47 protein-coding genes (2 of these 47 cut by a window edge) are annotated in these 57,671 nt (G+C 43.3%); 23 read left to right on the top strand and 24 right to left on the bottom strand.

The window, feature by feature from the left end:
• A protein-coding gene (gene uvrA / locus VLA57_RS08440) for an excinuclease ABC subunit UvrA (RefSeq protein WP_133105367.1) crosses the window boundary here: on the top strand, window positions 1-516 show its 3' end. The gene continues 2,046 nt to the left of window position 1, outside the view; 516 of the gene's 2,562 nt are visible here — the last part of the coding sequence; the start codon falls outside the window, past its left edge; the stop codon is at window positions 514-516.
• A 31-nt stretch (window positions 517-547) separates the two neighbouring features.
• Here the strand turns inward: uvrA and VLA57_RS08435 are convergent, their stop codons facing one another.
• From VLA57_RS08435 to VLA57_RS08415, 5 genes are all read right to left on the bottom strand, one after another.
• On the bottom strand, window positions 548-1,381 hold the full coding sequence (locus VLA57_RS08435) for an HpcH/HpaI aldolase/citrate lyase family protein (protein WP_133105366.1): 834 nt from the start codon (window positions 1,379-1,381) through the stop codon (window positions 548-550).
• Between the two features lie 143 nt (window positions 1,382-1,524).
• Entirely contained in the window at window positions 1,525-2,286 is a 762-nt protein-coding gene (locus VLA57_RS08430) for an SDR family oxidoreductase (RefSeq protein ID WP_133105365.1), read from the bottom strand.
• Between the two features lie 165 nt (window positions 2,287-2,451).
• Window positions 2,452-3,246, bottom strand: coding sequence for an SDR family NAD(P)-dependent oxidoreductase (locus tag VLA57_RS08425; RefSeq protein ID WP_133105364.1), 795 nt, complete (start codon window positions 3,244-3,246; stop codon window positions 2,452-2,454).
• Window positions 3,247-3,249: 3 nt separating this feature from the next.
• A complete protein-coding gene (locus VLA57_RS08420) occupies window positions 3,250-4,257 on the bottom strand; it encodes an NADP-dependent oxidoreductase (protein ID WP_133105363.1) in 1,008 nt (335 codons plus the stop codon).
• 221 nt (window positions 4,258-4,478) lie between these two features.
• A complete protein-coding gene (locus tag VLA57_RS08415; protein ID WP_133105362.1) occupies window positions 4,479-6,284 on the bottom strand; it encodes an acyl-CoA dehydrogenase in 1,806 nt (601 codons plus the stop codon).
• 181 nt (window positions 6,285-6,465) lie between these two features.
• On the opposite strand from VLA57_RS08415, the gene VLA57_RS08410 reads away from it, so the two are divergent.
• Entirely contained in the window at window positions 6,466-7,524 is a 1,059-nt protein-coding gene (locus VLA57_RS08410) for a GlxA family transcriptional regulator (RefSeq protein WP_133105361.1), read from the top strand.
• A 221-nt stretch (window positions 7,525-7,745) separates the two neighbouring features.
• On the opposite strand, the gene VLA57_RS08405 is transcribed toward VLA57_RS08410, so the two are convergent.
• Complete coding sequence (locus tag VLA57_RS08405) at window positions 7,746-8,963, bottom strand: LD-carboxypeptidase (RefSeq protein WP_133105360.1); 1,218 nt, start codon at window positions 8,961-8,963, stop codon at window positions 7,746-7,748.
• Window positions 8,964-9,278: 315 nt separating this feature from the next.
• On the opposite strand from VLA57_RS08405, the gene VLA57_RS08400 reads away from it, so the two are divergent.
• The gene (locus VLA57_RS08400) at window positions 9,279-9,764 is read left to right on the top strand and encodes a YkvA family protein (protein ID WP_133105359.1); all 486 of its coding nucleotides are present in this window, start codon (window positions 9,279-9,281) and stop codon (window positions 9,762-9,764) included.
• A 146-nt stretch (window positions 9,765-9,910) separates the two neighbouring features.
• Here the strand turns inward: VLA57_RS08400 and VLA57_RS08395 are convergent, their stop codons facing one another.
• Window positions 9,911-10,216 (bottom strand): hypothetical protein, encoded by a 306-nt coding sequence (locus VLA57_RS08395; RefSeq protein WP_133105358.1) that lies wholly within the window; start codon window positions 10,214-10,216, stop codon window positions 9,911-9,913.
• Between the two features lie 105 nt (window positions 10,217-10,321).
• A complete protein-coding gene (locus VLA57_RS08390; protein ID WP_133105357.1) occupies window positions 10,322-10,879 on the bottom strand; it encodes a hypothetical protein in 558 nt (185 codons plus the stop codon).
• Window positions 10,880-11,157: 278 nt separating this feature from the next.
• On the opposite strand from VLA57_RS08390, the gene dnaQ reads away from it, so the two are divergent.
• The 8 genes from dnaQ (at window position 11,158) to VLA57_RS08350 (ending at window position 20,289) form a co-directional block, all read left to right on the top strand.
• Window positions 11,158-12,756, top strand: coding sequence for a DNA polymerase III subunit epsilon (dnaQ, locus tag VLA57_RS08385; RefSeq protein ID WP_133105356.1), 1,599 nt, complete (start codon window positions 11,158-11,160; stop codon window positions 12,754-12,756).
• A 150-nt stretch (window positions 12,757-12,906) separates the two neighbouring features.
• On the top strand, window positions 12,907-14,589 hold the full coding sequence (locus VLA57_RS08380) for a hypothetical protein (RefSeq protein ID WP_333954805.1): 1,683 nt from the start codon (window positions 12,907-12,909) through the stop codon (window positions 14,587-14,589).
• Between the two features lie 68 nt (window positions 14,590-14,657).
• Window positions 14,658-15,653 (top strand): NAD(+) diphosphatase, encoded by a 996-nt coding sequence (gene nudC / locus VLA57_RS08375; RefSeq protein WP_133105354.1) that lies wholly within the window; start codon window positions 14,658-14,660, stop codon window positions 15,651-15,653.
• 99 nt (window positions 15,654-15,752) lie between these two features.
• Window positions 15,753-16,595 (top strand): RnfABCDGE type electron transport complex subunit B, encoded by an 843-nt coding sequence (locus tag VLA57_RS08370; RefSeq protein ID WP_133105353.1) that lies wholly within the window; start codon window positions 15,753-15,755, stop codon window positions 16,593-16,595.
• 52 nt (window positions 16,596-16,647) lie between these two features.
• Window positions 16,648-17,343 (top strand): endonuclease III, encoded by a 696-nt coding sequence (nth, locus tag VLA57_RS08365; protein WP_133105352.1) that lies wholly within the window; start codon window positions 16,648-16,650, stop codon window positions 17,341-17,343.
• Between the two features lie 464 nt (window positions 17,344-17,807).
• A complete protein-coding gene (gene metK / locus VLA57_RS08360) occupies window positions 17,808-18,974 on the top strand; it encodes a methionine adenosyltransferase (protein WP_133105351.1) in 1,167 nt (388 codons plus the stop codon).
• A 96-nt stretch (window positions 18,975-19,070) separates the two neighbouring features.
• Window positions 19,071-19,427 (top strand): DUF3144 domain-containing protein, encoded by a 357-nt coding sequence (locus tag VLA57_RS08355; RefSeq protein ID WP_011513191.1) that lies wholly within the window; start codon window positions 19,071-19,073, stop codon window positions 19,425-19,427.
• A gap of 517 nt (window positions 19,428-19,944) precedes the next feature.
• Window positions 19,945-20,289, top strand: a complete 345-nt coding sequence (locus VLA57_RS08350) for a hypothetical protein (protein WP_020443128.1) — start codon at window positions 19,945-19,947, stop codon at window positions 20,287-20,289.
• 293 nt (window positions 20,290-20,582) lie between these two features.
• On the opposite strand, the gene VLA57_RS08345 is transcribed toward VLA57_RS08350, so the two are convergent.
• The 8 genes from VLA57_RS08345 to VLA57_RS08310 all read right to left on the bottom strand — a co-directional run bounded on the left by VLA57_RS08345 (window position 20,583) and on the right by VLA57_RS08310 (window position 33,331).
• Complete coding sequence (locus VLA57_RS08345; RefSeq protein WP_133105350.1) at window positions 20,583-22,238, bottom strand: BCCT family transporter; 1,656 nt, start codon at window positions 22,236-22,238, stop codon at window positions 20,583-20,585.
• Between the two features lie 299 nt (window positions 22,239-22,537).
• A complete protein-coding gene (locus VLA57_RS08340; RefSeq protein ID WP_133105349.1) occupies window positions 22,538-24,187 on the bottom strand; it encodes a BCCT family transporter in 1,650 nt (549 codons plus the stop codon).
• A gap of 241 nt (window positions 24,188-24,428) precedes the next feature.
• Window positions 24,429-25,652: a PQQ-dependent sugar dehydrogenase gene (locus tag VLA57_RS08335; protein ID WP_333954804.1), complete on the bottom strand. Its 1,224-nt coding sequence runs from the start codon at window positions 25,650-25,652 to the stop codon at window positions 24,429-24,431.
• A gap of 202 nt (window positions 25,653-25,854) precedes the next feature.
• A complete protein-coding gene (gene clpB / locus VLA57_RS08330; RefSeq protein WP_020443124.1) occupies window positions 25,855-28,452 on the bottom strand; it encodes an ATP-dependent chaperone ClpB in 2,598 nt (865 codons plus the stop codon).
• 242 nt (window positions 28,453-28,694) lie between these two features.
• On the bottom strand, window positions 28,695-29,264 hold the full coding sequence (locus VLA57_RS08325) for a L,D-transpeptidase family protein (RefSeq protein WP_133105346.1): 570 nt from the start codon (window positions 29,262-29,264) through the stop codon (window positions 28,695-28,697).
• A gap of 124 nt (window positions 29,265-29,388) precedes the next feature.
• A complete protein-coding gene (locus tag VLA57_RS08320) occupies window positions 29,389-30,180 on the bottom strand; it encodes an SDR family NAD(P)-dependent oxidoreductase (RefSeq protein ID WP_133105345.1) in 792 nt (263 codons plus the stop codon).
• Window positions 30,181-30,267: 87 nt separating this feature from the next.
• The gene (locus tag VLA57_RS08315; protein WP_133105344.1) at window positions 30,268-32,001 is read right to left on the bottom strand and encodes an AMP-binding protein; all 1,734 of its coding nucleotides are present in this window, start codon (window positions 31,999-32,001) and stop codon (window positions 30,268-30,270) included.
• 202 nt (window positions 32,002-32,203) lie between these two features.
• Window positions 32,204-33,331 (bottom strand): DNA topoisomerase IB, encoded by a 1,128-nt coding sequence (locus VLA57_RS08310; RefSeq protein WP_133105343.1) that lies wholly within the window; start codon window positions 33,329-33,331, stop codon window positions 32,204-32,206.
• Between the two features lie 174 nt (window positions 33,332-33,505).
• Here VLA57_RS08310 and VLA57_RS08305 point away from each other — a divergent pair, with 174 nt between their 5' ends.
• Window positions 33,506-33,982 (top strand): GNAT family N-acetyltransferase, encoded by a 477-nt coding sequence (locus VLA57_RS08305; protein ID WP_133105342.1) that lies wholly within the window; start codon window positions 33,506-33,508, stop codon window positions 33,980-33,982.
• A 113-nt stretch (window positions 33,983-34,095) separates the two neighbouring features.
• Here VLA57_RS08305 and ppnP read toward each other — a convergent pair whose 3' ends face one another.
• The 4 genes from ppnP to VLA57_RS08285 form a co-directional block, all read right to left on the bottom strand.
• The gene (ppnP, locus tag VLA57_RS08300; RefSeq protein ID WP_020443118.1) at window positions 34,096-34,380 is read right to left on the bottom strand and encodes a pyrimidine/purine nucleoside phosphorylase; all 285 of its coding nucleotides are present in this window, start codon (window positions 34,378-34,380) and stop codon (window positions 34,096-34,098) included.
• 69 nt (window positions 34,381-34,449) lie between these two features.
• A protein-coding gene (gene prfB, locus VLA57_RS08295; protein ID WP_133105341.1) for a peptide chain release factor 2 occupies window positions 34,450-35,545 on the bottom strand; the annotation gives its coding sequence in 2 pieces (ribosomal slippage) (window positions 34,450-35,472 and window positions 35,474-35,545; 1,095 coding nt in all).
• Between the two features lie 94 nt (window positions 35,546-35,639).
• Window positions 35,640-36,347 carry an HAD family hydrolase gene (locus tag VLA57_RS08290; RefSeq protein ID WP_133105340.1) on the bottom strand — a complete coding sequence of 236 codons (708 nt, stop codon included), beginning with the start codon at window positions 36,345-36,347 and terminating at the stop codon, window positions 35,640-35,642.
• Window positions 36,348-36,433: 86 nt separating this feature from the next.
• Window positions 36,434-36,970, bottom strand: coding sequence for a gamma carbonic anhydrase family protein (locus tag VLA57_RS08285; RefSeq protein ID WP_133105339.1), 537 nt, complete (start codon window positions 36,968-36,970; stop codon window positions 36,434-36,436).
• A gap of 174 nt (window positions 36,971-37,144) precedes the next feature.
• Here VLA57_RS08285 and VLA57_RS08280 point away from each other — a divergent pair, with 174 nt between their 5' ends.
• The 8 genes from VLA57_RS08280 (at window position 37,145) to VLA57_RS08245 (ending at window position 48,983) form a co-directional block, all read left to right on the top strand.
• On the top strand, window positions 37,145-37,714 hold the full coding sequence (locus tag VLA57_RS08280; protein ID WP_133105338.1) for a phosphatase PAP2 family protein: 570 nt from the start codon (window positions 37,145-37,147) through the stop codon (window positions 37,712-37,714).
• Window positions 37,715-38,114: 400 nt separating this feature from the next.
• The gene (gene carA / locus VLA57_RS08275; RefSeq protein ID WP_133105337.1) at window positions 38,115-39,347 is read left to right on the top strand and encodes a glutamine-hydrolyzing carbamoyl-phosphate synthase small subunit; all 1,233 of its coding nucleotides are present in this window, start codon (window positions 38,115-38,117) and stop codon (window positions 39,345-39,347) included.
• 144 nt (window positions 39,348-39,491) lie between these two features.
• Complete coding sequence (gene carB, locus VLA57_RS08270) at window positions 39,492-42,746, top strand: carbamoyl-phosphate synthase large subunit (protein ID WP_133105410.1); 3,255 nt, start codon at window positions 39,492-39,494, stop codon at window positions 42,744-42,746.
• Between the two features lie 352 nt (window positions 42,747-43,098).
• Entirely contained in the window at window positions 43,099-43,575 is a 477-nt protein-coding gene (greA, locus tag VLA57_RS08265) for a transcription elongation factor GreA (protein WP_011513174.1), read from the top strand.
• A 387-nt stretch (window positions 43,576-43,962) separates the two neighbouring features.
• Window positions 43,963-44,907 (top strand): hypothetical protein, encoded by a 945-nt coding sequence (locus tag VLA57_RS08260; RefSeq protein WP_133105336.1) that lies wholly within the window; start codon window positions 43,963-43,965, stop codon window positions 44,905-44,907.
• 416 nt (window positions 44,908-45,323) lie between these two features.
• Window positions 45,324-46,592 (top strand): putative DNA modification/repair radical SAM protein, encoded by a 1,269-nt coding sequence (locus tag VLA57_RS08255; protein ID WP_133105335.1) that lies wholly within the window; start codon window positions 45,324-45,326, stop codon window positions 46,590-46,592.
• A 55-nt stretch (window positions 46,593-46,647) separates the two neighbouring features.
• On the top strand, window positions 46,648-47,532 hold the full coding sequence (locus VLA57_RS08250) for a TIGR03915 family putative DNA repair protein (protein WP_133105334.1): 885 nt from the start codon (window positions 46,648-46,650) through the stop codon (window positions 47,530-47,532).
• A gap of 152 nt (window positions 47,533-47,684) precedes the next feature.
• Window positions 47,685-48,983, top strand: a complete 1,299-nt coding sequence (locus VLA57_RS08245) for a glycosyltransferase (protein WP_133105333.1) — start codon at window positions 47,685-47,687, stop codon at window positions 48,981-48,983.
• 208 nt (window positions 48,984-49,191) lie between these two features.
• Here the strand turns inward: VLA57_RS08245 and VLA57_RS08240 are convergent, their stop codons facing one another.
• The gene (locus tag VLA57_RS08240; protein ID WP_227673000.1) at window positions 49,192-49,569 is read right to left on the bottom strand and encodes a cupin domain-containing protein; all 378 of its coding nucleotides are present in this window, start codon (window positions 49,567-49,569) and stop codon (window positions 49,192-49,194) included.
• A 14-nt stretch (window positions 49,570-49,583) separates the two neighbouring features.
• Between VLA57_RS08240 and aguA the strand changes: the two genes are divergently transcribed.
• Window positions 49,584-50,711, top strand: a complete 1,128-nt coding sequence (gene aguA, locus VLA57_RS08235) for an agmatine deiminase (RefSeq protein ID WP_133105332.1) — start codon at window positions 49,584-49,586, stop codon at window positions 50,709-50,711.
• 83 nt (window positions 50,712-50,794) lie between these two features.
• Window positions 50,795-52,168, top strand: a complete 1,374-nt coding sequence (locus VLA57_RS08230) for an NAD-dependent succinate-semialdehyde dehydrogenase (RefSeq protein WP_133105331.1) — start codon at window positions 50,795-50,797, stop codon at window positions 52,166-52,168.
• Between the two features lie 96 nt (window positions 52,169-52,264).
• Here the strand turns inward: VLA57_RS08230 and VLA57_RS08225 are convergent, their stop codons facing one another.
• The 3 genes from VLA57_RS08225 to VLA57_RS08215 all read right to left on the bottom strand — a co-directional run bounded on the left by VLA57_RS08225 (window position 52,265) and on the right by VLA57_RS08215 (window position 56,858).
• On the bottom strand, window positions 52,265-53,707 hold the full coding sequence (locus VLA57_RS08225; protein ID WP_133105330.1) for an APC family permease: 1,443 nt from the start codon (window positions 53,705-53,707) through the stop codon (window positions 52,265-52,267).
• A gap of 269 nt (window positions 53,708-53,976) precedes the next feature.
• Entirely contained in the window at window positions 53,977-55,236 is a 1,260-nt protein-coding gene (gene gabT, locus VLA57_RS08220; RefSeq protein WP_133105329.1) for a 4-aminobutyrate--2-oxoglutarate transaminase, read from the bottom strand.
• A gap of 155 nt (window positions 55,237-55,391) precedes the next feature.
• On the bottom strand, window positions 55,392-56,858 hold the full coding sequence (locus VLA57_RS08215; RefSeq protein WP_133105328.1) for an NAD-dependent succinate-semialdehyde dehydrogenase: 1,467 nt from the start codon (window positions 56,856-56,858) through the stop codon (window positions 55,392-55,394).
• Window positions 56,859-57,143: 285 nt separating this feature from the next.
• Between VLA57_RS08215 and VLA57_RS08210 the strand changes: the two genes are divergently transcribed.
• Window positions 57,144-57,671: the 5' portion of an IclR family transcriptional regulator gene (locus tag VLA57_RS08210; protein ID WP_011513163.1), read on the top strand. Its footprint extends 231 nt past the window's final position; 528 of the gene's 759 nt are visible here — the first part of the coding sequence; it begins with the start codon at window positions 57,144-57,146; its stop codon lies beyond the right edge, outside the window.

Genomic DNA, 57,671 nt, shown 5'->3' with positions numbered 1-57,671 from the left:
GGGCAACGCTACAATGATGAAACCCTTGAGATCACTTATCGAGACAAAAACATCGCTGAAATCCTCGATCTCACCGTCGAATCTGCTTATGAATTCTTTGTAGAAGAAGCACCTATCCTACGAGCATTAGACGCGTTGCTAAAAGTCGGGCTTGGCTATCTCAGGCTTGGTCAACCCGCGACCGAGCTTTCGGGCGGCGAAGCACAGCGCATTAAGCTTGCCACCGAACTGCAACGAACACAACGAGGAGACACGCTTTATATCCTTGATGAACCAACAACTGGCCTGCATCCTTCGGATGTGTCGCTATTGATGGCACAATTGAACGGACTCGTTGACGCTGGTAACACTGTGATTATGGTCGAACACGACATGCAAGTCGCTAGTAACAGTGATTGGATTATCGATATTGGGCCGGGCGCTGGTGATGAGGGCGGTCTTATTGTGGCAGAAGGCACACCAGCAGAAGTCGCAAAATCAAAAGCCAGTCGTACCGCGCCTTTTTTGCTGTTTTAGTCTGTTAGAGCGCATTCTATTAAAAAACATCTTATGAACTCAGCAACTGACGGCAGCGCTCAATTACGGGCGCGTCGACCATTTGACCTGCTATTTTAAATACCGCTTGCCCGCTCCGCTCGTATTCTTCTATCACACGTCTTGCAAACTCAATATCGGCGTCAGTCGGTTGCAGAGATTGCTTAACAGTTGCTACTTGCTTTGGATGGATACAAAGCATTCCGGATATGCCCATTTGTGACCATAATTGCACTCGCTGCCCAAGCCCCTTACCATCGTTAAAATCAGTATAAACTGTATCAATAGGCGCTAATAATTGATGTACTTTTGATGTGAGTAAAAGCTGATAACGAATTTGATTGGCAATAACATCTGCTGCCGCTGTACCTACGTGCACCTGTAAATCATTGCATAAATCTAAAAACCCATAGCTAAATGCAAGCAGTCCAGCAGATTTTGCCATACTATCGATTTGATATAAACCAAGCGCTGTCTCTATTAATGCAATGACGGGCAAATCCGTAAGTTGATGCACACTTTCAATATCTGATGCTTGCTCAGCTTTGGCTAGTAACACGCCAGCGAGATTGGGCATTTTCTGACATAACACCACGTCTTTGAAAAACTCCTCGCTACCTGCTTTATTGATGCGTACCCAAATCGGCTGATAAGCCTGACTATTATAATAAACTTGTAAATCTTTGCGAGCTTGCACTTTGTCCGTTGTAGCAACCGCATCTTCTAAATCCACAATCACTGCATCTGTCCCACTGGCAAAGGCTTTTTCCACTCTATCTATGCGAGTGGCTGGAACGAATAACCATGTTTTGATATTGGAAAATTTTTTAACAATAGATGCTTGCATGCTTTATTCCTTCCTTAAATACTATTATTTCAAACAATGTTACTTAAAATATTAGTACTTACTATAACCAAATAAAAAACCGTATGCCATTTATCAGCATACGGTTTTAGAAATGGCTCTACTTTTAGAGGGCGAACGGCTAACTAAGCCAACATCCCGCCATCAACGACTATCGTTGCGCCCGTGGTATAACTTGAGGCGTCAGACACTAGGTACAATACCGTGCCAGCCATCTCGTCAGGATTAGCCACGCGTCCTAATGGAATCGCATGGAGCGCCATTTTTAAGACTTTATCATTGGTAGTCAATGCTGAGGCAAACTTAGTATCGGTCAGACCAGGCAGCAGCGCATTAACACGAATGTTTAATGGGCCACATTCTTTGGCAAAAGATTTGGTCATGCTAATGACAGCAGCTTTAGTGATTGAATAAATGCCTTGCTTGTCACCCGCGACTAAGCCATTGACCGAAGCCGTATTTAAAATTACTCCGCCGCCCTGCTCGCGCATCATCTTGCCTGCTGCCGTCGACATAAAGAAATAACCACGAATATTGACTTCGACAGTTTTATCAAAAGCCGCTAAGTCCGTATCTAAGATATGCCCGTAGTAAGGGTTGGCAGCGGCATTATTGACCAAGATATCGATTTGACCGAACTCACTTTTGATGTGCTCAAAAATCGCATCAATCTGATCCATATTTCCGACATGGCACGCAAAGGCACTGGCTTTGTGACCATCAGCGACAATGCTATCGGCGACCGCTTGGCAAGCATCAATCTTGCGACTAGAGACAATGACGTGCGCGCCTCTAGAAGCTAGTAAGCGTGCAATAGATTCGCCAATACCGCGACTAGCACCTGTGACCAAAGCAATCTTACCCGTTAAATCAAATAAATCTTTCATTATTATTCCTTATGTTTTGAATTAGCTATTCAGTCTTTTATCGTAGATACTTAATAAATTATAGTCAAAAAACTGCAAATCCATTACAAGGCAGCCGAGCGTAGATAGTACGCATAGTACATCGAGCGAGGCTAACACCGTAATGATTTAGCAGTTATTTGACTATTAAGCCAACATGCCACCATCAAGGGTAAACGCATGACCATTCATAAAGCTACTTTCATCGCTCGCCAGCCATGCAATCGCACCGGATACTTCATCAACTGTCCCTAAACGGCGTAGCGGGCTGGCATTAATTGTTGCTTTTTGCGCGCGCTCGCCCATCTTCGCCATGGTATTTTGTACCATTGGCGTATCAATAAAGCTTGGACAAACGGCGTTAAAACGAATATTGACGCGCGCATATTCATGAGCAGCAGACTTCGTCAGTCCCATCACGCCATGCTTCGCGGCGCTATACGCTGACAGTAATGGTGCAGAACGCAGCCCTGCGATAGAGGCGACATTAATCACATGACCGCCGCCATTGGCTGCCATACAAGTAACAGCCGCACGCATGCAATGCCAGACGCCTTTTAGATTAACGGCAATATTACGGTCAAAATCATCATCACTTAGCTCATGCATCGGTGCAGGCTGATGGTCGATGCCCGCATTATTTACCACGACATCAAGACCACCCAGCGTTTCCATGGCAAAGGCAAACAATGCACGTACTTCATCACCGCTAGTGACATCGACCTTTTTAAAGACGATACTATTGCCAGCATCTTGACCTTGCTTGGCAACGGCTGCGCCCATCTCTTCGGCCATATCACCGATAACGACTTTTGCGCCGCGACTGGCTAACAATAATGCACTTGCCGCACCGATGCCAGACGCACCGCCCGTGATTAAAATACGTTTACCAGAAACGTTACTGGCTACGTCTGATGCAATTCCATTTGTATTCAGTGTCATGATTTATCCCTCTACCTTAAGTACCAGTTTGCCGAAATTTTCACCTTTAAAGAGCATCATCAAAGTATCAGGGAACGTCTCGATACCTTCAACGATATGGTCTTTTACTTTCATATCACCTGACTGAATCCAGCCAGCAATCTCTTTCATCGCGATTGGATACTCTTTGATATTATCAAAGACAACGATGCCTTCCATACGGGCACGATTGACCAATAATGACAGATAGTTTGACGGCCCTTTTACCGCTGTGGTGTTGTTATATTGGCTAATCGCACCGCAAATCACGATACGCGCGCGCAGATTAATTTGCGTGAGGACGTCATTTAAGATATCGCCGCCTACGTTGTCAAAGAAGACATCGACGCCGTTTGGACAGGCTTGCTTTAAGCCTTTTTTGACATCCTCATTTTTATAATCTACCGCAGCATCAAAACCTAGCTCATCGACTAAGAATTTACATTTCTCAGCACCGCCTGCGATACCAACGACTCTGCAGCCTTTTAGTTTGGCAATTTGTCCAACTAAGCCACCAACCGCACCCGCAGCACCAGAAACAACGACTGTCTCGCCAGCTTTTGGTTGACCAGTTTTTAATAAGCCAAAGTAACCGGTCATACCCGGCATACCGAGCACGCCTAAGTAATAAGATAAGGGTGCAAGGTTTGGATCGACTTTGTATAACCCAGTACCGTCACTGACCGCATACGACTGCACGCCATTATGACCACAGACATAATCGCCGACGGCAAACTTCTCATGCTTACTTTTAATCACTTCGCCCACGGTACCCGCACGCATCACCTCACCAATCTGTACCGGTTCGATATAAGATTTGGCATCGTTTAACCAGCCACGCATCGCTGGATCCATCGAGATATATTCAATTTTTATCAGTAACTGACCGTCTGTGATGGTCGGTAGTTCTGACTCAGTATAATCCCAAGTCTCCGCACTCGGTGCGCCAACAGGTCGTTCTTTTAAGCGCCACTGCTTATTCATTGTTGTCATTATTTATTCCTTTAAATTTTTATAAAAAGCCATTGGTATCGTTTACTTAAAAAGAGTTTATTCAAAATAAGACAAATATATTAAAAAGCGTTCTTCTGGGATAAATTTTTCTCGCTTGCTGTGCGCTTTGCACTCCAGAGGTTTCGAAAAATTCATTCCAGCATCACATTGGTCGTATTATTCAGGCATGTTCTTATGTTGAAAACATTCCAAACAGTCACTTAAAACCATTCTGCTTGCATATTGGTACATACCGCATTGTCATTATTTAACAGTTCGATATCGCGATTGATTAACGGCAATTCCCAATCGATAAAGTATTTTGCTGCTTGTAGTTTGCCATGATAGAAGTTTTGTTTCTCAACGTCGGTTGTATCACTTAACAACTGTTCCGCTTTGCTAGCTTGGCGAATCCAAATCCAGCTGACCACGATAGAGGCAAAAATATTCATTAGTGCTTGTGCGTTGCCAGTCAGCGTTAGTGCTTTTTCCGTTTGCAGGATTTTGCTTAAATGCACCAACACTTCATGCAAATGACCCATATAAGGCATCAATTTACCGGCAAGTTTGGCGGTTTCTGGTGTGCTGATACTTTCTAAGTCTTGAGTGATTTCACGTTTGAGAATTTGAATACCAAGACCCTTGTTTTGCCATAACTTACGGAATGACAAATCTAACGCTTGCACACCATTTGTGCCTTCATGAATGGGATTAAGACGATTGTCACGCCAAAATTGCTCGGCTTGATACTCGCGCGTATAGCCTGCACCGCCCAATACTTGAATGCCTAAATCATTGGCTTTTGGACCATATTCAGAGGGCCATGCTTTTAATACTGGGGTTAATAAATCTAGCAGTTCTGATAGCTCAGCTTTTAGTGTTGCATCTTCACAGGTATTGATACGGTCAATCAGATTTGAGCCATATAGACAGAGTGATATGCCGCCCTCGCTGTAGGCTTTTTGCGCAAGCAACATACGTTTGACATCACCATGATTAATAATCGCCGTTGCCGCGTCTTCAGGTTTGTTATTCGGTGCAATTCTGCCCTGCGTTCTGTCTTTGGCATAATCAAGCGAGTATTGATAACCACGATAGCCAATCATCGCAGCACCAAAGCCCACCGCGATGCGCGCTTCATTCATCATCTTAAACATGTAGCGCAAGCCGAAATGCTCTTCGCCGATAAGATAGCCATAGCACTCGCCTGCATCACCAAAGCTTAATGCGGTAGAAGTCGCGCCTCTATAACCCAGCTTATGAATGAGACCCGTTAAATGCACGTCATTGCGCTCGCCAACCGATGCATCATTATTTAGACGATACTTAGGTACGGCAAATAAAGAAATGCCTTTGACGCCACCAGGACCGCCCGGCACTTTGGCTAGTACCAAATGCACGATATTGTCAGACAATTCGTGATCACCCGCTGAGATATAAATTTTGCTGCCTTTTACGCGGTAAGAACCGTCGTCTTGTTTGACGGCAGTGGTTTTGATATCGGCAAGCGATGAGCCAGCATGTGGCTCAGTTAACGCCATGGTGCCGGTAAATTCACCCGTCAACATGCGCGGCATAAAGGCATTTTTAATCTCATCACTGGCGAAATGTGAGATAACATTAATCGCTGCAGTGGTCAAAAACGGATAAGCCGTCGTTGATGGGTTGGCCGCCATAAAATAGCCTGCCACTGCGGTCATAACCGTTTCGGGTAATTGCATGCCACCATCGCCAAAGCTATAACGACCAGCGATGAAGCCCGACTCACGAAACGCATCAAAGGCAACTTTTACGTCACTTATCATGCTGACTTTTTTGCCATCGAACTGTGGCTCGTTTTTATCTGCTACGTGGTTGTGCGGTAAAAATAGCTGAGTCGCGATTTTATTGGCGGTGTCGAGTACCGCATCAAAAGTTTCGCGGCTATGTTCTGCAAATTTTGGATGCTCGGTTAAATGTTCAGTGCCCAATACATCATATAATTGAAACGGTAACTCAAAGTCATTGATAAGCGTATCTGCTGCCATAGTATTCTCGTTAACTCATTAAATTTGGTGATGCATCGATATTAATCTAATTTTTCGCCTTGCCGTATTGTCATTTATGACATAATTATGGTCAAATAAGACATAAATAACACTTATTCTTAGAAAAATTAGATGGAAAACGTTATTTTCAATAAGCGTTTCTAAAGGAAATTACACAATCATGCCCTACTTCAAACCGTTTAAAGTCATCATTGTTGGTTTCGATGGCGTGCTTGGCAGCGTACTAGCTGGGGCGCTGGATTTATTTTCATTTACTGGGGTCAGCTGGCAACGCTTTTTGGATGAGGAAGTAGAACCCAGATTTAATGTGCAGATTGCTAGTCTGGGCGGTGTAGATATCAGATGTAGTAATCGCTTAATTATGCAAGCGCATTGCGATATTCAGGAAGTCACAGAGTGCGACTTACTATTGATTCCAACCATTGGCGATTCAATCGATAAAGTACTGAGTCAAAATAGCGATTTAATTCCACACATAAAGCGACTGGCAAATACCAAAGCGGATATCGCTAGTAATTGTAGCGGGGCTTTCTTTTTAGCAAAAACAGGCTTGCTCGATGGCAAAGTAGCGACTACTCATTGGGGCTATGCCAGTAAGTTTAAGGCAGATTTTCCACTGGTTGATTTGCAAGAGAATCAATTTGTCACTCAATCAAAGAATCCATCAAAGAACCAATCAAAAAGCCAGCCAAAAAGTGATTCAGCACACCAATCAGGCAATATATTTTGTGCGGCAGGTGGTAGCGCCTTTTATGACTTGGGATTGCTATTGATAGAGCGTTATTGTGGGCGTGAGATTTCTACCCAAGTGGCAAAAACCCAGATTATTGATAGTAAAAGAGGCAATCAAAACAGCTATACCAATGTGACGTTGCATAAACCACATTCAGATCAACTGGTTAAACAAGTACAAGAGTTTATCGAGGAAAACTTCAAGCAATCTATTCAAGTTAGCGGCTTGGCAGCCATGGTAAATATCACCCCACGCACGTTAAATAGACGCTTTCAATCCTGCGTTGCGATGCGCCCGATTGAGTATATTCAAGCAGTCAGAATTGAGCAGGCAAAGCGCTTACTGGAATTGGGCGATGTGACGATAAAATCGTTAGCGGAGCAAGTTGGTTACGATGATATTTCCTCATTCACTAGGCTTTTTAAACGCGCTACTGAACTGACCCCGAAAGAATATCAGGATAAATTTTCACGCTTGGCGATTTAACTTTATAGTAGATTTTTTAGAAGTAATACGTTGCTGCAACAAATGTATCACAGCAACAATTTTATATAATTAATTCGATATAAAAACGATACAGCGAGACGAAAAGTTGTTTTTCGCAGCATCTGTCGGCGTAGGCACAGCACGCAAGAAAAACAACTTTTCATTGAGCGATTTGATAGTTACGTATCTGATTTATTTAGATTCGACTATAGACCTAAATTTTATTGCCATAAGCCTTCGACATGAATGGCATCGGCTTTAATCGTTAGATAATCACTAAATACTAACTGATAGCCATCGACTGTATTTGGACTAATCTGACACATCGCGCCAAGTGGAAAGCTGTGCTTTTGTCCAATATGACCAAAGCGCATGCCGCTATAAATCGGCAATCCTGTCAGCTTATGCAATTGACGAATTACGGTGGCGACATCATAACGCTTGTCATAGCTATCCTCACCGCTACCCGATAGCGCGCCAAACACGATGGCTTGCTGATCTTTAAATACGCCTGCTAAATACAAATCATACAGCATGCGCTCAATACGATAGGCTTGCTCACCGACATCTTCTAAAAATACGATACCGCCAGCAATTCGTGGCAAATACTCACTGCCTGCCAGCGCTGACACCACGCTCAGATTGCCACCCCACATAGTGCCCGTTATCGTTTTTGGCTCAGAGGTCGCCAAGATACTCAGTAAATTCGGACTGGTTAAAGAGGCGTCTGGTATGTTGATAGCCAGATTTGGATTGGTTAATGCTTCCACAAATTGTCGACAGCTGACTTGGTCGGGTTTGGTTTTGCCAAACTCACTATAAAGCATCGGCGCGGCAAGCGAGCTCATGCCTCCTTTTGCCAGTAGCGCACACTGAATAGCGGTCACATCACTAAAGCCCGCCAGTATCGTGCCACGCTCCTTCATAATGCGTCCCAGCGTTGACCAATCAACCATTGGCAATAGACGCACAGCACCATAGCCACCGCGTACACCAAGTAGCAGCTTTGGCGCTTTGATCGCACCCGTGGCGATATTTTGCAGATCACTTGCTCTTTGCGAATCCGTACCTGCAAAGCGCAAATACTGCCGAGTGGTAATCGTAGGATTATCGACTTTAAAACCTGCACAAGCCATGCGATCTAACGCCAATTCATTACGCTCGTCACTACCACCGACATTAGAGCTGGCAAAAAGCCGAGTCTCAATATTCGGCGTGATACAACTCGTTTGCGCCTGCAATGTTTCGGCCGCTGCTTGTTGTGATGCCTGTCCTGATGGCAAATCATCTTTGGTCAGTTGCGTGCTGTTATCTTGCTCAGTCGTATTAGCAGCCAGTGCTTGAGTGATGCTTTGGGTCGCTAACAGCCCTGCCCCTGCGCTGATTCCGACTTGACGTAAAAACTGACGACGATTAAGTCCAGAAGATATCTTGGTCATTATTTTACCTTTTGTACTATTCAGTTAATGCTTGTTTAACAAGGATACTTCTTTAGCATTGATGGTTTAAATGCACGCGATTTCATTTAACATGCGCTAAGCCTTTATCTTTGAAACATTGCATTATAACGGAAGTTGAGACGGCAATTTGGTTTAAGATTGTCTAGGGCAGCTCAACCCATTGTTAGGCTAGTCAACAAAACAATACAGAATCACCCATCGTCTTATTTGGATGAAGTCGCTACTCTTGTTATAGTAAAGAACGATTAATCGCAATAAACCATAAATACATACTGATACAAAAGGATCATAAGCATGGCTGACGAAGAGAAAGACAATAAAAGCCTAATGGATAGTATTAGACTCATCTTGGGTAAAGAAGACAAAATAAAAGACCAACTTGAAAACGGTCGTGGTCTTGAGCGTTATACCAAGGATTTACTATTGCTCATGAGCTTGGTAAAAGACTACTACCAAGGTAACTATCGTAATATCCCTTATAAAACTATTTCAGCGGCAGTGGTTGGTCTGCTCTATGTTATAAACCCTATTGATCTTATTCCAGACTTTATCCCCTTTATCGGTCAAATCGATGATGCCTTGGTACTAAAATTCTGTCTTAAGCTCATGGAAAAGGATTTATTGAAATACAAAACTTGGAAGGATAAACAAAGCGCATCTAAAGATAAAGACTCAAAGCCTACTAATAAAAAGCTCAAAGATAAAAGTACGGAAAAAGCAGATAAAGACGAAGAGTCTAAAGCGGAAGACGATAAGGTAGATACTAAAAAGTCGTCATAGCTATTTAGTCATCTATATTAAGTGATATACCTAGCATAACTTAATATAGCATTTGTTATAAAGACACGGTCAATGAGGTACACATTGACCGTGTCTTTATATGAGAGCAACCATATCTTTATGGAGTTTACCTATCTAATAAACCATTAATCCGGCACATCATAACGGGCTTTTTCTGGATTGAGACCGAACGAATAGACAAAGGTCGCAACGAGGCTGTTTATAACGATGAACGGCAAATCAATAGTGGTATGTCCAAGCACGTAGCGACCGATGAGCCATGAGACAATCAGCATAACAATAAAGAACCCGCCCAAATATGCCAAGATAACTGGATGCTTAAGATTGTAAGGCTGCTCAGGTTCAGGTTTTTTGTTTAATACATAGGTTCTTATCGCCCAACCAGCCGCATAAGAAAATCCACCCAACACCACATAACTAAAAAAATTCATATTACCTGACTCTAATGATACGACGGTTTATAACAAAATTGTATTGATAAAAAAGCACTTTTTATCATAAATAACAGATATGTAGTATTGACTGATAATACCTAACTAAATAGTCTCTTTAACATTATCAATGACAATATTGGCATGAGGATTGGACAAAATATCAGTATTAACGTCATCACATTCGACTCTATAAATAGTGTTTGCCCCTTTATAGATATAAGACAAGTACTCACTATCAAGTAGCGGGTCGATATTGGCATAAACAGGCTTAACATGAGCTAATACCAACACTCTATCCGGACGACCAATCACCGCATCGACATTATCAGGGTCTATAGAGAAAAACTGTGGTATGTCGCTATTTTCAATCACCTCTAACGGCTCAGCATCATCCCAAACACGTTTGGCACTTGCAGGCTCTTTCATCTGCATGACCCATGCGCCGCCCTGTTGGCTGACTTTTATTTGCGCCGGCTCATCATGACTGACGGTGTAACAGCCCTCAAAGATAGATAAATCTGCTACCTTCTCAACCTTTTTGGTATCCGCTTGAGTATTACTATCATTACAAGCGCTCAAAAGCAGCATACTGCTCGCAGCCATCGCAATCATCAAATGGCTAAGATTTTTAGAAGAAGATTTTGAGGCTAATGACATCATAGGGTAATCCTGAATTCGAGCATTGAAAGCTTTAGTTAAGCAAATTATAGTTAATGTCTGGCTAGACATATCCTTACAACCGCTCTATTTTAACAGAAAACGATAAGCTTACTATTAGGATATCTGTTTTTGGTTTTTTGTGCATGGCAATTGCCCCTATTAACGCTGGATTTGTTATACTCAATTCCAACATAGGTAGCTAGAATTAACCTCCAATATATCAGTGAAATCGCTTCGCTATATCCTGTATTTATTCTCTATTAGGTCAGTAAATTTTTATGTCAGAAAATCGCAGCGCAGCGCAGCCATTTAACACCAGTAATGCCATAAACCCATTGGCTGCCAAAGCAGACACTACGGTTGCTTACACAGATGGCGCGTGTAAAGGCAATCCTGGTGCTGGTGGCTGGGGCGCTCATCTGATATTTAGTGATGGACGGACGCAGGATTTTTATGGCGGCGATAAAGAAACAACCAATAATCGTATGGAATTGATGGGTGCGATACAAGCGCTTACTCATAGCTCACATGAGCAGAAACTCGAGATTTGGACAGATTCAAGTTATGTCAAAAAAGGCATCACTGAGTGGATTGAAGGTTGGAAAAAAAGAGGCTGGAAAACGGCCAGTAAAAAACCCGTCGCCAATCAAGACCTATGGCAGCGACTCGATGAGCTCTGTCAGCGACGCGATGTTGATTGGCATTGGGTCAAAGGTCATGCTGGACATGCTGGTAATGAAAAAGCGGATGAGCTTGCGAACCTAGGTGTGACCTCACGTAGTGAAGATTTGATAACAGACGTTCAAGATAGTACTAAAAAAAAAGAGCCAATAATGGCTGATAAAAAGCCATCAAGCAGCGATGATTGGCTAAATTTTGATCCATTAGGTTTTGATATGATGGATGATGAGCTTGATGCCGAACTACTAGAGAATCAAAGTTATAATGACAGTGTAATAAATACTCATGCTTTCGCTGAAGAAAATATTAGTCCGTACAATGCCACCAATTCAATGAGTGCTATAGAAATGCCAGACGCCAAGACGCCCTTGATTGACACAAGCATCAATAACCATGCGTCCAACATGGTTACTAATGTTGAAGCAGATACGCCAAAATTCGATGGTGATACCAGCCGTGCCAATCCGTATTTTATACCGCTGCTACCCAAGCCAATCCATCGTCATGAATCAGATCGTCAGCTCATTATGGATACTGAGACCACCGGTCTTGATCCGCTAAAAGGCGATCGCATTATCGAAGTCGGTATTGTAGAGATGATCGGACGTAAGTTCACCGGCGAAAAGCTCCACGTCTATATCAACCCACAGCGCGGTATGGATGAAGAAGTTATTCGAATTCACGGTATTTCTGAAGCGTTTTTAACGGACAAACCAACCTTTGACCAAGTCGCGCAGTCGCTCTATGATTTTATGGACGGTGCAGAAGTCATCGCTCATAATGCTTCATTTGATATGAACTTCTTAAATATGGAGTTTGCCAAAGTTGGTATGCATGACTTTGCCGAGCGCGTAAAAGTAACCGACTCGCTGGTCATGGCAAAGCAGCAATATCCTGGACAAAAGAATACCTTGGATGCGCTCGTGCGTCGTTTAGATGTGGGCAAGCAAGACCGTACTTTTCACGGGGCATTACTAGATTCAGAGATTTTAGCTGAAGTCTATCTGGCGATGACTGGCGGACAGGTAACGCTAGGCATTGAGGATGACGCGCAAGCGGATGGCGGACACACAGCCCATGCTAGCTTTGCCAATTTAGCGGCTTTATTGCTTGAGTCACCTACTGATGAGAGCGCCAATCAAAGCTGGTATACATCGCTTGCAGAAGAATATCCTGATCTAAAAGCCAAAATGTAACCGTCTTTAAAATCGCTTCTTATATTGGCGATTAGAGAATATAGTCTTGATTATTATAACGATAAAAAGTAAAACCTTATCTAGCGCTATTTTTTAATTTACTCTCTAACTATTTGCTATTTTCGTCAGTATCTTATGGAAAAAATAATTATGAACCACTCTACGCAAATAAAATTGACCGCGCCAACGCTTAGCGTTACTGACTTTAATTTGCCATCGCTGCACTTATTGCACGATGAGGTCAAGGTCATACTCAAAGATACTGAGATTCATTTAGGCGAATTTAATGACGACAATAGCCAAGCGCCCTTATTATTAGACTCTATTATTGTATTAAAACAGCTTTCTTGTATTTTTGAGCTGATATCTTTGGTGGGTGCAGAGGCACTCAATAATGCGATTGTACACGGTTTACAGGAGCTTTATGACAGTGGCGACAATAGTGATATTGACTTAATCATGGATCTGTCCGAAGCGATCATGACGCTTGATCGTTATATTGAATTTGTGCTACTGACTGAGTCGGTAGAGCCTGCTTTATTACTACCTATTATTAATAAGCTGAATACTCATAGCCAAATAGCGCCTATTGCTGCTGATTATTTTTCTGCTTTTGGTAATAGTAGCGTCATTATCGCCAATCCTGAAAAGAATTTTCAGCCGCTAAATGAGCTCAACCTTGATCAAGAGCTACTGACCTATGCTTATCGTAGTGGGCTTGGCGTTACTTTGGTCAATCAGGATGGCAACATCAATCAAGATGATCAGCAAAAATTGGATGCTATGTCAGCTGCCTGTGCTTTGATAGCGAAAAATACCAGCAGTCTATTTTGGCAAGCAGCGTCCGCTGCGGTCACTGATATCGCAGCCATCCTGCCGCTTAATGTCACTCAAAAGCACACGCTTATTTATGTTGAGCAGCAATTCCAAAACTATCTGCCTGTCATGGATACGCGTTTTGCTGATTTGGTCAGTTTTGCCGGACAACGTGATACTGACGCGGCAAAAATGCTGCGCGATCAATACGCCGCCAACCGTTTAGAAGATCCACAGCGCCAGCAGATGGAGCGCTTCTTGTTTGGTCCAAACCGTGAGCTGACGGATACTTTGAATATCATTATCCAGACTCAAATCAATACGATTAAAGAAAATGTCGACAGCTATGCCCGTGGCGACTCAATCAATCCAGTCGATATGCAGACCTCGCAAATTATTGAAGAAATCACTACTTTAAGCTCTGCGTTGCATCTTCTTGGTCTATCTAATGCCGCCAATAGCCTGATTAAAGCGTCAGAAGCCGTCAGCACATGGCGCTCGCCTACTCCAGAAGATTTTGATCATTTATTATTGGCACTCATGCATGCAGAAAACGCGACCATCGCCATGGCTGAGATGCATACTCCAGGTGCAATTTATCTGCCGTTGAACAATCCTCATATCTCACTACATCAGCTGAATACCGCTTATGATACCTTGATAGAAGAGAGTCGTACGGCAATTGCCAGTGCTGAACAAGCAATCAATGACTACCTTGCGGAGCCTGAGCGCGATATTCTTAATATTCAAAATACCCCTGAAATGCTGCGTCAAGTAAGCGGTGCGGTGCGCTTCTTGCAATTGCCAACGCCTGCCAGTATGCTCAGTCAATTGGCAAATTATTTACAGCAACGTATCAATAGTGGTAATCGTATCGATGATGGCACCTTATCTTATATTGCTGATGTTATCATGGCAGTTGACCATCATCTAGACGGTTTCGAGAACAATCGCCCTGTCAGCAAACAAGCATTGGATGTTGGTCAGCATAGCTTAAGCCAATTGCTTGCCGCTTAATCGTTTATGTAAATTTTTATACAAAGACAAGCTGATATGAGCTTGTCTTTGACCGTTTGGAAACCTATATGATGATCTGCGCCTTTGTCCTATCTGATGAAACGATCTTATGTCGTCAAACGCCTAATGGCTGGTGGCCTTTACAGGTTGAGCTAGCACACTCTGATGTCAGTAGTGAGCAAGCTTATCAATTAGGACAGGTTACATTGTTTGATAGCGTAGCGCCCAATAGCTGGCTGCCGAGTGATGTAGATGATACTGATAACGCTAATGCTGTCACTGTACAAGCAAGCCGCGCTATCACTTATGATTATGCAATAGCACATAATATCGCCTTGCCCAGTATTTTAGACAGTGATGAATTAACAAGTAGTGACTTGGATAGTAGCGTTATTAGCAATGTAGAGAACAGTATTAACACTTTTATACCTTATCGACAGCTTATCACGCATCTGCCCATAGCATTAGCTGCTCAGCTTAGCCAAGCCATACAACTACTTCGTTGGCAAGCAGATACACGGTTTTGTAGTCGCTGCGCGGCACGCACTGTAGCTGCCAAATGCGGCGAGCGTGCCATGGTTTGTGACGTTTGTCGATTGCGTCAGTATCCGCGTGTACAGCCCTGCGTCATTACCGCCATTACTCGACCCAACCCGAAAACGGGTGAAATGCAAATTTTATTGGCTAATCATCATCGTTACGGTCAGCAAGAAACAGCCTCTCATTTATTACAGTCGCCCCAACCGTTACTATACGGTTTGATTGCAGGCTTTGTAGAAGTAGGTGAAAGTCTAGAGCATGCTGTGGTACGCGAAGTGGCAGAAGAAGTGGGTCTTAGCTTGTCCGATATTCGCTATGTGAACAGTCAACCATGGCCGTTTCCGTCTAATTTGATGTTGGGCTTTCGAGCATCTTATGCAGATGGCGATATCGTTATACAAGAAGATGAGCTATCACATGCAGATTTTTTTGATCTATCAAAGCTGCCAAAAATACCCTTTAAAGGTAGCATTGCTTATGAGCTGATTGCGCAAATTGCCAATGAGCAAGGTATTTTGCTTTAATCTATCATATCAACGCCTCATTCAGCATTTATCCTTACCACTATTATCCTATTTATTTTAATATCAGCATCTAGCACTGATATAAAGGTTTTACATTAAATGCAAAGCACCATGAATAAAAACAGCAATCATATCCGTTTAACCAATCTGCCAATCTTGTTCGATTCGCTGAAGATAGAAACATTGCCTGCTGATGTTCAGGAAAAAATTGCGCGCATTGATGGCAGCCTACCGCAAACACAGTGTGGTCTATGCGACCATGCTGATGGTTGCTTACCTTATGCAGTTGCTATCGTGATGGATGGTGAGCCACATAATAAGTGTGTACCGGGTGGTCAGCCAGTGACGGATACTATCGCGCAGATTATCGATGCTGATATGCCAACACTAAGCGCTGAACCTTCAAAATGGCCACTAGATGGTACTTCTCAGCGGCCTGTTGAAGTACGTGCCGTTATTCGTGAAGATGATTGCATTGGCTGTACCAAATGTATTCCCGCCTGCCCTGTTGATGCCATCGTTGGTACTGGCAAGCATATGCATACTATTTTTACAGATTTATGCACGGGCTGTGAATTATGTATAGCGCCCTGCCCTGTTGACTGCATCGATTTGGTCACGGTTGAGCGTACGCTTTCGACACCTGAGCGTACCCTTGAGCAAGAGGATTTGAGACAGCGTTATCATACCCATTTAAATCGTGTCAGCAAGCAACTTGCGGATAGCAGCAATAGTAGACCCGTGGTCAGCATGGTGGAGGCAAAACTGAATAATGCCGCCAGTCAGTCGTTAAATATCAGTGAAGCTCAAGCAAAAAACACTATTGCAGCGGCAAAGCTGCGCAGTAAAATTAAAAAGTTAGAAAAGCAGCTTAGCGTACGTCCCAATGAAAACAAACAAGCAGAGTTGAATGAATTAAAAGCTGAGCTTGCACAACTTTAATAGCCAATATCTACTTTGAATAACCAACGAACAAAATAATGGTAAAAATACCATGAGTAAAACCGTCAAACATAAAACTGCTGATACTCCGCCATCGAGGCACATGCCCAACCGTGATGTGCGTCCATTTTTTGAGAAGTTGGCGGCGACGATTGATGAGCCAGTGACTGAGCTCAATTATAGCAGTAACTTTGAGCTGCTTATCGCAGTCATATTATCAGCACAAGCGACTGATGTCAGCGTCAATATTGCCACCAATCAGCTCTATCCGGTGGCGAATACGCCTGAGGCGATACTCGCTTTAGGTGAAGAAGGTTTGAAATCCTACATTAAGAATATCGGCTTGTTTAATGCCAAAGCCAAAAACGTCATCAAAACTTGCCGTGACTTGATTGAGAAATTTAATAGCACCGTCCCTGATAACCGAAAAGACTTAGAGTCTCTAGCGGGTGTCGGGCGGAAGACGGCGAATGTAGTTCTAAATACAGCCTTTGGACAGCCGACGATGGCGGTCGATACCCATATCTTTCGAGTGGGTAATCGTACGGGACTTGCCACTGGCAAAAACGTCTTAATCGTTGAGAAGAAACTGGTCGAACGTATCCCCGATGACTTTATCGTTGATGCTCATCATTATCTTATTTTGCACGGGCGCTATACTTGTCAGGCTCGTACCCCAAAATGCGGCGCTTGTCCTGTTTATGACGAATGTATGTTTAAAGATAAAGCAGTATTTTTAGAGTTGTAATGTGAGCAGATGATAATGATCGCAAAGCATATCGACCAATATACTTATGCTAAATTATAATAATGTCATGATTGAGCATTACTTATAATAGAACGAGTGCAGCTCACTAGAGTTTTATTGCGTTTCGAGTTAGAATAAGCGTATTTTTAGGCAAGTACGTCATATTTTTGATCCTGCTGATAATCAGGTGATAGACGTATGATTGGCGACAGCTTCAAGCACGTTGTCAGTTAATAATTTGATATATTACAACGTAAAGCTATCGCTCTCTTAGCCTGACCCCATATGATTTATAGAAGTCTGTGCCTTATGTAAATTTATATAACACATGCATTTATGAATAAGTGAATTAAGTAGTACCAATTAAACACCAAGCTATACATTGTTTGGCCAATACCAATTAAAGCAGCGCCCAGACGTTATGCTTTTTCCTATCTTTATTGATTCAATTAAGCGATCCTATTATGCGCGAATACAACTTATTTACCTCAGAATCTGTGAGCGAAGGTCATCCTGACAAAATGGCTGATCAAATCTCAGACGCTATCCTTGATGCCATCTTACGGCAAGATTTACATGCACGCGTGGCATGTGAGACCCTAGTCAAAACTGGCGCTGTCGTATTGGCAGGTGAAATAACCACCACGGCAAATATCGACGTTGAGCGCATCGTGCGTGATACGGTTAATGGCATTGGTTATCATCATTCAGACTTGGGTTTTGATGGCGAGACATGTGCGGTTATTAATATGCTTGGTAAACAATCGCCTGAGATTGCCCAAGGTGTTGACCGCGCTGACCCTGAAGAACAAGGCGCTGGTGACCAAGGTTTGATGTTTGGTTATGCTAGTAATGAGACTGAAGTATTGATGCCTGCCCCTATCGAGTATGCTCATCGCTTGATGGAGCGTCAGTCGGAGTTGCGCCGCGCAGGTGAACTACCTTGGTTACGTCCGGATGCCAAAGCACAAGTCACGCTTAAATATGATGGCAATAAACCTGTTGCTATTGACGCGGTCGTCTTATCTACGCAGCATGATCCAAGTATCTCGCAAGCCGATTTACAAGAAGCGATCATGGAGTCAATTATCAAACAAGTACTCCCAGCAGAGCTACTACATGCTGGTACACGTTATCATATCAACCCCACTGGCAAATTCGTCATCGGTGGTCCTGTTGGTGATGCAGGACTGACCGGTCGTAAGATTATTGTTGATACTTATGGCGGTATGGCGCGTCACGGTGGCGGCGCATTTAGTGGTAAAGATCCCTCAAAAGTCGATCGCAGTGCGGCCTATGCGGTGCGTTATGTGGCTAAAAACATCGTCGCTGCTGGTATTGCCGATCGCTGTGAAGTACAAGTAAGCTATGCCATTGGCGTTGCTGAACCGACTTCTATTTCGATTAATACTTTTGGTACTAACAAAATCAGCAACGATGAAATCATTAGCTTGATTCGTACGCATTTTGACTTACGTCCGTATGGTATCACCCGTATGCTGAATTTATTGCAGCCGATGTATCAGCAAACCGCCAGTTTTGGACATTTTGGTCGCCAAGGTTCTGAAACCGCCTTTACGTGGGAAAAAACTGACAAAGCTGAGATTTTAAAAGCGGATGCTGGCTTATAAAATTTTTGCTAAAACCCTTTTTGTACCTATTATCTTATCCAGTTATTAGACTGCTGTGATACATTTAAATTTACCTACCATTATTAGGAGTCGTTTATGTCTCAAGAGAATGCTCAAAACAATGAGATTGATGCAAGTCTTGAAATCACCCCTGAAATGCAGTCGTTTTATCAACGTGCTGATGCCATTATTGGTGTAGCAAACAGTCAATTAGGTCCTGATGCGCACTCAGGTCAAGTAGGTGCGTCATTACTTTATGCCGCAGCACGTTATAGCGCATCGGTCGCCTCAATCGGCTTTGTAAAGGGTGATGATTTTGCCAAAGAAAAGGATGATATTGTCGAATTTTATACCAAACAATATCGCCAAATGCTGAGCGACAACTTAACTGATTATGCTCAGAACTTTGATAAATATATTCAGCTTAATCAAGATGATAAGCCTGCTAAATAAAACAGTTATGCTTGGTTAAAGATATTTATCTGAGCATCTTTAGTGGCAGAAATTATCTTTGAGCAAATAAAAAACCCCAAGCTTAATAGTAAGCTTGGGGTTTTTATTTGCTTGTAAATGATAGAAAGCCATTAAAGCCAACAATGCTATTGCTATGAAGTTTTTGCAGCTTTTCTCACGCATTGAGCAAAATTCATAGCAGTAGTATAGCTATAGTTAAAATATCTCAAAAACGCTACAGTGCTGCTGGTATAAATTTTTTGCAGCCTCTGTCTGCGTAGGCACAGCAAGCAAGAAAAATTAATATCAGCAGTACTTGATGTATCGATATTACTTTTCCCTGACTATATATACATGTATAATTTTCTCGATTTTATTTTGTACTTATCATATGATGTGGTGGATGACTTCCCCTAAATAAGTTACTATCCATTTGTATCATTCTATTTCTGATATGGTTGTCGTTGACTGTTGATAACAGGAAGTTATCGAGCGCTATTTATAAGGAAACATCACTATGAATCATTTATCTAAACCGTGGCTGTCAATACTAGGGCTCTCAGTAGCCATCACATTATCTGGTTGTAATAATCTTCCAATCAGCACCCATTCTGAGCCGCCTATTCATAGCACTGAAAACAACAAAGACCACAGTGCTAGCAGTAATCAAGGCTCAATTAACAATCCTTTCAATAAATGCCCACCCTTTAATCCTGAGCAAACCATGTGTACCGCACAGTATGATCCTGTCTGTGTCACTGTAAAAAACCAATCAGGTGTCAGTTATCGTACTGCGGGCAACGCCTGTTCAGCATGTGGTACTACCTCTGCAGTCGGTTATGTAAAAGGACAATGTGTGTAGTTTACATCCTACCTCTGGTAACTCTAATCAAATACTTTTCATCATAATATAGCCAGTCCTAAATAAAATAAGTACAAGTATTATAACGCGCTACTGGTATAATTTTTTTTGCTTGCTGTGACTGCGCAGACAGAGGCGGCGCAAAACTTATCCTAGTAGCGTTGTGTTTGATTTATAGTGGATTGACTATAGATAGATCAGTAGAAATGAAAAAGCCCCAACTTGTGATAAAGCTGGGGCTTTTTGAATTATTTTTTAGCTTAAGTACTATTTAAGCATTGTCTAAAAAACTCTTAACCTTCAGGCTTTTCAATATCAGGTGGACCTGTGAGCAAGTCTTCATCACGAAATTCATTGGCTGAATTGTGCTCAGCAGATTCCTCGGTGACAAACCATTGCTGATTGCGATACAGTATCAAACGGTCACGACTTAAGCCACGTAGTAGCGAATACATCATTACGACTATCACTATCGCAAAAGGAAAGCCTGATACAATGGAAGCCGCTTGTAGCGCACTCAAGCCACCTGCTGCCAATAGTACCGCTGCAATAACACCTTCGGTACCTGCCCAAAATAAGCGCTGAATTTTCGGTGGATTGGCATCGCCCCCTGAGGTCAACATATCAATGACGAAACTGGCTGAATCCGATGACGTGACAAACCAAAGAACAATCATCACCACGATGAGCAAGTTCACAGCCGATGTTAGCGGATAAGACTCCATCAACTTAAAGATGGCACTGCCAGTATCTGCTTGGACGGCCTCGATCAAGCCAGGACTGATAATATTGGGGTCCGCCGCCGACATTAGCTCCATATTAACGGCTGAACCACCAAAAGCGGTAAACCATAAGAACAATATGGTAATAGGAATCAACAACACTCCCAATATGAATTCACGAATCGTACGACCACGAGAGATACGAGCCACGAACACCCCAACGAAAGGCGACCAACTTATCCACCATGCCCAATAGAAAATCGTCCATGATGCTTGCCAGTTTTCTTCACCGTTATAAGACTCTGTCCAAAGACCTAGTGGCACAATCTGATGTAAATAGTTGCCGATGTTCTCTACAAAGCTATTTATAATAAACTGAGTCGGTCCTAAAATAATCACAAAGCTTAGCAATATCACAGTAAATAATATATTGGTATCACTTAAGCGCTTAATCCCTTTATCTAACCCCATAAACAGAGATAGACCAGCCAGCATAGTGATTAAGGCAATCAATATAATTTGCACTGTAATATTATTGGGAATACCAAATAACGTCTCAAGACCTGAGTTAATCTGCAATACCCCAAGACCTAACGTGGTCACTACCCCAAACATCGTCCCAAATACCGCCAGCGTATCGACCGTATGACCCCAACCACCATAGATTTTTTTACCCAATATAGGATAAAGTGTCGAGCGGATGGCCAGTGGTAAACCCACTCGGTAGTGAAAATAAGCCAATGACAAAGCAACCATGCCGTAGAGCGCCCACACATGTAAGCCATAATGCAGGAACGAGATATTCATCGCTTGCTTGGCGGCGGCGATCGTTTCGGGCTCTCCCAATGGCGGCGCCATAAAATGGTACAAGGGTTCAGCGGTGCCCCAATAGAGCAGTCCAATACCGATGCCAGCTGAAAACAGCATGCCAATCCAAGAGACTATATTATACTCGGGCTTCTCGTTCTGATGACCAAGCCTGATATCGCCATAGCGACTGAATATCATATAAATACTCATCACTAGCGTTAAGTTAACCACCACAATAAAGAACCAGCCAAAGCGCAAAGACACGAATGCTTTTGCGTGACCAAATACCAGTTCTGCTTGCTCATTAAAAAAAGCACCAAAGATGATAAACACCAGAATTAATAGTGCTGAAGTTAAGAACACAGGTTTACTCACCCGTGGAAAAGGGCCCAAGCGGCCAACTTTTACATGATCCATTTAGTCGTCTCAGTTTTTGAAGGGGCTCACCTTAACAAGATATTACACAACTATCAAATCGAATTAGACACTTTATAACCTTGCTATTGGTCAACAAATAAAAAAATCCTAAGATAACCATGCATCTTAGGATTTGATATTACAAGTATTTTATCGTCTTTTAATAAATAATAAACAGATATAGTGAGCTGCCAATCATTGAATGAAACGACTGTCAGCACACTCTTGATCTTTCTTCGCTTAATCACAGCTTGCTTATCTAAGCCCTAATTCATGACTATTAATCAGCATCGCGTTGATTAATCACCCTTTACAATTTTAGGTGGGCCTTTCAACAAATGCTCATCTGTAAACTCATTGGCTGAATTATGATCTGCAGATTCTTCAGTAATAAAGTGCTGTTGAGCTCGATACAGTATCAATCGATCTCGACTTAAGCCACGAAGTAACGCATACATCATGACAAATATCACCAAAGCAAATGGCAGTCCAGCCACAATAGCAGCGGCTTGCAATGCGCCTAGTCCGCCTGCCGCTAACAATATAGCGGCAATCAAACCTTCCATCAACGCCCAGAATAAACGTTGGATCTTGGGTGGGTTGGTATCGCCACCAGCCGTCAACATGTCGATCACGAAACTTGCTGAATCCGATGAGGTCACGAACCATAAAACAATCATAATCACGATAAGAAAAGTAATTGGTTTTGCAAATGGATAGTACTCAATCAATTTAAAAATAGCGCTACCCGAATCTGCTTGCACCGCTTCTACCAATCCTGGACTGGCCATAGCTGGATCAAGCGTCGCTAAAAGCTCCATATGGATAGCGACACCACCAAAAGTGGTGAACCAGAAGAACAAAATTACCATCGGAATCAACAGCACACCCAATACAAACTCACGGATAGTACGACCACGACTGATACGAGCAATAAATACGCCTACAAATGGTGCCCAACTTACCCACCATGCCCAGTAGAAGATCGTCCAACCACTCTGCCAATCGGTATTACTATAAGCTTCGCCCCATGTTGATAACGGCACCATAGCAACAATGTAATTACCGATGTTTTCTATAAAACTATCAAAAATAAATAAGGTTGGCCCTAAAATGACCATAAAGGCTAAGAGCACACCTGTAAAACCCATATTGATATCACTTAAGCGCTTGATACCTTTATCAAGACCGAGCATCAATGAGCCACATGCCAATGCAGTCACAAAAGCAATAATAATAAACTGTACGGTTAAAGAATTTGGTATACCAAATAAATTTTCAAGACCTGAATTGATCTGCATAACCCCTAGACCTAAGGAAGTTACCACACCAAACATCGTCCCGAATACGGCTAGGATATCAACTGTATGACCCCAGCGACCATATATCTTCTCGCCTATTAGCGGGTATAACGTCGAACGGATAGATAGCGGCAGTCCACGGCGAAAGTGAAAATAAGCCAGTGCTAATGCCACTATGGTATAAATCGCCCAAGCATGTAACCCCCAATGCAGAAATGAGATGCTCATAGCTTGCTTGGCAGCTTCTACCGTTTCAGCTTCACCTAATGGCGGTGCCATAAAGTGGTATAGGGGCTCAGCTGTTCCCCAATAGACCAGTCCAATACCAATACCAGCAGAGAACAACATGCCAATCCAAGAAAACAGACTGTACTGCGGTTTCTCTGTTTGTTGACCTAAACGTATGTCGCCGTAACGACTTGCCGCTAGATAAATACAAAAAACCAGCGCCACGTTCATTAATATAATAAACATCCAGCCGAACTTATCGGTGATAAAGTCCTGCAAAAAGCTAAATAGCGCGCCAGCGGTCTCGGTAAAGAAAGCACCGAAGATGATAAATCCAACGATAAGTAACGCTGAAGTAATAAATACAGGTTTACTCACCCGTGGAAAAGGGCCTAACCTGCCAACTTTTACATGATCCATTTGTTTGTTAGCCTTAGTTTTTAGGAAGGTAACCTTAACAAGATAGCTGCCAACTATCAAATTTAATTAAGTATTTACGCTTTTCTCATTGATAGACATAAATCAAAACTCTCTGGTCACGCAAACCACAATACCGTAAAACCTCAGAAACTTAGCAAGTAATTCCTATATTTATTCGCTTATCAACTTCGTTAGAAGCGTTTAATCTTTCTTAAGTAAAAAGAATAGTGGAGATCAATTGCTACTGCGGTAACAACTGCACTAAATCACCATCGTTGCCGTCTTCTAGCGCCCAAACCTGCCCATCTACGACTAGTACACTACGAATACGCTCGCCCATATCATAGCGATAGCGCTCAGTCGCACCATTATTTTCATCGAAACTAACGACTATCAATGCCTTAGAGGATAAACCACTGATCAGCGCATTACCTTGCCACGCCGGAAAATCAGCATGTGTACCAGTCGAATACATACTGATTGATGAAGGGGATATGACTGGTGTCCATGTGATTTTGGGGGCTTCAAGCTCAGGACGTGTACTGTGATCAGGAATATCCACACCAGAATAATTGCGACCATTGGATACGATTGGCCAGCCGTAATTCTTGCCTTTTTCAATCAAATTGAACTCATCACCACCTCGTGGACCCATTTCATGCGCCCACAACTGCCCTTTACTATCGAATGCCATCCCGAGTACATTACGATGTCCTATGCTCCAAAATTGAGCAGCGATGTCATTATTACTCACAAATGGATTGTCCATTGGCATCGAGCCGTCAGTATTTAACCGTATTATTTTGCCCAAATTGACAGTCATGTCTTGAGCAGGGGTTTTTTCCTGACGTTCGCCTGAGCTGATATATAAATATTGCCCATCAGGTGAAAATAATAAACGGTGGCTGTAATGCCCTTGCCCATCTACCTTTGGCATCTGCTGCCAAATTGGAGCAATCTCCCGCAAACTTGGCTTATCAGTATCCAAACCTGACAGCTTGGCTTTGATGACTTTTGCACCAAATTTATTACTATCAATCTCTTTGCCTGCCTCTACGTAGCTGATATATACATAGCTAGAAGTCGCAAAATCCGGTGCAAGAATAATATCGCCAAGACCGCCTTGCCCGCCATAAGCGACTTTAGGTATGCCCACGACGGCTGTCTTGGCGCCAGTCGCTGTATTGACTATAAATAACTCACCTGTCTTTTGTGTTACGAGTAGTCTTAATGGTTTATTATCAACTTTTGGTAATGCAGTCATTGCCCATGGCTCATCAAAGGTGGCAACGGCTTTTGTGGTAAAGGCAGGTTTGTCCGTACTTGCAACATCTGCTACTGAGGTTTCAGCTTCTTGATATCTTGCCAAATCGGCATTGGTATCAGTTGCAGATTGATTGGAACAAGCAGAAGCACTAAACAGTAATGCTGTGATAATTATCGGTAACGTTAATGGTTTACTCATATACTGCCTATTTATTATTATCATTCTTTTATCTCCATAAATTTTATATTTATATAATTAGAGCTTAGCTTATTTATAACATAATCTAAGTATGGCAAGAGTAAAAATAATGATGGCGCAAAAAGCAAAAACCCCTTACTTGCCTGTATAAAAAATGGGCAAATAAGGGGCTTAGTTTCGGATCAAGGGCTAAAATGAACGATTAGCTCATTCTAAGCTTATCAAATGTCAGCTTATCATTCACACCGATATCGACTTTGATGATATCACCAGCGACAAAGTCACCCGCCAGCAGCTTCAATGACAATGGGTTTTCAATCTCTTGCTGAATGGCACGCTTGAGTGGACGCGCGCCATAAACAGGATCATAACCAACCGCAACCAGCTTATTCATCGCTTCTGCTGATAACTCGATATCTAACTCACGCTCATATAAACGCTGACGCAAGCGGTTTAACTGAATCGCAGCAATACCTGCCATCTGCGACATACCTAATGGATGGAATACCACGATCTCATCGATACGGTTGACAAACTCTGGACGGAAATGCTGTCCAACTGAATCCATCACTTCAGCTTTGATATCCTCGTAGCTTTCGCCGACCATTTCTTGGATTTTATGCGAGCCCAAGTTACTGGTCATAATGATGACGGTGTTTTTGAAGTCGACCACGCGACCTTGCGAATCGGTCAAACGACCATCATCCAACACTTGTAGCAAGATATTAAACACATCAGGATGCGCTTTTTCAACTTCATCAAACAAAATCACACTATAAGGCTTACGACGTACCGCTTCAGTCAAGGCACCACCTTCTTCGTAACCGACGTATCCTGGAGGCGCACCAACCAAGCGGCTGACACTGTGCTTCTCCATATACTCACTCATGTCGATACGAACAATTGCATCTTCAGAGTCGAACAAGAAATTCGCCAATGACTTGGTCAGCTCAGTCTTACCGACCCCAGTAGGCCCTAAGAATAAGAACGAACCTGAAGGACGATTCGGATCAGACAAGCCAGCACGACTACGACGTACCGCATTGGCTACTGCTTCGACTGCTTCATCTTGACCGATGACGCGCTCATGGAGTTTTTCTTCCATCGCCAGCATTTTATCACGCTCGCCTTGCATCATTTTACTGACCGGAATACCCGTCGCAGCCGCTACGACTTCGGCAATTTCATTATCCGTGACTTTGTTACGCAGCAGTTTTACACCACTATTTTCACCAGTCTGCTCTTTTTGCTCTGCCAAGTCAGACTCATGGATACGGCGCTCTAACTGCGGAATCGTCTCGTATTGTAGCTTACTCATGGTCTCATAATCGCCTTCACGACTGGCTTTATCATAAGCAATACGCGCTTTGTCCAGCTCGTCTTTTAGCTGCTGACTGCCTTTGACCAGTGCTTTTTCTGCTTGCCAAATCTCATTAAGATCAGCGTATTCTTTCTCTAACTCTTCAATTTGTGCATCAAGCACTTTACGCTCTGCTTGCGCGCCAGCATCTTCTTCATTTTTGAGTACTTCGCGCTGCATTTTTAGCTGAATCAGACGGCTATCGAGTTTGCCAAGCGATTCAGGTTTGCTGTCCATCTCCATACGTAAGCGACTGGCGGCTTCATCAATCAAGTCAATCGCCTTATCCGGTAACTTGCGATCAGTGATATAACGATGACTCATACGAGCAGCAGCGATGATGGCACTGTCTTGGATATCGACCCCATGATGAAGCTCATAGCGCTCTTTTAGACCACGCAATATCGCAATAGTGTCTTCGACCGTTGGCTCATCAACCAATACTTTTTGGAAACGACGCTCAAGCGCCGCATCTTTTTCGATATACTTACGGTATTCATCTAAAGTCGTCGCACCGACGCAATGCAGCTCACCGCGAGCAAGCGCTGGTTTTAGCATATTACCAGCGTCCATCGCGCCATCCGCCTTACCAGCACCTACTAAAGTATGCAACTCATCGATGAATAGGATAACGTTACCTTCTTGCTTCGATAAGTCGCTAAGTACTGCTTTAAGTCGCTCTTCGAACTCACCACGGAATTTTGCCCCCGCAATTAACGCACCCAAGTCCAACGACAGCACTTCTTTGCGACGTAAACCTTCTGGTACATCACCATTGATAATTTTTTGAGCCAAACCTTCTACAATGGCCGTTTTACCAACACCTGGCTCACCAATGAGCACAGGGTTATTTTTAGTACGGCGCGATAACACCTGAATGGTACGGCGAATCTCTTCGTCACGACCAATCACAGGATCAAGCTTACCTAGCTCTGCTTGCTCCGTTAAGTTAATCGTATATTTATTGAGGGCATCACGCTGATCTTCAGCGTTTTGATTATTCACGGTATCATCACCGCGTAATTGCTCAATCACGGCTTTCAATTTATTGGCTGTAACGCCCGCACTTTCAAATATCTTTTTGGTATCGCCTTGTTCAGCCAGTGCCAACATTACCCATTCGGTGGCGATAAAATCATCACCTTCTTTTTGTGCTTGGCGGTCTGCCAAGTTCAGAATTTTGACTGAATTTGGGTTTAGATTAACGTCTCCTGTTGGCTCACTAATCGTTGCTTGGTTGTCGAGCGCTTTTGCCACGCCATTTTTTAGCGCAGGGATAGACGCGCCCGCTTGTTGGCAGATAGACAAATTAGACTCATCTTGTAACAAGACTGCTAGCAAATGCACAGGGTCTATTCCCGTATGGTCACGACCTAACGCCAAACTTTGTGCTTCTTGAATGGCAGATTGCAGTTTTTGGGTAAATTTCTCAAATCTCATAGTAGTATCCTTTTATCATTTATATATCATCAGGCAGCAAACTTATGCTGTTCACTTGCCTTCGTCTGCCTTTATATATGCGGTATATATAGAGGAATTTCAACCTACTTACTACTAAAACCTTATTAATAGTAATGATATTAATTGCTTGAAATTGAGTTACTAAATCGCGCTTACACTCAATATATAATTCATTCAATTTTAGAAAAAATACGCCTGTAGATACAGCTTATTTAAGATTTTCATTCCACGATTTCAATAGCGGTACCGACCTTGACCATCCCCATGATTTCATCCATCTCTTCATCAGTGACGGCAATACAGCCCTCGGTCCAATCGCGTAATTGATTGACCGACGCCAGATGTCCAGAACCGTTCTTTTGACCATGAATCATAATATCACCGCCCGGATTGACGCCCATCTTCTTAGCATGTGCCTTATCAACCGCATTAGGATAACTTACATGAATAGAGCGATAAAATTTGGATTTTTCATTCTTATAATCGAGTGTATAAGAACCTGACGGGGTACGCTTATCAACCTGCTGCTGCTTGTGACCAATAGGATTGCCACCAAGCGCTATATGATAAGACTTGATAACAGTGTCACCACTTAATAATTGTAGAACACGCGCTGATTTATCAACGAAAACTTTGTCGATAATGGCAGTATCAGGAATAGAGGGGGTAGATTTTGAAGTATTTTCCATGTTTGACGCGGCATTGGTACTCATGAGAGTCACGAGGCTAAGACTTATTGCGCTTACTAACCAAACAAGATACTGACTAAAATCTGCACGAAAAAATGGCATGGTATTACTTCTTATTATTAATAAATAAAATTATTATCTATAAGATAGCAAAAAACCATGCCAAGCGTTGTGCGAGTTGTACGAATGAGACTTAAAACCGCGATATTAAATCCTTAGCATTCTATTACACCATACGAATCGCGCCATCCAAACGAATCACTTCGCCATTGAGATAGGCATTATCAATGATGTGCATGACCAATTTGGCAAACTCATTAGGATTACCCAAGCGCTTAGGATACGGTACCGCAGCCTCTAGTTGCTCGCGCGCCTTTTCAGGCAAACTTTGCATCATAGGCGTTGCAAATACCCCAGGCGCGATAGTCATGACACGGATACCATGACGAGTCAGCTCACGTGCGAGCGGCAACATCATACCAACGACGCCAGCTTTAGATGAAGCATAACTCCCTTGTCCGACTTGCCCATCAAAGGCAGCAATAGAAGCCGTATTAATAATGACGCCGTTGTCAGCGTTCTTCTCTATGGAGCTGTCTGCGTTATTGGCATTAGCTACACGCTTCGCAATACTGGCTGCCACCAAACGCGCCACGTTAAAAGAACCGACAAGATTAATATTGACGCCGCGACTAAAAGCATCGAGATCTGCCGGATTGTTTTCACGGTCTAAGAGCTTCTGTACGACAGCGATACCAGCACAATTAATCGACCCCTGCAGACCACCAAATTCGCTTTCAGCCATATCCACAGCCGCTTGTACCTCATCGCCACTGGTCACATCACAGCGTACAAAACGAGCATGGTCACCCAATTCATCAACCAGTGCTTGCCCCATCGACTCATTAAGATCAGCGATGACAACATTGCCGCCTTGAGCCACGATAGCACGCACTACCGACTCACCCAGACCTGACGCACCGCCCGTGACCAAAAAGCTGTGTTGTTCAATGTGCATAATTTTTCCTTTAATTAATATTTTTACTGTTATTTTTATCAGTTATCGTTTTTTATCTTAACCTGACGATATAAATGCATTACTTTATCAAGCCGCAGATAAACTGCGCAGCAAAAAGCGCTGAATTTTACCACTTGGGGTTTTTGGCAACTCTTTCACAAACTCAACCTCACGTGGATAAGCATGCGTTGATAGACGTCTGCGTACCAAGTCTTGAATCTCTTTAGCAATCTCGTCTGTGCCTTCGATCCCATCTTTTAGCACCACATAAGACTTAATGGTATGACCACGCACTTCGTCTGGCACCCCAACTGCCGCTGACTCTGCGACTGCCTCATGCTCCAGCACGGTGTTTTCAACATCGGTTGGTCCAACGCGGTAACCTGCTGTAATGATAATGTCGTCATCACGCCCTGAAAACCAATAGCTGCCATCACTATGACGCTCAACCACGTCACCTGTTAAATAGTAATCATCAGCGAAGGCATCTTTTTCATTCCAGCTATAACCACGGAAATAAAATGCTGGCGATTGACTGACCACTACGGCAAGCTGTCCTTGCTCGCCGTCAGGTAATATGTTCATATCATCATCTAACACAACGAGTGTATGCCCCGGTAGCGCCATACCCATCGAGCCAACTGGGCACTCATGTGCTAACGCATGATGCTCACAGCAGGTCATACCCGTTTCTGTCTGTCCGTACTGATCACAAACTTTACAGTTTAAGTAGGTCTCAACCCAATTGACCACTTCGGTATTTAAGGTCTCGCCTGCTGAATTGGCACAGCGCAGTGATAGTTTAGCCTCATTATCATTACTATTGTCATTGTGAGCAGCTTCAAACACGCCACTCGATTTCATCATCCGAAATGCAGTCGGTGAGGACGCCAAATTGCTAATTTTATGGCGTACCATAAAGTCGCGGGTATTGGCAGCATCGAAGCCCGCTTCATTAAAATAGGTAGTAATACCTAATAATAATGGCCCAGTAATCGCATAATAAAGACCGTATGCCCAGCCTGGATCAGCCATGTTCCAGTAATTATCATCCGCTCGCAAGTCAATCGCATAACGCATATACAGATAAAAAGCCGAAAGTGCGCTTAGTGGCACACTAACGCCTTTTGACTTACCAACCGTACCTGAGGTAAACATCTGTAAAAATGGTGCATCGGTATTTAGTAACACTGGTTCTATAGTTTGTGGCTGCTTTGATATCTTGTCAGCGTAGCTATCATCACCCCAGCTTTGCGCATCTACCTTGCTACCAACCAGCACCATTTTGGTTTGCTTTGCTAAGTCGTCAAACTTGCCACGATTTTCTTGATTGGTAAAAACCACTTTGGTATTGGCTTTGTCCATTCGATACTTAATCGAATCATAACCAAAGGCGGTAAACAGCGGTTGATAAACTGCGCCAATCCGCCAAGTGGCTAATACAATGGTGAGTAACTCAGGGGTACGCGGTAGCATAGTTGCCACTTGGTCACCCGCTTGCACGCCATAAGAAAGTAGTAAACTGGCAACCTGTGCACTTGCTTTATCAAGCTCAGCAAAGCTCATACGCGTGACATTGCCAGCCGTATCTTCATGAACTAGCGCAATATTATCACCGCGACCGTCACGTACATGACGTCCACAGCACGCCATATAGGCGTTTAAACGATCATCTACATTTTCACCAAATATCTCTGTCAGTAATGTGTTCATATCAAAATTATTATAATAGTCACTATAACTCGTTAGCGCCTGTGAGGTATTTACAGCATGATTTGAAGGGGTGTTTAAAGAGGTAGTACTTGAAGGAGAGGTATTCATAAGCTAATCCTTTAGCAATCGAGAATCACTGACAAAATCAGAGAGTTAGAAATAATAGAATAAATCGTAAAACAGCTATATTTGATCAACCATTTAAACATCTTAAATGGCACATGCTCTATTAGTAACGTATTTTTATACTTATTTCAATACATAACGTATCATTTTTATTATTCCCTAAAAACAGTTACTTAGTAATGGTTTACTGTCGCGCGCTCAAAAACCCAAGTAACGCCTTCTCTTCACAGCTTTGATGCCGTTTGGTACGTCCACGGCGCGCTTGTTTATAAGGCTCAAAAAACTCCCCTGCTAAAAACTGCTGGATAATAATAGGATTGATATAAGAGGATCGACAGACCGTTGGGGTATTGCCGAGCTCATCGGCGACGCTTTTTACCATATCAGTCACCAGTTGCTGACGCTCTTTACTATCGAGCGCACTGGCTAAAATCAATTTACCAGATTTGGTTTGCAGCTCATCATAAAGGTAGCTTGCTGCCAATACACTTGCCATCCAAGTACGAAAGTCTTTTGCACTGTATAAATTGCCGCTATAACTTTCACACTTGTTACCACAGGTATGCGTACGCAGATAATCATTGATATCAGCGCTATCAACGACTTGCTTATTGCCCTCTTCATCTAAGTATTTGAATACTTGATAACCGGGCAGCTCAGAGCACGCTTGGATGATGTCAATCAAACGCTCATCTTGCAATTCTATATGATGCTCTTTGGCACTTTTACCGACAAAGTCAAATGCCAGTCCAGTATCCGTTTCGCTGACATGCTTACTGCGTAACGTGCTTAAACCATAACTTTTATTGAGCTTGGCGTAGCGACTATTGCCGATACGAATCAAAGTGGTCTCAAGTAATTTGACCACTGCTGCCAACACATTGTCACGTGATAAGGGTTTGGCTTCTAAATCTTTTTCAACTTGCGCACGCAGATTGGGCAATGCTTCAGCAAAACCTATCATGGCATTAAACTTGGCTTGGTCACGTACCCGATCCCACTCTGAATGATATAAATACTGCTTACGCGCTTTATCATCTCGACCTGTCGATTGTAGATGTCCTTTATCATCTTGGCATATCCAAACTTCTGACCACATCGGCGGTATGACTAAAGCATCAAAGCGCTGACGCAAGGCTTTATCTTTGACCGTTTTGCCAGTGGCATCTCGATAAGTAAAGCCACGCCCAGAACGCCGACGCCCATATCCAGCATCGGTATCGCTGACATAACGTAAGTTTGCGAGGCTCGCCAAGTGCTCATAATCATGGCGCACATCTTGTATATTGGTTGGTTGATTTGACTTCGCCATAAAAAATACTCATTTACTAATATCGTTGTTTTAGCATAATCAACCGCCATTATCATTGCTGTGTACTTGCCATGGACAATGTGTAATGCTGTGTAAAATAAAACCGATAAATGGCTTGTAGATTTTGGGCGCTACGGCATAATTTAAGACAAACTGACTAAAGACACCATTAATATGACAAACGCCACTCCTATAAACCCAACTAATGGCTCTTTAAAAATAATGCCATTATCTCAAAGTGATTACGATGCTTGGTTAAGCCTATGGCAAAGCTATCTGACGTTTTATGAGAGCAGCTTGCCATTAGAAACGACAAATGCAACGTGGCACAGTTTGCTCGATAGTAATGTGCCGATTTATGGTTTTGGTGCTTGGCAAGACGACAAGTTGGTAGGTATCACGCATGTGGTGCTACACCCCAATACTTGGAATAGCACTGAATGCTGCTACTTAGAGGATTTATACGTGAATCAATCTGTGCGCGGGCAAGGCGTAGGACGTGCATTGATTGAACAGGTTTATGAGTTTGCCCGCCAGCAAAACTGCAACCGCGTTTATTGGACAACCCAAGAGGGAAACACCACAGCGCGCAAACTCTATGACACAATCGCCACTCAAACAGATATGGTGCAATACCGTAAGAACTTATAGATTGTATTAGCTTGTTTTATTTTTTGAAATTAGTCGAGGAATAAAGTACTCATAAAAAAACGCCAAGCATCAACTTGGCGTTTTTTTGACGACTGTACTCATATGGGAAATGGCTATTTACCGTAAGTACATAAATAAGCAGACTCAACTTCCACTTTTACTTGAAACTTTTGGTTGGCATCAATGGTAAATTGCTCGCCAGCATTAAAAGTCTGCCACTCATCACTCTCTGGCAGCTTGACCGTCAAGGCACCGCTAACGACTGACATGGTTTCAAATTCACTGGTGCCAAATTCGTATTCACCAATTTCCATTACACCGACAGTAGCAGGCTTAGTTGCGGTTTGAAAGGCGATAGAAGTCACTTTGTTTTCAAAATAATTATTAACGCTTGGCATAATTTTCCTTAATTAAGTGTTGGTTGATATTTTAAATCTGTCTTTATATTCTATTTTTACAGTCCAGCTTTATAGACCCGCTTTTAGGCTCGCTTCGATAAATTGATCGAGATCGCCATCGAGTACCGCACCGGTGTTAAAGGTTTCGACGCCAGTACGCAAGTCTTTGATACGAGAGTCATCAAGCACGTAAGAGCGGATTTGACTGCCCCAACCGACGTCGGACTTGCCATCTTCAACCGCTTGCTGGGATTCCATACGCTTTTGCATCTCTAGCTCATAAAGCTTGGCACGCAACATTTTCATCGCCGTCGCTTTATTACCATGTTGGCTACGCTCGTTCTGACAAGTGACCACCACACCACTTGGCTCGTGGGTGATACGTACCGCAGAATCAGTCGTGTTCACATGCTGACCACCCGCGCCCGATGAGCGATAGGTATCGATACGCAAATCTGCTGGATTGATATCAATTTCAATATTATCATCAATTTCAGGCGACACAAAAACGGCAGCAAATGAAGTATGACGACCGTTATTACTATCAAATGGTGACTTACGCACTAAGCGATGGACGCCGATTTCGGTACGTAACCAACCAAAGGCATAATCCCCTTTAATCTCAATCGTGGCCGACTTGATACCAGCGACACTACCTGATGATACTTCAATAACGTCCACTTTAAAGCCATGCGCTTCCGCCCAGCGCGTATACATACGCAGTAGCATTTCTGCCCAATCTTGCGCCTCTGTACCTCCACTACCTGACTGGATGTCCAAGTAGCAATTATTTGGGTCCATCTCACCGCTAAACATCCGGCGAAACTCTAAATCGGCAACGCGCTTTTCAGCGTTGTCTAATTCGGCTTGCACATCCGCCAGTAAGGATTCATCCTCTGCTTCTAACGCCAGCTCCAGCATGGCAGATGCATCTTCTAATGTGGTTTCAAGCGAAACCACCACATCAATCACACCATCAAGCTGACTTTTTTCTTTATTAATCTTGGTCGCACGTTCTGGATCATTCCATAGCTCGGGATTTTCTAACTCTAAATTGACTTCTTCTAAGCGTTCTTGCTTACCATCGAAGTCAAAGATACCTCCGCAAGTCCTGCCCACGTTCAGATAAGTCTTTAATTCGTTCTTGATACGGATTGATTTCCATAAATATTCCTGTCTGTTTTAAAAAATACGATGGCGCTATTTTAAATGAGATTTAGGTGAAATGTTTGGCTAATTTTAATCGCTATTTTCATCTTTTAAATCGACCAATCCTCAACCGCCCAGTGGTGTGCCAACGCATGGGCATGTAGCGCATCATCAGGCGATACACAAATCGCCACATCTGCCCACTCTAGTAAAGGAATATCATTTTTGGAGTCTGAATAAGCATAAGTCTTGTCAAAATTAATACCTGCCAGTTGCTGTTTGCCAATCCATTTATCCAAATGATAAATTTTACCTTCTTTGAAGTTTGGCTTATCAGTCAATTTACCCGTATAGCGCTCATCTTTTATCTCAAGAGGCGTTGAGAGCACATTGCCGTCTTCAATCCCAAAACGCTTAGCAATCGCCGAAACGACAAAGTCATTGGTCGCTGAAATAATCACCACATCGTGACCTGCTTCAACATGTTGACACAGGACTTCCATCGCTTTTGGGCGAATGTGCGGCTCGATTTCACTTTTAATATAATCTTCTCGCAGCTCATGCAACCTATCCATTGGTAAGCTGCTTAAAAACTGTGCCACAAACTCGTTATATTCCGTCGCATCAAGCGTACCTTCAATATAATCATTATAAAATTTCTGGTTGGCAGTGCGATACTCGGCTTCGTCGACAAGATTATGCTTGACGATATATTCGCCCCATAAGTAGTCGCTATCGACATCGAGCAAAGTATGGTCTAAATCAAATAGTGCTAACGTACGTGAGACAGTCTGACTAACAGTGCTTGGCGTGCTCATAATAAAATACTCATTAATGACAATTGATAATAATTAATAGTAATCGGTCGTTAGTAACTGTTGATTAGTGATTGTTCATTAGCAACTTATTCTGGTTGCTCAATCTCTCTAAGACCCGTTTTAAACTTCTGACAACGATCGCTATAATGTAGCGCTGACAGTTTCATCATGACTGCCTGTTCATCTGTCAATGTTTTCACCACTTTTGCAGGCGCGCCCACAACGAGAGAATTATCTGGTATCTCTTTGCCTTCGGTGACCAAGGCTTTGGCACCGATAATACAGTTTTTGCCGATTTTGGCATTATTCAAAATGACCGCGCCAATGCCAATCAAGCTATTATCACCGATTTCGCAGCCATGCAGCATCGCTAAATGACCAATGGTGACATGATTACCGATTTTTACCTCGATACCAGCATCAGTATGAATAACACTGTTTTCTTGCACGTTAGTATAGTCACCGATATGGATGCGTTCATTGTCGCCACGAATCACCGCGCCAAACCAGACGCTTGACTGATGACCCAAATACACGTCGCCTATCACGCGTGCTGAGTCTGCAACCCAACCATTAAAGGGTACAGCGAATGTAGGCACTTTGTCTAAATATTGATAAATCATACTCTATCCTTGATAGGTTTTATTCAGTTGTTATTATTAATAAATGTAGTTGAGACAGATATCGGCTATAAAACTGACCTGTAAATATGTGAGCGCTGAATTTAGGAGCAAGCATTTGTAGTATAATGCGGTTTTCATTCATCTGCCCTATAAACCCTCTTTAGGATTGCCGCAATGATCAGCAAAAACGCTTCCGCTATCATTTTATTACCCAGTAGTTTTTTATTATCGAGCAGCTTGCTTGTCGCTATGCCAGCTCACGCCAGTAGTAGCGATAATATCGACAAGGCGGGTGACATTCTATCTTTCGCTATACCAGCAGTTGCTTACGGTAGCACTTATTATATGGATGATAAAGAGGGACGAGAGCAATTTTATTATTCATTTGCAACCAATGTTGCAGCCACTTATGCCCTAAAATCTGTGATTGATAAAGAGCGCCCAGATGGCAGCGATGATGATTCTTATCCATCTGGTCATACCTCAAGAGCCTTTCAGGGTGCCAGCTTTATTCATAAACGCTATGGACTAAAATATAGTGTTCCTGCCTATATTGGCGCAGGTTTTGTGGCTTATAGCCGCATTGAAGCCGATGAGCATGACGCTGTCGATGTATTGGCAGGCGCTGCCTTAGGTATGGCGAGCAGTATGTATCTGACGAAAAGCTATCAAGATGACCAGCTGCATATCGCCACCAACTTATCGCCAGATTACTATGGCTTATCAGTACATTATAATTTTTGATCAATAAATCATAATCTTCATACCTATTTATATCACCTCCTAGTCACTACCTATAGCCAAATCTACTATGGCTGCTCATAATTGAAGGTTAAATAAGAAACATCTTAAATTTATTAGTCAAGCATCAGCTTAAGATGCTAGCCCTTAGTGCAAAACTCTAGTATAATGCGCAAAATCTGTGCCAAAGCGAGCGGACATGATGTAAGTTACTTATTCACCACCTAGTGAATCCTGTACCTTTTCATCTATGATGTCTTCTCGCTTTTTTGTGGAAAAATTTTGGCGCTGTCTCTTTTATTATGGTTATTTAGCCGCAGTTAAATAGCAATAATCAAAAAAGCAGCGCTTTATTTTAACCAAAAAATAGCACAGCACTCACTAATAACAGCGGAGGCAACCCTTGAATTCATCGGCAGAAATACAAGCAATTTTGGCACTAGCAGACGGTACGATTTTTCGCGGTTTGAGTATCGGTAGTCTTGGTCATCGTGTCGGTGAGGTGGTATTTAATACAGCCATGACAGGGTATCAAGAAATCCTAACCGACCCAAGTTACGCACGCCAACTGGTCACGCTTACCTATCCGCACATCGGCAATACCGGTACCAACGCTGAAGATGTCGAGTCTGGTAATGGTCATCAAGTATGGGCTGAAGGTCTTATCATTCGCGATGCGACCATGGTGACCTCAAACTTCCGCAACTCAGAGTCACTGACTGATTATTTACAGAGCCATAATACCGTCGCCATTGCTGATATTGATACCCGTCAATTGACCCGCCTATTACGTGATAAAGGTGCACAAAACGGCTGTATCATGACGGCTTCTAACGGCACAACGATTAGCAGCGAAGATGAACAGCAAGCGATTAAATTGGCACAAGAATTTGCTGGTATCGAAGGTATGGACTTGGCAAAAGAATGCTGTACACCGACGATATTTGAATGGACCGCCGGTAGCTGGGATTTATCAGACACCCTACTTAACCGCGATGTAGCTGGTAGCCATGATAGCGGTACAGGCGGCTTCTTTAAGCATTTGGGCACGCACGTCGAAGCAAAATACAACGTTGTCGCCTATGACTTCGGTAGCAAAACCAATATCCTACGTATGCTCGTTGACCGCGGCTGCCATGTCACTGTCGTACCCGCGCAAACGCCTATCGCAGATGTCCTCGCGATGAATCCAGACGGTATCTTCTTATCAAATGGTCCTGGTGACCCTGCAGCCTGTGATTACGCTATCGATGCGGTACGCCACATTATTGAAGAAACGGACATTCCAACCTTTGGTATCTGCTTAGGTCATCAGCTCATTGGTCTTGCCAGCGGTGCAAACACCATCAAGATGAAAACCGGTCATCATGGTGCCAACCATCCGGTACAAGACTTGGCAACTGGCACGGTTATGATTACCAGTCAAAACCATGGTTTTGCCGTTGATGAAGACACGCTGCCTGCCAATGTTAAATCTACCCATCGCTCATTATTTGACGGTACCAACCAAGGGATTGAGCTGACCAATAAGCCAGTCTTTAGCTTCCAGGGTCACCCAGAAGCCAGCCCTGGCCCACATGATGCTGCGCCACTGTTCGATAAATTTGCCGATATGATGGCAGCAGCGAAAGCTTAATACCTAGCCATAAATAATAAGTATAAAGCTTGAAGCACAGATGGTGATTCAAGCTGCACCATGCCAGACACGATAAGCGTTATTGAACATATCGTTAAAATGCAGATTACTCAAAATATCACTCAAACGAAGGTAGCCCTAACTATGCCAAAACGTACCGACATAAAAAGCATTCTTATCATTGGCGCAGGCCCTATCGTCATCGGCCAAGCATGTGAGTTTGACTACTCAGGCGCGCAGGCGTGTAAAGCGCTAAAAGAAGAAGGCTACCGCGTCATCTTGGTCAATTCAAACCCTGCGACTATTATGACTGACCCAACCATGGCGGATGCGACCTATATTGAACCGATTACGTGGCAAACGGTTGAACAAATCATCGCTAAAGAGCGTCCTGACGCTATCTTGCCAACCATGGGCGGACAGACTGCCCTAAACTGTGCATTGGAATTAGACAAGCATGGCGTCTTGACCAAATATAACTGCGAATTGATTGGGGCAACCAAAGACTCAATCGAAATGGCAGAAGATCGCAACTTATTTGATAAAGCCATGAAGCGTATCGGCCTTGAATGTCCTCGCGCTGAAACCGCTGAGACCATGGAAGAAGCTTTTGCGACCCAAGAGAAAATGGGCTATCCGTGCATCATTCGTCCTTCATTTACGATGGGTGGTTCAGGCGGTGGTATCGCCTATAACCGTGATGAGTTTATCGAGATTTGCGAGCGCGGCTTTGACTTATCACCAAACCATCAATTGCTTATCGATGAGTCACTCATCGGTTGGAAAGAGTACGAGATGGAAGTGGTCCGTGACAAAAACGACAACTGCATCATCATTTGTGCCATTGAAAACTTTGACCCAATGGGCGTACATACCGGCGACTCGATCACGGTTGCGCCAGCACAAACCTTGACGGACAAAGAATATCAAATCATGCGTAATGCTTCATTAGCAGTACTGCGTGAGATTGGTGTAGAAACGGGCGGCTCAAACGTGCAATTCGGTATCAACCCTGAAACGGGTCGTATGGTCGTCATTGAGATGAACCCACGCGTATCACGTTCATCAGCATTGGCCTCAAAAGCCACGGGCTTCCCGATTGCAAAAATTGCGGCAAAATTAGCAATTGGCTATACCCTAGATGAATTGCAAAATGACATCACGGGCGGCAAAACCCCAGCCAGCTTTGAGCCTGCGCTTGATTATGTCGTCACTAAGATTCCTCGTTTTAACTTTGAGAAATTCCCACAAGCCGATAATGTTCTATCAACGCAAATGAAGTCAGTTGGTGAAGTCATGGCGATTGGTCGTAACTTCCAAGAGTCGATGCAAAAAGCATTACGCGGCATGGAAACTGGCAATGATGGTTTTGATGAGCAAATTGACTTAGCAAAAGTAAGTATTGAAAAAGCGCGTAGCGAAATCACCAATCGCTTAACCATTCCAACGCCTGAGCGCATTTATTATATTGCGGATGCTTTCCGTATTGGCATGAGCGTCGATGACGTTTTCAAACTAACCAAAATCGACCCATGGTTCTTGGTACAAATCGAGGATATCGTAAAAACCGAAGCACAAGTTAAAGCGTTAGGTTTTGGCGGCTTAACTGAGCATAATTTACGCAGCTTTAAGCGTAAAGGCTTATCAGATTTGCGTCTTGCTAAATTGCTTGGCGTCTCACAAAAGCAGCTACGTACCAAGCGTTGGGACTTAAATGTCTATCCAGTTTATAAGCGTGTCGATACTTGTGCAGCAGAGTTTGCTACCAGCACCGCTTATATGTACTCAACATACGATAGCGAATGTGAAGCCAACCCTACCGATAATAAGAAAATCATGGTTATCGGCGGTGGTCCTAACCGTATCGGTCAAGGTATCGAGTTTGACTATTGCTGTGTGCACGCAGCCCTTGCCATGCGCGAAGACGGCTACGAAACCATCATGGTCAACTGTAACCCTGAAACGGTTTCAACCGATTATGACACCTCTGACCGTCTCTACTTTGAGCCAATCACGCTTGAAGACGTGCTAGAAATCGTCCGTATCGAAAACCCTGATGGGGTTATCGTACAGTTTGGTGGTCAAACACCATTGAAGCTCGCCCGCGCACTTGAAGCCGCTGGCGTCAAAATTATTGGTACGAGCCCTGATGCCATTGACCGCGCTGAAGATCGCGAACGCTTCCAGCATATGATTCAGCAGTTGAATCTTGTGCAACCAACCAATGCCTTAGCGACGAGCTTAGAAGATGGTTTGGTCAAGGCAAAAGACGTTGGCTATCCATTGGTAGTACGCCCATCGTATGTACTTGGTGGTCGCGCGATGGAAATCGTTTATAACGAAGATGAATTAAGACATTACTTGCGCACTGCGGTACAAGCATCAAATGAAGCGCCGGTTCTATTAGATCGTTTCTTAGACGATGCGATCGAAGTCGATGTTGACTGTGTTAGCGACGGTACAGATGTGGTGATTGGCGGTATCATGCAGCATATCGAACAAGCGGGTGTTCACTCTGGTGACTCAGCCTGTTCATTGCCGCCTTACTCGTTGTCTGATGATCTGTGCGATGTGATGCGCGCGCAAACTGTCGCCATGGCAAAAGAGCTTGGTGTTGTCGGCTTAATGAACGTCCAGTTTGCGGTAAAAGGTGAAACGGTTTACATCTTAGAAGTCAATCCACGTGCCGCGCGCACCGTACCGTTTGTCTCTAAGTGTATCGGCACTTCTTTAGCACAAATAGCAGCACGCTGTATGGCTGGCACGTCGCTCAAAGACCAAGGCTTTACGAAAGAAATCGTTCCTGCATTCTATGCGGTAAAAGAAGCGGTCTTCCCATTCGCTAAATTCCCTGGTGTTGACCCAATCTTGAGCCCTGAGATGAAATCAACCGGTGAAGTGATGGGCGTGGGTAAAACCTTTGGCGAAGCATTCTACAAAGCGGTTATCGGTAGTAATGAGCGTTTGCCCGGTTTGCCAACTGAAGGTGAAACCAAAACGGTCTTTATTTCAGTACGTGATAGCGATAAAGAGCAAATTTCCCCTATCGCTCGTCAGCTGATTGACTTTGGCTTTAACATTGTAGCGACTACTGGTACGCAAAAAGTACTAAGTGACAATGGTATTGAATGCAAGCAAATTAACAAAGTCACCGAAGGTCGCCCACATATCGTTGATGCCTTAAAAAACGGCAAAATCGATATTATTATTAACACGACTGAAGGTAAGCAGGCACAAGAGGATTCATTCTCTATCCGTCGTAGCGCGCTACAAGGTAAAGTGTTCTACGTCACGACTTTGGGCGCAGCAGATGCCGTTTGTAAATCTTATGCGATTGACCTACCTTTTGAGGTGTATAAATTACAAGATTTACATGAGCAAGCAAAGTCTATTGTATAGCTCTATTGACTTGGCTGAATAATTTCAGTAGATTAAGCATAACCGTTAGGCTTGCCTAGGAGCTTATTTGAGCATAGTGTAGCGTTTAATAATGTAGACCATGCTTGAAATAAAATTTAAATGATAGACCTAAAAAGCATAGTGGCTAAACTGCGACTATGCTTTTTATTACGTAAGCTTAAACACCCAGATTATTGAATTGATATCAATGAATGATAGCGACCTGACTGGTTACGCTGTCTGCATCATTATTCTTTTTTTATTTTATACCCATTGCAACAACTCTGACACCATCTCACTATTCACTAAGAGTAGGAGATGGTGCCCGTGTTATTGGTTTAAGGAAAAAAACATGCAACGTTATCCCATGACTCCGCAAGGACATGCGGCTTTAGAAGCCGAATTAAAACAGTTAAAAAGTATTGACCGTCCTCGCATCACCGCCTCTATTGCTGAAGCACGCGAACATGGTGATTTGAAAGAAAATGCTGAATATCATGCAGCGCGTGAACAGCAGGGATTTTGTGAAGCTCGTATCCGTGATATCGAAGCCAAACTTGGCGGTGCGCAAGTGATTGATCCTACGACGTTACCAAAAGATGGCCGTGTGATATTCGGCGTCAGCGTCGTTATCGAAAACATGGACACTGAAGAAGAAAAGCAGTACAAAATCGTTGGTGACGACGAAGCGGATTTCAAAGCCGGTAAAATCTCTGTTAACTCACCGATTGCGCGTGGTTTGATTGGTAAATCTGAGGGCGATGAAGCACGTATTGAAACCCCAAAAGGTGTGGTTGAATACGAAATTATGAAAGTCATTTACGATTAATATAGTCGTCTTTTGTAGTGAATCAAATAGTAACTTTCTTAAGAAATTAGATAAAGTAAACCACACAAAAAGTCATCGTTTATAGGATAGCAGTTACACAACGCTGCTTTTCTACCTAACTCGTTTTAGCGCATAATTGTTGAGTTGAGATTGCTAAGTGTATGCTTAGCAACTAATTAAAATAATCACGGATAAATCAATAGTTTGATAGGACGGTTTGACAGATAGCTTTTATCGTCTGGCTATTTACTACTATTATCAGTAATGCTGCCCCCGTTATTTGACCTCCCCTGCAGCGTCAATTAACGGGGGTTTTCTTATCTGGGCTTTCTTATTTAAGTGTTCTCTATTTTTGTGTTACTTATTATCATTTTAAAGGACTTTATTATGACCACCAGTATTAATCGCTCATTCGTTGTGATGCAAAAAACAGCTACATTCACGGCAGTATCCGCACTGTTGGCAGGCACTGTTATGGCTATGTCTGCTGCCAATGCCGCCACTGAAGTGACCGTTCTACCTTCTACGGGCGGTAGTACCACCGTGGTCGAGCAGTATTCTGATGGTAAAACAGCTGTCATTACTGCTACGCCTAATAGCATTGGTATGCAAGATGGCATGCCGTTTGCTGTGACGCAGGTTACCAATGTACCGCGCTACGTGGTTCGCCAAGTAGCCAGTAATGGTGTTAGTAATACTGTCGTCACTCAAGGTAGTGCGACTGTCACTAGCGTACCGGTGACCAACCAAATAACCAATCAAAGCAGTCGTGTTGATGTCATCGCAGTGCCAACCAGTACTGTCACTCAAGTATTACCGACGACTCAAATACTGCCTGTAACCACAGCAACTCAGCTGCCAGTCATAAATACGTCAGTAATCAATGCACCGGTGATCACTACCCCTGTGACAACAATTACTTCTATAGAAGCCTTGCAGCTCAAACCAACTTTTAGTACGCCTGATGTGGTCAATGCGCAAACTAAGGTCATGAAAATCCTGAAAAATAGCGATGGACGTGAAGTTGCAGTACCTGCCAACCATATCGCGCCTGGTGATGTGATTGAGTATCATACCGTTTATACCAATACCACAGCGCAACCAGTGACTGATATCAATGCCATGGTTTCTTTGCCAAATGGCGTCAGAATGGTGTCATTGAACAGTCCACTACCAACGCTTGCGACCACTGGTGGCGATAGCTATCAAACTATCCAACAAGTTGGCAATACAGTAGTGGTAAAAGAAAATTACTCAGGTCTTAAATGGAACTTAGTAAATCTTAGTCCTAAAGCTGCACAGACTGTCGTGATACGCGCTAAAGTTCAATAAATACGGCAGTGAAGTTATAGTATTGAAACTTAAGAAATACTAAAACTAATAAAAGGTCTTGTTTGCTAAGTCTCTAGCCGGCAAGGCCTTTTTTGTGGCTATTCATAAACCATAGTCAAAACACCTTAAAAACGTTACGGTACTGCTAGTATAATTTTTTTGCAGCCTCTGTCTACCTAGGCACAGCAAGCAAGCAAGCAAGCAAGCAAAATTAATACTAGCAGTACTCAATGTATCGATATTACTTTTCATTGACTATATTGCTTCAAGTTTAAGCGCTTTTATAATCGTATAGTGCAGCTCAGAATAGACGACAACAGTTGTCGTCTATGATTTCTATTTTACTCATAAATACAATGACTTAACGCTAATTTTGCTAAAATAGTCTTTCATTACTGACATGGTAAATACCGCTTATGGCAACCATCAATTATGAACGACTACAAGGTAAGCTCAATATTTTAGCGGACGCTGCTAAATATGATGTCTCTTGCTCATCCTCCGCTGGTACGCGGAAAAACCAAGGCGGTGGCCTTGGCGATGCCTCAGCAACCGGTATTTGTCACAGCTATACCGAAGATGGTCGCTGCGTCAGCCTGCTGAAAATCCTGCTGACCAATCATTGTATATACGATTGCGCTTATTGCACCTCGCGCAAAAGCAATGACACCCCGCGTGCCGCTTTTAGTGTCGAAGAAGTGGTGGATTTGACCATGCAGTTTTATCGCCGTAATTATATCGAAGGCCTGTTTCTTAGCTCAGGTATTTTTAAAAGTGGCGACTATACGATGGAGCGACTGGTTGAGGTCGCTAAGATATTACGTACCCGTGAGCGTTTTAATGGTTATATTCATCTAAAGACCATTCCCGGAGCCTCAAAAGAATTATTATTAGAAGCTGGATTATATGCTGACCGTTTAAGCGTCAATATTGAGATTCCGACTAAATCAGGATTGGCGTTACTGGCACCAGAAAAATCTCACGAACAATTAAAAGCACCGATGGAGACGGTCAAAGAAGAAATCATCACCATTCGTGAGAGCCGTAAAACGCATAAAAAAGCGCCGAAATTTGTGCCTGCAGGTCAGACTAGCCAGATGATTGTTGGCGCAAGTAACGAGACCGACTTGCAAGTGATTCAGCTATCGAGTCATTTTTATAAACACTATGATTTAAAACGAGTTTACTATTCTGGCTATGTGCCAATGTTATCTGACAGTCGCCTGCCAGCTATCGGTACGCCTGTGCCAATGATACGCGAAAATCGTCTCTATCAAGCGGATTGGCTGATGCGTTTTTATGGTTTTGGTGCGCACGAAATCGTTGAACCGGACTCGCCATTTTTAGATTTGGACTGCGACCCAAAGTTAGCATGGGCAATCCGCCACCGTGAGCATTTTCCGGTCAATATCCAAACAGCAAGTTATGAGATGATTGTACGTATTCCCGGTATCGGTACAAAAACGGCTAAAAAAATAGTCAAAGCCCGCAAGTTTAATCAGCTGACACTTTATCACTTGAAGAAAATGGGCGCGGCGGTCAATCGTGCCAAATACTTCATTGCGACTACTGGTAAAAACGAGCATCTCGCACACTTAACCCGTGATAACTTTCGTCAATATGTGCTGGCGCAAACGCAGACGAAATTTAAAGATCAACGCAGTGGGCAATTGGCTTTGTTTTAAATATTAAAATTATTGATAATTTAGCTACTATCATGAAGTTATTTTAGGACAAATAATGTCGCAATCACTGTCAGAACTTGCCAAAAATCAAAACTACCAGCTGGGTCAATTGACGCCCAGTATTGTACTTTATGAGCCAAGTTTTGAGGGGTGGCTCAGTGCAGTATTTTACGTCTATTCCAATCACTTACAGGACGATACATCGCTACAGCTTATTGCGCAGGACTATTATGTGCCGTCATTACTCGCTCACGCCATTAGTGTAGAGACCAATGCCAACCATGCCGAACGAGTACTTACGAAGTTGAATCAACTCCTAGGTCGCTCGGGTATGCGAAATTTACTTTGGGGTTTTTTGTCAGAAAAAGACAATATTGGTAGCACATTGTTTCAAGTGGTCAAATACGCTATTAACTACCCAAGTCGCCATATCATGGATGATTTGGGTAATCTCAATGTTTTAGAGCTCGTGCAAACGGTCAAGTCTGTCGGTCGTGAAAAACACCGCATGGAAGCCTTTGTACGCTTTGAGCATACAGTTGAAGACATTTACTTTGCCCGTGTTGAGCCGGATTTTAATGTTTTGCCTTTGATTGGGGAGCATTTTCGTCAGCGTTATCAAGATCAGCATTGGGCAATTTATGATTTGGCGCGTGGCTATGGTATTTATTATGACAAAAGCCGAAGCACGCCCAAGCGCCCCGCAGCCCTGCAAACCATTACTGAGCTTGATGAGGCAGTACTGCGCAATCCTGCCAGCATTCATAGCGAAGATGAGCAACGTTATCAGCGTTTTTGGCAAGGTTATTTTACCAACGTTAATATCAAAGAGCGTAAAAATCCACGTTTGCACAAGCAATACTTACCGCAGCGCTATTGGAAATACTTGAGTGAAAAACAAGTCCTGCCAAATGCGCAGCACCTCAAAAAACAGCGCTAAATATTTGATTACTGTCATTTATATTACCTGTATTTATTGACGACAAATAATAGTCATCGTCCCATGCTATCTTTTTATCTTGGTGGTTGAGTTTTCAGCACTTTTCACTGACAATAGCAGCTTGATCTCCTCTAATAGTGACCCACGCCATTATGAAAGTTATGCGTTTACTGTCGTCTTTGAAGCATGATGAATCCGAGCGCGGTATTTTTCATCTTGGGCGTGCTTTGGTCAAAAACGAGCATACCTCAATTATTATCTCTAGTGCCAGTGAAGACAATGACTTGGTCAGACGCCTAAAGCGTGATGGCAACCATTATCACCAGTTATATATGAACAAAAAATCTTGGCTGTCTTTATTACAGGTCGCGCCACTGCGCCGTCTGATTGAAAAATATGACCCTGATATCATCCATGTGCATTCGCGGACACCGGCATGGGTACTGCATTTAGCGCTGCGCCGTGCACGGGTAAAACGTCGACCAAAACTGGTATCAACCATGTATGGCTTCTATCCTATCAATAAATACTCACAAGCCTTACTTGATGTTCACACCATTATTACTGTGTCTGATAGTGTGACTGATTACTTAAAAAAAGGGCTGCGCCGTGAGGAGCTGGACCCCAGAGTCATTAAACGTATCTACCGCGGTGTTGATACGCGTCGCTATCCTTATCGTCATAATCCATCAGTATATTGGCTACGTCATACTTTTGCTGAATACCCTGAGCTTGAGAATAAAAAATGGCTGGTATTTCCAACCATCATCGGTAAGGAATATGGTCAAGAATGGCTGATTGATATCTTGGGCAATCTTCAAGAGCAATTCCCTAATATCCATGCCATTATTATGGATGATGATTATCGCGCGGGCGATGTCGCCCATGAAGATTTTCGTCAACGCAGCAATACTTTGGGATTAGCCGATCGTATCACTTATGTCGGCAGCAAACGTAATGATATGCGTGAGTGGTTGTCAGCGGCCAATGTCGTCATGGCACTTGCCAATCAGCCTGAATCTATCGGTATCAATGCCTTACAAGCCATTCATTTGGGTACGCCTGTCATTGGCTGGGATCAAGCGGCATTTAGTGAAATTCTGCGCCCACTCTATCCGCAAGGTTTGGTCAGAAAATACAATGCCAACGCACTGTGCAAAGCGGTGCGCAATCAGTTAGAAAGTGTGACTCGCCCTGAGATGACCAACAAATTTACCATGCGTGAGATGATTGATGAGACAATAGGCGTCTATAAAAATCTGCATGAGCAGGCATTAGCAGAAGAAAAAGCGGCAGCGGATGCTTTAGCCGTAAGAAGACACAAAAAAGTCTTTGGCGTAACTTCTAAGCCCATCGTTAATAAAAAAACAGCCAATAAAGTCAGGTTGGTCAAAGACAAACCCAACACATCTTATAGTACTAAAGTAACAGAAGAGCCAAACGATGCTTAATTGGCGTCAATTCTAATTTGACTGCTTGCCTATCTATTATTAACTTTCCTCTTATCAGCTCGCTTCAAAGACACATACAAAAAACGCTACTTTCTAGTAGAAAATAGCGTGAGTAAAAGGCAATCCTGTATGTTCAATAATCATACGCTTTTGAAAATACATTAATATATGGACCTATCACTGTATAAAAGCTTATGCTGATTTTTGTTCAGTAAGTCGTTGGCGTATGCGCACTAACGATACGAGTCACGCCGTCAGTAGGATTGATAAAAGTATGCGGTTTAATCGTATCGATCACATAACTGTCACCTTCATTTAATAAGTAGGTTGTCTCTTCAATACGAATCAACACTTTACCTTCGATGACGGTACCGATTTCTTCACCTTCATGAGCAATTTTTTCTTCCGTTGAGCTGTTTGGCTGATAAGTTTCGATCAAAAAACCCAGGTTCTTGGTGGTGCTACAGTTATATACCTGCTTTAGAGACACTCTACTGCTCGGCTCGCTCAGCTCTATCAAATCTTTTGGCGTAACCACCACTCGAGCTTTAGGCTCTTTCCACTCATCGCTAAAAAAAGTCGTCAAATAAGGTGCTCTATATGTCATTATTACCGAACCGATTAATCACTGGCTCAACACCACAACAAGACGGCTTTTACATGCCAGCAGAATTTGAGCCGATACAAAAAATATGGATGGTATGGCCTTACCGTGCTGATAACTGGCGACAGCAAGCCATTCCTGCTCAGAAAGCTTATGCTGATGTTGCATCGGCAATCAACAGATTTTGTGAAGTTGGTGTACTGGTCAATCCTGATGATTATCAATCATGCCGTGACAGTCTACCTGCTGATATCGACCTCATATCGATGCCCAGCAACGATGCTTGGGCGCGTGATACTGTCCCGACATTTTTAATCAATGATAAAGGTGGGCTACGCGCTTGTGATTGGACATTCAACGCATGGGGCGGCGACTATGATGGACTATACTCGCCGTGGGATGACGATGATAAGTTGGCTGAACGCTTATGTGACCATCTAGATATCAAACGCTATCGAACGGATGACTTTGTCATGGAAGGCGGCGCATTTCACGTCGATGGTGAAGGCACTGTTCTGACTACACGCATGTGTTTGCTAAGCCCAGGGCGTAATCCGCACCTAACCGAAGATCAAATTGAAGACAAGCTAAAAGCCTATCTTAATGTGCAAAAAGTGCTGTGGATTGATGACGGTATTGATCCTGATGAGACTACAGGTCACATTGATGATATCGCCTGCTTTGCGCGCCCTGGTGAAGTGGTTTGCTTGTTTACTGACGACCCTAAGCATCCGTTTTATGAGGCAACGCAAAAAGCCTATGAGCAGCTCTCAAATATGACTGATGCAAAAGGCAGACGTTTAAAAGTCCATAAGCTTTGCTGTACCAAAAACTCTGTCACCTTGCCTGAACATTATGATATTGAACAATCTGATGATGCCAAGGCGCGCTTAACGGGTGACGTCTGTATTGCCTCATATGCCAATTTTTTAATTTGTAATGACGCTGTCATCGTACCGCAATATGATGATATAAATGATGCACTCGCTATCGAGCAGCTTGAAAAAGTCTTTCCTCAACATCAGGTAGTGGGAGTACGAACGAAAGAGATTGTGTTTGGTGGCGGCAATATTCATTGCATTACGCAGCAGCAACCAAAATCATCAATTAAAAGCAGCAACTAAAAGTATTAACTAAAAGCAGCCGCATAAAAATATAGACCCAAATGGATTTTGAACCCAATAATATTTTAAAAAAGGACATAACTATGAGCGATTATCAAGTCAATAACCCAGCCACTGGTGAAGTAGAAGCCACTTACCCTACCGCCACTGAACAAGATATCCAAAACGCTATTGAGCAAGCAAATAATGCTTATCAAGACTGGCAAAAGACCTCGCTTAGCGAACGTAGTGCATTATTAAATAAAATAGCTGACATCTATATTGAGCGCCAAGATGAGCTAGCACGTATCGTTGCCAACGAAATGGGCAAGCCTCTCGCACAAGCAAAGGGTGAGCTCCAACTGGTTGCTCAAATTTATCGCTATTATGCAGATAACGGTGAGCAACTATTAGCACCAAATACCATTGATGTGGATCAAGGTTCTGCCTCAGTCAAAAAACTCCCTGTTGGCGTTTTACTTGGCATCATGCCATGGAACTACCCGCATTATCAGGTAGCTCGTTTTGTGGCACCAAACGTGATGGCAGGTAACACCATTATCTTAAAACATGCGCCGCAGTGCCCTAACACCGCAGAAGTTATCGTTGATATTCTAAAAGACGCCGGCTTACCTAGTGGCGTGTATAACAATGTCTTCGCTACCAACGATCAAGCAGCGACTATTATTGAAGACACCAGAGTGCAAGGCGTCTCGTTGACAGGTTCTGAACGTGCAGGACAAGCAGTTGCAAAAGTAGCTGGTGGCGCCCTCAAAAAGGTCGTTTTAGAGCTTGGTGGCTCCGATGCTTTTATCGTTGCGGCGGATGCTGATATCGAGCAGGCCGTACAAGGTGCAATCGTAGGTCGTTTTGGTAACACTGGACAGGCTTGTAATGCTGCTAAACGCTTAATCATCGTTGAAAGCGTGTACGACCAGTTTGTTAAAGGCTTTACCGATGCCGTACGTGGCATGACCCTAGCTGATCCACAAAATGAAGATACTTTCATTGGCCCGATGTCTTCGAAGGCGGCAGCAAACAATTTGCAAGAGCAGTTAGACAGTGCTGTCAAAGCCGGTGCAACGGTATTAGTCGAGGGTGGCATCGTTAAAGACAAGCCAGGTGCTTGGTTTGCCCCTGCGGTATTGGCAGATGTCGATGACTCAATGGATGTCTATCGTCAGGAGCTATTTGGTCCTGTCGCCGTTATCTACAAAGCGAATGACATTGCGCATGCTATCAAAATTGCCAATGACGTACCATTTGGTCTAGGTGCTTCAATTCAAACTCAAGACGCAGCATTGGCAGCAGAGATTGCTGAGCAATTAGATGTCGGTATGGTGACTATCAACGCGCCTTCTGGTAGTGAGGCCAATACCCCATTCGGCGGCGTTAAACGCTCTGGATTTGGTCGCGAGCTTGGTACCCTTGGTATCACTGAATTTTTAAACTATAAGTTGATTCGTGATAAGTCTTAATTGACAGAGTAATTTTTAGAATAATAAAAAGCCTAACATTGAATGTTAGGCTTTTTGTTGAATGATCATTAATGAAAAAACATCTTATCGAAAAACTTAGCGCTTAGGTGGGTTATCTTTTAACCACAATTGATTGACGATTTTTAATTCACGCAGCTCTTCTGCCATAATCGATTCACTAATACCTGGATATTTAATCCTTGCATAGCTATATAACACAATACCTAAGACGGTCCAGCCAAAGAAAATCCACCATTCAACAGCAGTCAGTGCTGATGGCATACCTGGCATATATAGCATCAATAAACCAAAGCTAAGCGCAATCGTTATCATACCGACAAGCTTACCTGCTGGTATCTTAAAGGGACGTACCATATCAGGCTCGCGGTAGCGTAGTACCAAGAATGAAATAGCAACACAGGTATAAGCAATCACGATACCAAAACCGCCTGCATCAACGATCCAAACCAACATCTTGCGACCAAACAAGGGTGCTAGCGTTGCTAAACCACCAATGAGGAGAATCGCATTTGAAGGTGTATTGTATTTTGGATGTAATTTACCTAAAAAGGCTGGCAACATACGGGCTTTAGACATAGCATAAAGCAGGCGACTACCGCCGATTAAGAACGCATTCCAGCTAGATAAAATACCAAGTACACCGCCAATAACCAGTAAAATACCTGCCCATTTGCCTTGCCAAGCATTGGTCATGGCATCAGCAGTAGCCAGGGTTGAGCTTTCTGCTTGTACCAGTGGCAACGTCGTACCCACGCTCCAAGCGATACCCACATACCACATCACCGCAACGACGATAGAAATAATCAAAAACTTACCGATATTAGGACGAGTTAAATCAATCTCTTCTGCCGCTTGTGGAATAACGTCAAAACCCACGAACATAAAGGGCACCATGACAATGACGGCCATCATGCCACCGACACCACCAATGAAGGCTGGCGATTGTATTGCTGTAGAGGTTTCAGGGTTATAAAGCACTGCACCAATAAATAGCAAGGTTCCGACAAATAAAATACCTAGTACTGCAGTTTTTTGGAACCATGCACTGACTTCCATACCGCGTATATTTAGCCACGTTACAATGACGGAGCCTAGCATCCCAACCCCTACCCATGTGGCATAAACATCCCATCCAGCAATGGTCCAGAGATAACCTTGATTATAATTGGGGATAAAATATTCTACGACTGTCGGCAAGGCAACCGCCTCAAAGGCGACCACAGAGAAATAACCAAATAGGATACTCCATGAACAGATAAAGGAGACATTGACTCCCAGCGCGCGATGGGTATAAGTATGCTCACCACCAGTGATAGGCATCGATGCCGCAAGCTCAGCATAAGTCACACCAATCAGTATCACTGCCAGCCCACCTATGAAGAACGCTAACATCGCACCCCAAGTACCAGCAGATAAAATCCAACCACCCGCCAAGACGACCCAGCCCCAACCGACCATTGCACCAAATGCTAAGGCGATAACATCTAGTGTCCCTAACGATTTTTTTAATTCAGACATAACTTGCTCCTTGTCCGTGCTTCATCCGTGTGAATCTTTTTTCATTACACTTAGAGTGACACTATTTTGTATTTAACAGGGCATTGCCCCTCATGTTTATCTTTCCATACTTCTCAGCCGAGAAGCTCGATAGTATTTTTAATATCTCGATAGCGGAGACAATAACGGCGTCTTGACTTGCAAGGCGCCGTTGTACCAACACTGCTTAGGATTTGACTATAAACACAGCCCAATCTTTAGCACTTGTTATCCTTTAAGCTATCAAATACTTAGGCAGTCAAAATACCTTTGATGATATCAAGACCTTCTTGTAGCACTTCATCTTCAACTGTCAATGGCACCATCACACGAATGGCATTGCCATGCATACCGCAAGATGCTAGTAATAAACCTTGCTCAAATGATTTCGCTTTTAGGTTAGTCGTCGCTTCAACGTCAGGCTTACCATCACTATCGATTAATTCAAACGCGAGCATGGCGCCTTTATGGCGAATATGTCCGATACTACTTAAGTTTAAGCCCTTTAAGAATGACTCAATTTTGTCGCCAATTTCAATACTACGCTCAAGTAGGTTTTCCTCTTCGATGACTTCGATGACTGCTAAAGCGGCTACACAAGCAAGTGGGTTACCAGCATAAGTACCACCCAAGCCACCTACTTGCGGGGCATCCATAATATCAGCACGACCAATAACGGCAGAAATAGGATAACCACCTGCCAAGCTCTTAGCACTGGTCATCAGATCTGGCTCAACGCCCAATTGTTCACAGGCAAACAACGTACCTGTACGCCCAAAACCACACTGTACTTCATCAAAGATTAGGACGATGCCGTGCTCATCACAGATATCGCGTAAAGACTTAGCAAATGATGGCGTGACTTGATGGAAGCCACCCTCACCTTGTACTGGCTCGATAATCATCGCCGCCACTTCACTAGGATCGATATCCGCTTGGAAAATCATCTCAAGGCTATGCAATGCTTGTTCTTCAGTAACATTCAGCTCATCGCATGGGAATAGTGCATGGAATACAGGCCCTGGCATCGGACCAAAGTTCTTTTTATATGGCAATACTTTACCAGTCAAGCTCATGCACATAAGCGTGCGGCCATGCCAACCGCCAACGAAAGAAATCACACCTGGACGACGGGTTTTTGCACGAGCAATTTTGATACAGTTTTCAACCGCTTCTGCCCCAGTGGTCAAGAAGAACGCTTTGGTGTCGCCACTGATAGGCGCTTTTTCACACAGTTTTTCGGCAAGATCGACATAGCATTCATAGTTAATCATTTGCGCAGCAGTATGGGTGAATTTGTCTAGCTGCTCGTGCACACGCTGCGTGATTTTTGGATGACTGTGACCGGTATTTAGTACTGAGATGCCGCCAACGAAATCGATATAACGATTGCCTTCAATATCCCAAACTTCTGAGTTTTTTGCTTTTTCGGCAAAGATAGGAAAAGCCACACCCAGTCCGGTTGGCAATACCGCTTTACGGCGTGCAAGTAATGATTGATTGGTAGTCATAAGAATGTCCTTTTCTTTCTTTTTACGTAGATGCCAGTGAAGTGATGGCGGTTTATAGAGTAAATTACAGTTGGGATTCATAGTACTGAACCCCGTTTCGCGCTATGTGACAATTAAATATGTGACCATTAAAATAGAAAATAAAACTGAAAAGCTTAGCTGACGTCAGAACACCAGTATTTGGTCACAACATATTCTTCGATGCCGTATTTTGACCCTTCACGACCAAAACCAGACTGTTTGACGCCGCCAAATGGTGCTACTTCTGTTGAGAGCATGCCCGTATTATGTCCAACCATGCCATATTCAAGACCTTCGGTCACGCGCCAAGCGCGCGCATAGTCGCTACTATAAAAATAAGCTGCTAGACCGTAGATAGTGTCGTTGGCTGCGCGAATAACTTCTTCTTCAGATGAAAAAGTAAAGACTGGCGCGATAGGACCAAATATCTCTTCGCTGGCAATATCCATATCAGCGCTGATATCGGTGATAACCGTTGGGTTGTAAGCAAGGGCTGACGCATTATTCGTACTGCCACCAGCAATCAGGGTAGCGCCTTTGTCTAGCGCATCTTTTAGTAGCGCTTGTACTTTTTGTAAGGCTTTTTCATTAATCAAAGGACCAACGTTGACTCCTTCTACCATGCCATTACCGACTTTTAGCTCAGCGACTTTTTTGATAAAGATATCTAAGAATTCATCTTTAATGCTGTCTTGAACATAAACGCGGTTGGCACACACACAGGTTTGACCAGCGTTACGGTATTTAGAGGCGATTAGACCTTCAGCAGCTTTTTCAAGATCGGCATCATCAAAAACGATAAACGGTGCATTGCCGCCAAGCTCTAATGACAGCTTTTTAATCGTTGGAGCACACTGTGCCATTAAGGTGCGACCGACTTCGGTAGAACCCGTGAATGATAGTTTGTGAATGCGAGCATCGCCGGTAAGAATATCGCCGATAACAGATGATTTGCCGGTCACAACTTGGATAACGCCTGCAGGAATACCTGCTTGCTCAGCCAATGCACCGAGTGCTAAGGCAGAAAATGGCGTTTCAGTCGCAGGTTTGATAATGATAGTACAGCCTGCTGCTAGTGCAGGAGCTGCTTTACGCGTGATCATCGCCGCTGGAAAGTTCCAAGGCGTGATGGCAGCACAAACGCCAACCGGCTGTTTTAATACCACATAGCGTAATTGCGAGTTGGTTGCAGGAATGACATCACCATAAACACGCTTGCCTTCTTCTGCAAACCAGCGGATAAAGCTATTGGCATAACCAATCTCGCCGCGTGATTCAGCCAAAGGCTTGCCCTGCTCGGCGGTCATGATAATGGCCAAATCTTCTTTGTTGGCATCGATAAGATCTGCCCATTTTTGCAGCAGCTGCGCGCGTTCTTGTGGGGTTTTGGCGGCCCAAGTGATTTGAGCTTCGTGAGAGTAAGTAACAGCATCATTGACATCAGCGGTCGTCAAGCTTGGCACCGTACCGATAACATCGCCGTTGAATGGATTGCTCACTTCTATAGTGGCATCATCATTGGCAGCGTGCCATCCGTCTTTGATAAGACACTGCTGTTTGATCAAATCTGGGTTTGAGAGATTTAGGGTCGTCTTTAGCATCGTAACACTCCATGTTTGTCGCTATTACTTATTTATTATTTATAAAGCTATCTAACGTTGGCATAAGCTTGTCTTTTTAAACAGCTATTAAACCAATGAAAAATTGACGTAAGCAGTCAGTAATAATGATTGATAATATATGCACTGTTCAATATACTGAACAACTATTCCATATATGAGACATCATTATAAGAACGATGCGATACTCTTTGCAACCGTTATTTTGATAGTTCTCGAACATATTTTTTATTTTTACTTTTTAACTGACATTTTAATAGGCAACTTATGAGTACCAGCGCCGTTCCTGCTCTAGACAAAACGTTTCAAATTCTGGATTTAATCACGGCAAGCCAGCAGCCCTTAACGGCAGCTTATATTGCAAAAGAGTTAAAGCTACCACGTAGCTCAACGCATAATATTTTGCAAAGCTTACTTACCAAGCATGTCATCTATAAGGATAGTGAAGGACGCTTTCACTTAGGTTCTTACTTGCTGTATTGGGCGGGTAAATACGAGCAGCAGCAAGGGGTGGTGCAGTTATTTAAAGACCTTATCATGCAATATCCTATCCTATTACAGCACACCGTCACCTTGTCCAAAATGGATTTGGGCGAAGTGGTTTTTTTAGCATGTCATGAAGCACCAGCTCCGCTTGGTTTTACTTTCCGTGCTGGTGTGCGCGTACCAGCAGTATTTTCTGCCACGGGCAAAGCTATGCTTTCAACATTGCCGATGCATAATATCAAATCACTTTATGAAGGTATCTTTCCAGAGCCAATGACACCTAACGGAGTTAGCAACTTTGAAACTTTA

The sequence above is a fragment of the Psychrobacter sp. S4(2024) genome (genome assembly GCF_036861305.1).
In the GTDB taxonomy this organism is placed as follows: Bacteria; Pseudomonadota; Gammaproteobacteria; order Pseudomonadales; family Moraxellaceae; genus Psychrobacter; species Psychrobacter cryohalolentis.
Note: the sequence above shows the minus strand (reverse complement) of the source record. Positions and strands in the feature narration are given on the sequence as shown.

What these genes read in the sequence shown, in the direction of transcription:
- VLA57_RS08230 (WP_133105331.1), top strand. Translation starts at nt 50,795, where the DNA reads ATGAGCGATTATCAAGTCAATAACCCAGCCACTGGTGAAGTAGAAGCC.
- VLA57_RS08305 (WP_133105342.1), top strand. Translation starts at nt 33,506, where the DNA reads ATGACAAACGCCACTCCTATAAACCCAACTAATGGCTCTTTAAAAATA.
- VLA57_RS08415 (WP_133105362.1), bottom strand. Translation starts at nt 6,284, where the DNA reads ATGGCAGCAGATACGCTTATCAATGACTTTGAGTTACCGTTTCAATTA.
- VLA57_RS08335 (WP_333954804.1), bottom strand. Translation starts at nt 25,652, where the DNA reads ATGAGTAAACCATTAACGTTACCGATAATTATCACAGCATTACTGTTT.
- VLA57_RS08250 (WP_133105334.1), top strand. Translation starts at nt 46,648, where the DNA reads ATGTCGCAATCACTGTCAGAACTTGCCAAAAATCAAAACTACCAGCTG.
- metK (WP_133105351.1), top strand. Translation starts at nt 17,808, where the DNA reads ATGCGCGAATACAACTTATTTACCTCAGAATCTGTGAGCGAAGGTCAT.
- VLA57_RS08405 (WP_133105360.1), bottom strand. Translation starts at nt 8,963, where the DNA reads ATGACCAAGATATCTTCTGGACTTAATCGTCGTCAGTTTTTACGTCAA.
- VLA57_RS08255 (WP_133105335.1), top strand. Translation starts at nt 45,324, where the DNA reads ATGGCAACCATCAATTATGAACGACTACAAGGTAAGCTCAATATTTTA.
- VLA57_RS08400 (WP_133105359.1), top strand. Translation starts at nt 9,279, where the DNA reads ATGGCTGACGAAGAGAAAGACAATAAAAGCCTAATGGATAGTATTAGA.
- VLA57_RS08390 (WP_133105357.1), bottom strand. Translation starts at nt 10,879, where the DNA reads ATGATGTCATTAGCCTCAAAATCTTCTTCTAAAAATCTTAGCCATTTG.
- VLA57_RS08430 (WP_133105365.1), bottom strand. Translation starts at nt 2,286, where the DNA reads ATGAAAGATTTATTTGATTTAACGGGTAAGATTGCTTTGGTCACAGGT.
- VLA57_RS08345 (WP_133105350.1), bottom strand. Translation starts at nt 22,238, where the DNA reads ATGGATCATGTAAAAGTTGGCCGCTTGGGCCCTTTTCCACGGGTGAGT.
- VLA57_RS08325 (WP_133105346.1), bottom strand. Translation starts at nt 29,264, where the DNA reads ATGCCATTTTTTCGTGCAGATTTTAGTCAGTATCTTGTTTGGTTAGTA.
- ppnP (WP_020443118.1), bottom strand. Translation starts at nt 34,380, where the DNA reads ATGCCAAGCGTTAATAATTATTTTGAAAACAAAGTGACTTCTATCGCC.
- VLA57_RS08225 (WP_133105330.1), bottom strand. Translation starts at nt 53,707, where the DNA reads ATGTCTGAATTAAAAAAATCGTTAGGGACACTAGATGTTATCGCCTTA.
- VLA57_RS08350 (WP_020443128.1), top strand. Translation starts at nt 19,945, where the DNA reads ATGAATCATTTATCTAAACCGTGGCTGTCAATACTAGGGCTCTCAGTA.
- nudC (WP_133105354.1), top strand. Translation starts at nt 14,658, where the DNA reads ATGATGATCTGCGCCTTTGTCCTATCTGATGAAACGATCTTATGTCGT.
- VLA57_RS08280 (WP_133105338.1), top strand. Translation starts at nt 37,145, where the DNA reads ATGATCAGCAAAAACGCTTCCGCTATCATTTTATTACCCAGTAGTTTT.
- VLA57_RS08370 (WP_133105353.1), top strand. Translation starts at nt 15,753, where the DNA reads ATGCAAAGCACCATGAATAAAAACAGCAATCATATCCGTTTAACCAAT.
- VLA57_RS08320 (WP_133105345.1), bottom strand. Translation starts at nt 30,180, where the DNA reads ATGCACATTGAACAACACAGCTTTTTGGTCACGGGCGGTGCGTCAGGT.
- VLA57_RS08245 (WP_133105333.1), top strand. Translation starts at nt 47,685, where the DNA reads ATGAAAGTTATGCGTTTACTGTCGTCTTTGAAGCATGATGAATCCGAG.
- VLA57_RS08395 (WP_133105358.1), bottom strand. Translation starts at nt 10,216, where the DNA reads ATGAATTTTTTTAGTTATGTGGTGTTGGGTGGATTTTCTTATGCGGCT.
- aguA (WP_133105332.1), top strand. Translation starts at nt 49,584, where the DNA reads ATGTCATTATTACCGAACCGATTAATCACTGGCTCAACACCACAACAA.
- carB (WP_133105410.1), top strand. Translation starts at nt 39,492, where the DNA reads ATGCCAAAACGTACCGACATAAAAAGCATTCTTATCATTGGCGCAGGC.
- VLA57_RS08420 (WP_133105363.1), bottom strand. Translation starts at nt 4,257, where the DNA reads ATGACAACAATGAATAAGCAGTGGCGCTTAAAAGAACGACCTGTTGGC.
- VLA57_RS08340 (WP_133105349.1), bottom strand. Translation starts at nt 24,187, where the DNA reads ATGGATCATGTAAAAGTTGGCAGGTTAGGCCCTTTTCCACGGGTGAGT.
- VLA57_RS08315 (WP_133105344.1), bottom strand. Translation starts at nt 32,001, where the DNA reads ATGAATACCTCTCCTTCAAGTACTACCTCTTTAAACACCCCTTCAAAT.
- gabT (WP_133105329.1), bottom strand. Translation starts at nt 55,236, where the DNA reads ATGACTACCAATCAATCATTACTTGCACGCCGTAAAGCGGTATTGCCA.
- VLA57_RS08310 (WP_133105343.1), bottom strand. Translation starts at nt 33,331, where the DNA reads ATGGCGAAGTCAAATCAACCAACCAATATACAAGATGTGCGCCATGAT.
- nth (WP_133105352.1), top strand. Translation starts at nt 16,648, where the DNA reads ATGAGTAAAACCGTCAAACATAAAACTGCTGATACTCCGCCATCGAGG.
- VLA57_RS08410 (WP_133105361.1), top strand. Translation starts at nt 6,466, where the DNA reads ATGCCCTACTTCAAACCGTTTAAAGTCATCATTGTTGGTTTCGATGGC.
- VLA57_RS08215 (WP_133105328.1), bottom strand. Translation starts at nt 56,858, where the DNA reads ATGCTAAAGACGACCCTAAATCTCTCAAACCCAGATTTGATCAAACAG.
- VLA57_RS08290 (WP_133105340.1), bottom strand. Translation starts at nt 36,347, where the DNA reads ATGAGCACGCCAAGCACTGTTAGTCAGACTGTCTCACGTACGTTAGCA.
- VLA57_RS08435 (WP_133105366.1), bottom strand. Translation starts at nt 1,381, where the DNA reads ATGCAAGCATCTATTGTTAAAAAATTTTCCAATATCAAAACATGGTTA.
- VLA57_RS08260 (WP_133105336.1), top strand. Translation starts at nt 43,963, where the DNA reads ATGACCACCAGTATTAATCGCTCATTCGTTGTGATGCAAAAAACAGCT.
- dnaQ (WP_133105356.1), top strand. Translation starts at nt 11,158, where the DNA reads ATGTCAGAAAATCGCAGCGCAGCGCAGCCATTTAACACCAGTAATGCC.
- greA (WP_011513174.1), top strand. Translation starts at nt 43,099, where the DNA reads ATGCAACGTTATCCCATGACTCCGCAAGGACATGCGGCTTTAGAAGCC.
- clpB (WP_020443124.1), bottom strand. Translation starts at nt 28,452, where the DNA reads ATGAGATTTGAGAAATTTACCCAAAAACTGCAATCTGCCATTCAAGAA.
- VLA57_RS08355 (WP_011513191.1), top strand. Translation starts at nt 19,071, where the DNA reads ATGTCTCAAGAGAATGCTCAAAACAATGAGATTGATGCAAGTCTTGAA.
- VLA57_RS08380 (WP_333954805.1), top strand. Translation starts at nt 12,907, where the DNA reads ATGAACCACTCTACGCAAATAAAATTGACCGCGCCAACGCTTAGCGTT.
- VLA57_RS08425 (WP_133105364.1), bottom strand. Translation starts at nt 3,246, where the DNA reads ATGACACTGAATACAAATGGAATTGCATCAGACGTAGCCAGTAACGTT.
- VLA57_RS08285 (WP_133105339.1), bottom strand. Translation starts at nt 36,970, where the DNA reads ATGATTTATCAATATTTAGACAAAGTGCCTACATTCGCTGTACCCTTT.